Origin of the sequence: Nocardia sp. NPDC006630 (assembly GCF_040611495.1) — a bacterium.
Taxonomy (GTDB): domain Bacteria; phylum Actinomycetota; class Actinomycetes; order Mycobacteriales; family Mycobacteriaceae; genus Nocardia.
Map to the genome: position 1 here is coordinate 633,258 of NZ_JBEXOK010000001.1, position 55,969 is coordinate 689,226.

Genomic DNA, 55,969 nt, shown 5'->3' on the forward strand with positions numbered 1-55,969 from the left:
CCGCGCAAGACCGCTGGCACGCGTTCCCAACGGTCAACGGTGCTCAGCCGTGCGCTAAAGGTTCGGAGAGGCGGAAAGAGCCTGCTCTATGTCGGCCAACAGGTCGCTGATGTCCTCGATGCCGACGGAGAGGCGGACGAGGTCGGCGGGGACCTCGAGGGCGGAGCCCTCGGTGGAGGCGTGGGTCATGGCGCCCGGGTGCTCGATGAGCGATTCCACGCCGCCGAGGGATTCGGCGAGGGTGAAGATCTTGGTGCGGGAGCAGAAGTCGAGCGCGGCATCCTTGCCACCGTGCACGCGGACCGAGATCATGCCGCCGAAGCGGCGCATCTGCTTTTGCGCGACGGTGTGACCCGGGTGCTCGGGCAGGCCGGGGTAGATGACCTGGGCGATCTTCGGGTGGTTGGACAGGAATTCGGCCAGGGTCTCGGCATTGTCGCAATGCCGGTCCATGCGCAGCGCGAGCGTCTTGATGCCGCGCAGGGTGAGGAAGGCGTCCATCGGGCCGGGGACCGCGCCGGCGCCGTTCTGCAGGAACGCGAACTTGGCGTCCATTTCCTGATCGTCGGTGATCAGCGCGCCGCCGACCACATCCGAATGCCCGCCCACGTACTTGGTGGTCGAATGCAGCACGATATCCGCGCCGAGCAGCAGCGGCTGCTGCAGGTACGGGGAGGCGAAGGTGTTGTCCACCACCAGTTTCGCGCCACCGGCGTGCGCGACCTGAGCCAGTGCGGAGATATCGCCGATATTCAGCAGCGGGTTGGTCGGGGTCTCGATCCACACCAGCTTGGTGTTCGGGCGCATGGCCGCGGCCACCGCATCCGGATCGGTCACATCGGCCACCGAGTACTCGATGCCCCACTGCGTGAACACCTTGTCGATGAGCCGGAAGGTGCCGCCGTACGCGTCGTTCGGAATGACCAGATGATCGCCGGGGCGCAGATTGGCGCGCAGCGCACAGTCCGTCGCCGCCATACCCGAGGAGAAGGCCCGCCCGTACGTGCCGGATTCGAGGGCCGCGAGATTGGCCTCCAGCGCCGTCCGGGTCGGATTACCGGTGCGCGCGTACTCGTAACCGCCGCGCATGCCGCCGACACCGTCCTGGGCGAAAGTCGAACTCGCATAGATCGGCACGTTCACCGCACCGGTCTGAGGGTCCGGGTCGAACCCGGCGTGCACGGCCCGTGTGGAGAAACCCAGCTGATCGCTCATGGCCGTAAGCCTAAGTCGCTGCGAATTCACCCTTGCTTCCGGGCACGCCTGGAGCGGCACGGGGTCTCGTCCGGGACAGGTGCGCCGTCCTAGGCTGGGGCGCATGGTCACCGTAGACGAGCTGTTCGCCATCGACTCCCTGCTCAATGATGAGGAGCGTGCGATCCGCGATACCGTGCGCGCCTTCGCCGCGGAGCGGCTGCGGCCGCATATCGCCGATTGGTTCGAGGCGGGCACCTTCCCGGCGCGCGAGCTGGCGCCGGAGCTCGGCAAGCTGGGGCTGCTCGGCATGCACCTGGAGGGCTACGGGTGCGCGGGCACCTCCGCGACCGCCTACGGACTGGCCTGCATGGAGCTCGAAGCGGTGGATTCCGGTGTGCGGAGCATGGTTTCGGTGCAGGGATCACTGGCCATGACGGCCATCCACAAGTACGGGTCGGAACAGCAGAAGCAGCAGTGGCTGCCGGGCATGGCCGCCGGACAGCTGCTGGGCTGCTTCGGGCTCACCGAACCGGATTTCGGTTCCAATCCCGGCGGCATGCGCACCCGGGCGCGACGGGACGGCGACGACTGGATTCTCGACGGGTCCAAGATGTGGATCACCAACGGTTCCGTCGCCGATGTCGCGATCATCTGGGCGCAGTCGCGGGAGGGTGAGCGCGATACCATTCGCGGCTTCGTAGTCCCCACGGACACAACGGGTTTCAGCGCTCGAGAAATGCATCGCAAGCTGTCGCTGCGCGCCTCCGTCACCGCGGAACTGTCGCTGGACGGCGTCCGCCTGCCCGCCGACGCCATACTGCCGGAGGCGCGCGGCCTGGCCGCACCGCTGGGCTGCCTGTCCGAGGCGCGGTTCGGCATTGTCTTCGGCGCGCTCGGCGCGGCACGCGACTGTCTTTCCGCCACTATCGATTACACCCGCACCCGCGAGGTTTTCGACAAGCCGCTCGCCGGTTATCAGCTGACCCAGGCCAAGCTCGCGGATATGGCGCTGGAGCTCGGCAAGGGCGAGCTGCTGGCGCTGCACCTCGGCCGACTCAAGGACCGCAACGAGATTCGCGCCGAACAGATCAGCGCGGGCAAACTCAACAGCACCCGCGAGGCCATCGCCATCGCGCGCGAATGCCGGACCATCCTGGGCGCCAACGGGATCACGCTGGAGTACCCGGTGCTGCGGCACGCCAACAACCTCGAATCGGTACTCACCTACGAGGGCACCGCCGAGGTGCATCAGCTGGTGCTCGGCGAGGCGCTCACCGGGTCCAAAGCCTTCCGCTGAACTAGAGGTCGAGTGCGCTATATCTCACAGCCACTAACGCGGATGCCGGGCGATTGCTAGCATGACCAGGTGTTTTTGCCCGGCTCCGCATTGCTCGTCGTCTCGGCGCGTAAGACTTTGAACCGCCTGCAGCGCACGCACGGAGCCCCGGCCCTCAGCGCCGCACAGGAGTTCCCCGGCGTGGCCGCGGTGGTGGATCAGCACGCCGCCTCCGTGCGCGACATTCTCGAAGTAGGCGTACGGAATTCGAGCATGGTGCCGGTGAGCGTACTGCTGGCCGGCTACGCGCGCGGACTGCTCGAAGACCTGCCCGGGATCGACCTGGAGGCGCCCACGACCCCCGCGGAATGGCAGCAGGCCGACTGGGTGCACCTGCGCCTGGCCGCGGTCTGCTCACTCGCCCGCGCCGCCTGAGCGCACAACAGCAGACAGCGACAAGGCCCGCGTACTCGAGTACGCGGGCCTTGTCGGATATTCCGTACGTGTCAGCGCATTCCCGGCCGATTGCCTCGATCAGACTGTCCGCCCTGTCCCGGCATCTGCCCACGCTGATCCGGCATACCGCCCTGTCCGGGCATCTGCCTGCGCTGATCCATACCGCCCTGGCCCGGCATCTGCGCCGAGCCGCCCTGCCCGCCGTAGCCAGCCGCAGAGCCAACAGGTTGCTCGGCCCACTTCCCGACCGGCATCTGCTGGCCCGACTGCGCCGACTGCCGCTGCCGCGCGGCGTCCTCACGCCCACGCTGGAACGCCTCGGCATGGCCCCGCACCTCGGGCATCTCGCCTTCGACGGTTTCCAGCCAGCCCTCCCAGCGCTGCTGCATGGGCCGGATCAGACCACCACCGACGCCGACCACCAGCACACCGCCGATGACCGCGAGCACCGTGATGAGAATGGGCATGGTGACCGAGGTAGCCACCCCGATCTGATTGAGCGCCGCGACAATGCCTACGCCCCAAATGAATACGGCCGCAATGCGGCCCATCATGCGACCGTAGGACAGGCCGCTGAGCATATTCGCGATCATGTCCTTCACCACATTGGCGATCGCGCCCGCAATACAGACGATGATGATGGCGACCGCCAGCCTGGGCAGCCAGCCGACAATCCCGTCGAGCATGGTGCTGATCGGATTCGGCCCGAACACACCGAAACCCAGCTGCAGCGTGACCAGTAATACCGCGTAATACGCCAGCTTGGCGATGATGCCGGTGGCGTCGTAGCTGCTGCGGGACAGCATGTCCTTGATGCCGCCGCGCTCGGCGAGCCGGTCGAAGCCGATCTGATTCAGAATCCGGGTCACCAGCCGGGCGACGATCTTCGCCACGATCCAGCCGATGATGAGAATGGCCAGGAAGCCCGCGAACTTCGGCACGAACGTGGCGACCGAGCTCCACGCGTCCGAGAGGCCCTGTTGGATATCGATAGCCAATATCGAGGTGTTCATGTACCCCGTCCCTTCGCTATCTGCTCCGGCTGCTCCGGCCGGGTGCCGGAACTACTCCATTGGCGGTTATACCCGGAGTTGATCACCGGATTCGCCGGTTTGCGAAATAGTTGCCAAATCAGGTGCCTGGGATTTGCCGGGTGATGGCCGGACAGCCGGAACCCTCCCGGGCAACTGCTCCGGGAGGGTTCTGAGGGATCGGACCGGCTCAGTACGCGCTGTTGACGTTGTCCATCGAGCCGTAGCGGGCGGCGGCGTAGTTGCAGGCGGCCACGATATTGGCGACCGGATCCCACACGTCGGTCGAGGTGCCGCTCACGTGGTACGCGTTGAAGGTGGGATCGATGACCTGCAGCAGGCCCTTGGACGGGATGCCCATGGCCGCATTGGAGTCGTACAGGTTGATCGCCTGCGGGTTGCCGCTGGACTCACGCAGCACATTGCGCAGGATGCCCTCGTAGCTGCCCGGGATGCCGTGGGCGGACATGATGTCCAGCGCCTGACGGATCCAGCCGTCCAGGTTGTTCGCGTAGGCCGGTGCGGGCGGCGCGGGCGGCGCAACCGGAGCGGGCGCCGGCATGGGGGCCGGAGCCGGAGCCGCGACCGGAGCCACCTTGGCCGGGGCCGCGGGAAGGGCCGCAGCGGCCGGAGCAGCCGGCACTGTCGCAGCCGCCAGCGTCTCCTTCAGCGCGACCGGGTGCACATCGCCGGAGGCAGTGCCCGCGGCGGTGATGATGGAGCCGAAGACTCCGAGCGCAAGAGCGGCGGTGCCGACCGTACGGGCGGCAGCAACCACCTTGCTACGTCTAGCAGGGCAACGCAGAGCAGTCAGGGTATTCGTAGGCATGATGGATGTAGATTCCTGTTCGGTTTCTGGGGCTCGCAGGCCTGAAAAAGGCAGCGCTCGACTACGGGACGTCTCTCGACGTCCGGCGTTGCACTGGGGCTGTTTCTGGTTTCTGTTGTGAGACCCGTTACGGGCCAGGGAAATTCAGTGCTTCAGGAGGTCTGCGGAGATCGCGTCGGCCGCTTCGGGCCGCGGTGCCTCATCACACCGCTGTCGTGTTCGCGTTCCGCATCTGTGTCGACATCTCCTCGCACCAACCAGACTTGTGGTCTGTTTCCAACAAGGTCACAGCTTGATTGCGCTCGTTTAACACAGCATGAATCAAACATGAACAGAAGGTGAACCGGCTCGCTTGGAGATCCTTAGACCTGCATCAATACAAGCACTGACCTGGTGATCCAATTGAAACCATTAAGTGTTTCAGATCACAGAACAATTTAGCCTAACTTTTGCGATATACCCGTTTCAGGCCATTTGTCGGCGTTTCGCGATAGCCAGGCGATCATTCAGCAATGCCAGGGCGCCAATCACACTCGCATCACTGGACAACTCGCGTAACGGCAGATCGGGGTGCGCCGAATCGCCGTAAAGCACGCATGAGCAGGGGGAGTGTGAACATCACAAGCAGTAGCCGAATGGTCTGCACGCTGGTGATGAGCGGCAGATTCGCATTCATTTTGTCGGCCGTCGCGAGCACCGCATTGATTCCGCCGGGCGTGGTCGCGAGATACAGATCCGACAGCTCCAGATCGACGAAGTGCGCCAATCCCAGCGCCATGACCGCCACCAGACCCGACAGCGCGAGCACCGCGACGGTCATGGCCGGAATCATGCGCGCCATCTCCCGCACCACCTGCCGGGTGAAGCGGGTGCCGACCTCGAACCCGATGAGTACGAACAGCAGATCCCTGAACAGATGCGTGGGCGCATAACCGTGACTGACACCCGCGGCGGTGAGCACCGCGGTCAGCAGCATGGGGCCGAGCAGCGCCGCATTCGGCAGTCCGATACGACGGCCGACCCATATTCCTATGAGGCACAACATGATTGCCGTCGAGATACCGGCGACCTGATCACCACGGCCGACGATCATCCAGTACGGCAGTGAGGGATCCGTGACCGAACCGCCGAGAGTCGCTGGGCTGTAAGCGATTCCCTCTTCATCATCGAGCAGCGCCGCCACCGCGGGCGCGCTCAGCGCCACCAGCGCAACGCGCAGATACTGCATGAAAGCCACGCGGCGCGGATCGGCATCGAGCTCATCGGCGGCGGAGACGACGGCGGCGGAACCACCGGCCAGCATGCCCAGCGTCGCGGTCGGCACATCCACCTTGGCGACCCGCGCGAAGACCAGAGCCACCACAACACTGACCAGAATTGTGGCCGCCGTGACCGCCAGCACGGGCAGCAGATCGAGGCCGATCGAGGTCAGCAGCGACACCTGCAGATAACTGCCCATGAGCACGCCCAGCATGGCCTGCACGCCGATGCTCACCTGCCGGGGCAGCGGACGCGGCAGCCGATTGGTCATGGCCAGCGCCGCACCCACCACGATCGCGAGCATCATCTGCGGAGCCGGAAACCCCAGGCGATCCAGCAGCGTCGCACCGCCCAGTACAGCGGCCGACAACGCTACCCAGGTCAGCAACTGTCTCGGGTTCATACTCACCAAGCCTGCCCGGCGACAGTAAACGGACAGTAACGGTGCAGCTATCCCCTCGGTCAGGCTTTGTGATGTCCAATGCAGAACCGAGTGATCGCGAGCGTGCACAACAGCGCACGGCTCCCTAGCCGTGCGCTGAAGGTTCGCAGCGACAGGTCAGAGTGCGCCGTCGCTGAGGAAGCCGAGCAGATCGTGGCGGGTGATGACGCCGACCGGCTTACCGTCGTCGACCACCATGAGCGCATCGGTGGACTCGAGCAGCTTGGTCGCCGCCGATACCGGCTCGCCGGAGCCGATCAGCGGGAACGCCGGGCTCATATGCTGCGCCACCGAATCGGTGAGCTTGGCCCGGCCCTCGAAGACCGCCGACAGCAGATCGCGCTCGGTCACACTGCCCGCGACCTCGCCGGCCATGACGGGCGGCTCGGCGCCGACCACCGGCATCTGCGAGACGCCGTACTCGCGCAGGATCTCGATGGCATCGCGCAGCGTTTCCTGCGGGTGCGTGTGCACCAGATCCGGCAGCTCACCGGTCTTGCCGCGCAGCACATCTCCGACGTGCACCTCGGCGGTCGAACCGTCCAGGCGCGAACGCAGGAAGCCGTAGGAGCTCATCCACTGATCGTTGAAGATCTTGGACAGGTAGCCGCGGCCACCGTCCGGGAGCAGTACGACGACCACCGCATCGGGATCGCGCTCGGCGACCTTGAGCGCCGCCACCACGGCCATACCGCAGGAGCCGCCGACCAGCAGGCCCTCCTCGCGCGCCAGGCGACGGGTCATCTCGAAGGAGTCCGCGTCGGAGACGGCGATGATCTCGTCCGGGATGGCCGGGTCGTAGGCGCTGGGCCAGAAGTCCTCGCCGACGCCCTCGACCAGGTACGGGCGGCCGGTGCCGCCGGAGTACACCGAACCCTCCGGATCGGCGCCGATGACCTGGACCTTGCCGCCCGAGATCTCCTTCAGGTAGCGACCGGTGCCGGTGATGGTGCCGCCGGTGCCGACGCCCGCCACGAAGTGCGTGACCTTGCCGTCGGTATCGCGCCAGATCTCCGGACCGGTGGTCTCGTAGTGCGATTCCGGACCGCCCGGATTGGAGTACTGGTTCGGCTTCCAGGCGCCGTCGATCTCGCGCACCAGTCGATCGGAGACGTTGTAGTAGCTGTCCGGATCCTCCGGCGCGACCGCGGTCGGGCAGACCACGACCTCGGCGCCGTAGGCGCGCAGCACATTCCGCTTGTCCTCGCTGACCTTGTCCGGGCAGACGAAGACGCAGTGGTAGCCGCGCTGCTGGGCGACGAGGGCGAGGCCGACACCGGTATTACCGGAGGTCGGTTCCACAATGGTGCCGCCGGGCTTGAGCAGCCCGGCTTCCTCGGCGGCGTCGATCATCTTGACCGCGATGCGGTCCTTGGAACTGCCGCCGGGGTTCAGGTACTCGACCTTCGCCGCCACCAGTCCGGAGTTCGGACCCACCACGGAGTTCAACCGAACGAGTGGGGTGTTTCCGATCAGATCCACGACGGAGTCAGCGATGCGCATACCCCTCATCGTTGCAGAAAGGAGATCGGGGCTTTCGCGCACGTAGGCGATCTCACCGTCGCGGGAAATTACCATCGGCGCATGAGGAGCCCGACCTATGTGCGCGCAGCCCTGATGTTCGGATCCCTCGCGGGCGCCACCATGATCGTTTCCGCCCCGCCGGCCCAGGCCCAGACCGTGGAATTTCCGCAGGTACCGACCATGTTCCGAGACGGACTGTGCGGCGGCAGCATCCGGGTGTGGGCGGACACCAGCCCGGATTGGCCGGGGCGCGCCATCATCAATGTGCGGGCCCAGCCGATCGTCGGATTCGGTCCGGGCGAGTGGAGCTTCGCTCCCCTGTGCGAGAACCTGACCACCGTCGCCTGGCGCAATATGAACACCGGCGCGACAGGCGAATATCGAGTGGTCGTGACCGCGGGCATCTACGGCAGCGTGCAGTACGCGCTGTTCCAGGACACCGGGCCGGGGCACATCGTGGTGACCTCCTACACGGACATGGCCAACATCCCCCAGACCGGGGCCTTCGACGTCCCGCGATAGGCCGCCTACTCCGCGAGTGAGGGATATTCCACAGTTCAATGACTGGGATACGGGCATACCGGATGTTTGATGCAGGACACACCCGTCGTAGATTCGAAGTGGTTCACCCCCGCACTTAAAGGAGTCCTCATGGCTGAGGCCGTTATCGTTTCGTACGCCCGCTCGCCCATCGGCCGCGCTGGCAAGGGTTCGCTCGTGGGCATGCGACCGGACGACCTCGCGGCTCAGATGGTGCAGGCCGCGCTCGACAAGGTTCCCGCCCTGGCCGCCAGCGATATCGACGATCTGATGCTGGGCTGCGGTCAGCCCGCCGGTGAGTCCGGTTTCAATATGGCTCGCGCCGTGGCCGTGCAGCTGGGCTACGACTACCTGCCCGGTGTCACGCTCAACCGCTACTGCTCCTCCTCGCTGCAGACCACCCGGATGGCACTGCACGCCATCAAGGCCGGCGAGGGCGACGTATTCATTTCCGCAGGCGTCGAGACGGTTTCGCGCTTCCCGAAGGGCACCGCCGACGGCTGGCCCGACACCCACAACCTCACCTTCGCCGAGGCCGAGGCCCGCACCAAGGCCACCGCGGAGTCCAACGCCACCTGGATCGACCCGCGCGAGAACGACATCCTGCCGGACGTCTACATCGCCATGGGCCAGACCGCGGAGAATGTCGCCACCTACACCGGCATCTCCCGTGAGGACCAGGACCACTGGGCCGTGCGTTCGCAGAACCGTGCGGAAGAGGCCATCAAGTCCGGCTTCTTCGAGCGCGAGATCACCCCGGTGACCCTGCCGGACGGCACCATCGTCACCACCGACGACGGCCCGCGCGCCGGCACCACCTACGAGAAGATCTCCTCGCTCAAGCCGGTCTTCCGCCCCGACGGCACCGTCACCGCCGGTAATGCCTGCCCGCTCAACGACGGCGCCGCCGCGCTGGTCATCATGAGCGACACCAAGGCCAAGGCGCTGGGCCTGACCCCGCTGGCCCGCATCGTGTCCACCGGCGTCTCCGGCCTGTCCCCCGAGATCATGGGCCTCGGCCCGATCGAGGCGGTCCGCAAGGCCCTCGGCTACGCCGGTATGACCATCGGCGACCTCGACCTCTACGAGATCAACGAGGCCTTCGCCGTGCAGGTCCTCGGCTCCGCCCGCGAGCTGAACATGGACCACGACAAGCTGAACATCTCCGGTGGCGCGCTCGCCCTCGGCCACCCGTTCGGCATGACCGGCGCCCGCATCACCGCCACGCTCATCAACAACCTCCAGACCCAGGACAAGCAGTTCGGTCTGGAGACCATGTGTGTCGGCGGCGGCCAAGGAATGGCAATGATCATCGAGCGTCTCAGCTGAGTGTGATCTGATCGAAAAGAGGGCCCGGAGCATTCGCTCCGGGCCCTCTTCGTATTACCTGCGAGGTAATCGACTTCGGTATCGCGAGCGAGAAATATCAAGGGCGCCAAAGCAGTACGCAGTATCGAAGGAGCCTCTGATGCCCGGTTACGCCATTGCGCAGCTTTACGACGTGGATCTCAATGCGGAAATTGTGGAGTATCTCGAGCGGATCGACTCGACACTGGCCCCGTTCGGAGGGAAGTTCATCGTGCACGGCGGGGTGCAGCAGGTGATCGAGGGGCCCGCGAGTGCGGTGGCCATTGTCATCGAATTCCCTGACTATCAGGCAGTTCAGGACTGGCACCAGTCCGCGGCGTATCAGGCGATCCTGCCGTTGCGGACCGAAAACTGTTCCAGCATCGCGGTTCTCGCCCAGGACTGCGGCAAGGATCATGCGGCGACGGATGTGCTGAAAGAAGCGGCCTCATAGGCCACAAAAAGGCGGGCCCCGGAATTCCGGGGCCCGCCCTTTCAGGTATTCAGTTGTGCACCACCGTTATCAGTCGCGCTGGAAGTAACTCAGCAGGCGCAGGATCTCGATGTACAGCCAGACCAGGGTGACGGTCAGGCCGAATGCCACGCCCCAGGCCGCCTGCGCCGGTGCATTGGCGCGGATGAGCTGATCGGCCGCGTCGAAGTCCAACAGGAAGCTGAACGCGGCGACGGCGATGACCACCAGGCTGAAGATGATCGACATGGTGCCGCCGTCACGCAGGCCCAAACCGCCCGGGGTGATGAAGGAGGCGATGATATTGCCGACCATCAGCACCAGGATGCCGATCATGGCGGCGACGATCATGCGGGTGAAGCGCGGGGTGACGCGGATGGCGCCGGTCTTGTAGACGACCAGCATGCCGAAGAACACGCCGAAGGTGCCGAGCACCGCCTGCGCGATCAGCCCGGAGCCGCCGACACCGCCGAACGAGACATTGGTGAACATGAACGACAGCGCGCCGAGGAACAGACCCTCGAAGGCCGCGTAGCTGAGCACCAGCGCCGGATTGTTCTGCTTGCGACCGAAACTCGCGATCATGGCGAGCACGAAGCCGACCAGGCCGCCGACGATCACGAACGGTGCGGCCAGCGAGTGGTTGGACGCGGTCAGCGCGTAGGAGATGATCGCGCCGACGGTCACCACACCCAGCGTGATGCCGGTCTTGGTGACGACGTCATCGATGGTCATGGGCCGGGTGAGCGGCACCGCGGGCTGATTGGGCTGCTGGTACCCGTAGGGCGGGTACTGCGGGGGCTGCTGACCGTACTGGGGATTGGGCTGTCCGGCTCCAGCGGGCGCCGAGCCGAAGCCGGCATAGCCGCCGTTCTGCTGGGGCGTCAGGTTCCGGAAAACCGGGTTGGAGGTGGTGCGCAAGGCGCTTCCCTTTCTGGAGTCGCGGCCCACGGTGGTCGTGGCCTCGTTCTAGCGAATCAACGACCCGTGCCGCCGGCAAGTTCCCAAGTGGCACGGATCGGACTAGTCGGACTTTACCTGACCTTTACTGTACGTGCTGTCCCGCAAACGTCGAGCGTAGTCCGGCGCCATGGCCCGCAGCAGGGTGCGAACTAGCCCAGCTGACTCATGACGCGGTCGGCGATGAGCGCCAGGTGATCCAGATCCCGCAGATCGAGCATCTGCAGGTAGACCCGCGTGGTTCCGGCGACCTCGGCGTAGCGGGCGATCTTCGCGACCACCTCGTCCGGACTGCCGGCCAGACCATTGGCCTTCAGCTCGTCCACCTCCCGGCCGATGGCCGCCGCGCGCCGTGCCACCTCGGCATCGGTGGCGCCGACACAGGCCACCAGCGCATTGGAGAAGGTCAGCTCCTCCGGATCGCGGCCGATGGCCTTGGCGGCCCGGCGAACCCGGTCGAACTGCTCGGCGCAGGCCTCGGGCGACTGGAACGGCACATTGAATTCGTCGGCGTACTGCGCGGCCAGTCGCGGTGTGCGCTTCGCGCCCATACCGCCGATGACCACCGGGATCCTGGCCTGTGCGGGTTTGGGCAGCGCGGGTGAATCGGTGAGCGTGTAGTGCTCGCCGGCGTAGGAGAAGGTCTCTCCGGCCGGGGTGCCCCACAGGCCGGTGATGACGGCCAGCTGCTCCTCGAAGCGCGCGAACTTGTCGGCGGGGAACGGAATGCCGTAGGCGGTGTGCTCGGCCTCGAACCAGCCTGCGCCGAAACCGAAGTCGACGCGGCCACCGGACATGGCGTCGACCTGTGCGACCTCGATGGCCAGCACGCCGGGCGGCCGGAAGGTGGCGGCGGTGACCAGGGTGCCGAGGCGGATGCGGCTGGTCTCGCGGGCGAGACCGGCCAGGGTGATCCAGGCGTCGGTCGGCCCGGGCAGCCCGTCCGCATCGCCCATGGCGAGGTAGTGGTCGGAGCGGAAGAAGGCGTCGTAGCCCAGGTCCTCGGTGGCCTTGGCCACGGTGAGCAGGGTGTCGTAACTGGCGCCCTGCTGAGGTTCGGTGAAGATACGAAGATCGATTCGGCCCATGCCTCTATTGTGCTGGTCGGTCTTTCAGCTCGCGTCCCGGTCCACCGCAGTGGTGGTGTGCAGCCCGCGTACCGAGCGGGTGACGGTGAATTTGCGATTGCGGCCCATCACCTCGGTCTTGCCGACCATGCGCTCCATGACCCCGCGGTAATTGAGGTGTGAGTTGTAGACGGTCCACAGTTCGCCGCCGGGCCGCAGTACCCGACCGGCCTGCTGGAACATCTTGATGGCGGATCCGGTGTGCACAGCCGCGCCGACATGGAAGGGCGGATTGCACAGCACCAGATCGGCGCTGTTGTCCGGCGCGCTCGACATGGCGTCGTCACGCAGCACGGTGATCCGATCGGCCACCGCATTGGCCTCGGCGGTGGCGCGGGTGGAGGCGACGGCCGCGGCCGACTGGTCGGTGGCGGTAATGCGGATTCCGGGCCGGGCCTTGGCCAGCGCCACCGCGAGAATGCCGGTGCCGCAACCTAGATCGATGGCGTCGCGGGCATCGGGCTTCATCCGCCTGAGGTAGTCGAGCAGGAAGCGGGTGCCGATATCCAGCCGCGAGCCGGAGAACGCGGCACCGTGGGCGACCACCTCGAGGCCCTGATCGTCGAGCTGGTTGCGCACCGGGAACTGGGGATCTCCAGCGGTTTTCGGTTCGGTGGCCAGCAGGACGCGCGATTTCTGCCGCCCGCGACTGGCCTGGACGGAGCCGAAGGATTCGGCCAGCACGTCATTCATGGCGGGGGTCAGGTACTTGTCCCTGCCGCCCGCGTACACCCGCACCTCCGGGGACGCGTAGCGGGCGATGGCATCGGCGATTTCGGCGAGTCCGGACAGTGCGCGCGGCAGCCGCCACAGCACCACCCGCACGTCCGCGAGCAGCCGCTCGCCCAGCTCCATGGCGGTGTATCGATCCGACAGTCCGACCAGGCGCGCATTATTGGCCAGGGCGAGTTCGCCGGTGAGTAGATCCTGGTGCACCCGAATGCCGCGCAGGTCGTACGCGGCGATGGCGCCGAGCGTCAGCGCGCCGTAGCCGTCGTCGATCACCGCCACCCGGCCATCCCCCGCTGCGGCAAGGGAATCGGCGGCGACATCCAGTAGCAACCGATCAGCGGCATCGACCGCATACAGGTTCACCGCCTCCACATCCGGATACCGCCGCAATCGGCTCAGCACGTCCTCGACCTCAACCACACCTACAGTGTGCTGGATCATTGCCGACGCGTCCCATCGGGCCCGTGTCTGGCGGATGACAAAGTTTGCTCGACCAGCCAAAACGGACAAACCAAACCGATCAGTTTTGCAGCCCAGCCGATCGGTTTCGCGGCATCGTGGCCGCCGCCGCGATCATGACCACCGCCATGGCCGCGACGCCGAGGAAGACCAGGTGGATCGCGGGCGAGAGATCCTGCGGAGCTGGATGATCGGTGCGGCCGATGCGGGAATTCACCAGCGCGCCGAAGAGCGCCACGCCGAGTGCGCTGCCCAGCGAGCGGGCGAACATATTGGTGGAGGTGACCACGCCGCGCTCGGACCATTCGACACTGGACTGTGCGGCAATGAGAGTGGGGCTGGCCACCAGGCCCATGCCCGCGCCGACAATGAAGCAGCCCAGTGCCACCTGTAGCAGGGTGGAGCCCTCGTTCACCAGCAGGAGCGTGGCCGCGCCGAGGGCCGCGAGCACACTGCCGATGAGCGAGGTCGCGCGGAAACCTATGCGCAGGTACACCTTTCCGGCCTGCGAGGCGGTCATGGGCCAGCCCAGTGTGAGTGCTCCGACCGTCAGCCCGGCGACCAGCGCACCGGTGCCGAGCACACTCTGCGCGAAGGTCGGCACATACGAGGTGAGGCCGAGCAGTACCGCGCCGACGAGCAGCGAGACCAGACTGCTGGCCACCAGCACCCGGCGGGTGAGAACCCACAGCGGCAGAATCGGATTCGCGGCCCGGCGCTCGACGAGACCGAACAGGATCAGCACCAGCAGGCCCGCCGCGAAGAGCGCGATGCTGGCCGGCGAGGTCCACGCCCACGCCTGCCCGCCCTCCAGCAGCGCCAGCATGAGCCCGCCCGCTCCGACTGTCAGCAGCACCGCCCCGAGATAGTCGATGCGATGCCGTTGCCGCGGTGCGCTTTCGGTGAACTTCCGCAGGATCATCCAGGCCGCCACCGCGGCCAGCGGCAGATTGATCAGGAAAATCCAGCGCCAGCTGATGTATTCGGAGAACACCCCGCCGAGCAGTGGGCCGAGCACCGAGGAGGCCGCCCAGACGCTGGCCAGATAGGCCTGCACCTTCGCCCGCTCCTGAACGGTGTAGATATCGCCGGCAATGGTGATGGCCATCGGCCCCACCGCACCCGCGCCGATCCCCTGCACCGCCCGAAAGACAATGAGTCCCAGCATGCTGGTGGCCAGCCCGCACAGCAGCGAACCCAGCGCGAACACCGCAATCCCGAAGAGCATCACCGGCTTCCGCCCCACCATATCGGCGAGCTTCCCGTACACCGGCACCGTCACCGCCTGCGCCAGCAGATAAATACTGAACAGCCACGGGAATTGCGCAAACCCCCCGAGCTGATCGGTAATCGTCAGCACCGCGGTGGCAATAACAGTCGAGTCCAGCGCCACCAGCGAGGTAGCCAACATAATGGCCCCCAACACCGGCCCCCGCTCCGACCGCAACCCCACCGCCGCCGCCGATTCGGTAGCAGTCACCAGCAACCCCCTCATCACCTCGACCCGACAATCAAGTCGAACACCGTGCACCCGCGCCTATTCCAAATCCGCCGAGAGCCCAGCCCGCAACCGCGGTAACCGACAAATCGCCCGAGCTCCCCGATCAGAGAATCACACCCGCCCCTTCCCCGTCAGGCCCTCCCCCGGCGCGACGGACGGCCGGGCATGGCTCATGCCTGGGATCAGAGGGTGGCGACCAGGTTTCGGAGGACGGGGAGGCTTACGGAGCCGGAGCCCAGGACCTTGTCGTGGAAGGTTTTGATGTCGAAGGCGGGGCCTAGGCGTTGTTCGGCGGCGGCGCGTTGGCGGCGGATTTCCAGCTGGCCGACCTTGTAGGCGACGGCTTGGCCGGGCATGGCGATGTAACGGTCCACCTCGGTGCGGATTTCGTCTACGCCGACGGGGGCGTTGGCGATCATGAAGTCGATGGCCTGTTGTCGGGTCCAGCCCTTGGCATGCAGGCCGGTGTCGACGACCAGGCGGCAGGAGCGCCAGGAGTCGGCGGCCAGCATGCCGATGCGGGTGAGATCGTCTGGGTACAAGCCCATTTCGTCGGCGAGGCGTTCGGTGTAGAGCGCCCAGCCCTCCACGAAGGCGGTATTGGAGAACGACATACGCTGGAAGCGGGGCAGGTGGTCGAGCTCATTGGCAATGGTGAGCTGCAGGTGATGGCCGGGGATGGCCTCGTGATAGGCGACCGAGGCGGTCTCATACCTATTGCGGCCCTTGGGATCATGCTGGTTGACGAAATACGCGCCGGGGCGGGAACCGTCGGCGGCAGGCGGGAAGTAGTAGGCCGCGGGTGCATCGGCCGCCAGGAATTCCGGTACGGGAAGAATGTCGCAGGACTCGCGAGGCAGCCGGCCGAACCAGTTCCCCATCTCGGCCTGTGCGGCGGCCAGGCACTGCCGCGCATCGACCATGATCTCCTCGCCGTCGCCGTAGCGCAGCCCGGAGTCCTCGCGCAGCCGGGCGAAGATCTCGCCGAGGTCGGTGCGACCGAAGAGCCGGCCGCCCACCTCGGCGTATTCGGTACGCAGCCCGTCCAATTCGTCGAGCCCGAGCTGATGGATCTCGTCCGCGCCCAGATCGGACAGGGTGGTGTGCTGACGCAGCAGGGTGCGATAGATATTCGCGCCGTCCTCACCGAGCCAGCACAGCCCGGGCTGCTCATCGGAGCGCGCGGCCGGGAGCAGCTCGTCGGCGAGCACATCCCGGTAGGCGCGGAAGGCGGGCCGGATGACATCGCGTGCGACCTCGGCCAGGTCTGCGCGCCAGGCGGTTTCGCCGTCCCAGTTCGGCGGGCCGGGGAAGGTGACAAACGGGTCGGACGCAATATCCGAGGCCAGGTACCCGTCCAGCTGATTGAGCGAACGTTCGATGGCGATGCGCGCCGGGGTGCGCCCGGCGGCCAGCCCGGCGCGGAACCGCTGCACGGCCTGATCCAGCAGCTGACCGAACTGCCGATAGCGCTGCACCAACTTCAGCGCATTCTCCGGCTCCGGCGCATTGAGCTGCGGAGCCATGGTGAGCAGACTCGCGTGCACGCCGGTCATCTGGTCGGAGGCCAGCTCGATCGGCCGCCATTCCAGATTGGCTGCGGCGGAGGCCAGCTCGGTGCGCAGCAGACTGCGGGTGACCTGGTCCTCGGCAGTCAGCCCCGCGGGATCGAGGGCGTCGACCTCGGTCAGCAACTCCCGCCAGGTACCGAGCAGCCGCTGCTCGGCGGCCTCCGACAGATCCTCGATCCGATCGTCGAATCGCCTGTCCCCCAACAGTGTTGCCTCACTGGGCGCCGCCTGCAGCATGGCGTCCCAATACCGGTCGGCAAGAGCGATCAGTTCCTCGTGCGCATCCATGCGACCCATCATGCCCGTCCCCGCCGCACCCTGGAATGCCGCCGCGAACTTCGCACCCCACAGGTTTCGCCCAACCCGAACCCGCCGCGACGCCCGCCCGGATCGATCAGCGGCGCGGCGGCAGCGGAATCCGCATCAGATCCTCGGCCACCACGATCTCACCGTCGAACTGCGCCCGCGCCTCCGCCAAATGCACATCGAGCGTCCGATACCGCTGCGAGAAATGCGTGAGCACCAGCGTCCGCACCTGCGCGCGCGCAGCCACCGCCCCTGCCTGCCCCGCCGTCAAATGACCGAATTCCGTAGCGAGATGCGTATCGGCATCCACAAAGGTGGCCTCGATGACCAGCATGTCCACCCCCGCGGCCAATTCATGCACACCCGCGCACAGCCGCGTATCCATGACGAATGCGAAGCTCTGCCCCCGCCGCAGCTCACTGACCTCGTCGAGCCGGACGGTCCGCCCGTCGAATTCCACCTCGCCGTCCCGCTGCAATTTCCCGACCACGGGCCCGGAGAGCCCGAACTCCCGCAGCCGCTCCGGAACGATGCGGCGCCCGTCGGGTTCGGTGAGCCGATAGCCGAAGGCCTCCACCGGATGTGACAGCGGCGCCGTATGCAGCGCGAAAGGCGCTGCGGGCCCGGGTAGTTCACCGGCCGCGGTGATCGGGTGCGGCCGCAGATCCCCGGTCTGGTGGTACGAGGTGGAGCTGCACAGCCGCTGGAAATACTGCTCACCGGAGGCCGGGTAGTAGACGTCCACCGGATGCGGCACCTTGTCGAGGCTGATGCGCTGTACAACCCCGGCCAGTCCGAGGCTGTGATCACCGTGAAAGTGGGTGATGCCGATGCGAGTGAGATCGGTGGCCGATACCCCCGCGTAGATCATCTGCCGCTGGGTGCCCTCCCCCGGATCGAAGAGCAGTCCTTCGCCGTCCCAGCGCAATAGATATCCATTGTGGTTGCGCTGTTTGGTCGGTACTTGGCTGGCTGTTCCCAGAATGACCAGTTCGCGCTGTGACACGGCGTCAGACTAACGTCCGGTCCGCCTCTGCTCCGGGCAGTGCCGTTCCGGGCGCGCCACCAGAACGCCCCGGGCGCGCCCTCCGGAGATACCAGGCGGGGGTATTAGAATGGCCGCCGTGGTGGAACAGCAGGCACACGAAACCCGGTACATCCGGGCATTCGGGCTGTTCACCCTGCTCGCCGGAATCGCGATCATGCATTCGGTGATTTTCGGTATGGGTTCGAGCCACCACGAGTCCACCGTCGTCACGGACTCCGCCATGGTCGCGGGCGCGGGCGCGATGAGCGCCGAGCACACCACGACCATGCCCGGCTGCCCCGGTGGCGAGTGCGACAGCGGCCACGCCGGAATGCACGGCTGTCTCTTCGTACTCACCACGCTCCTGATGACGCTCGGCCTGGCCCTGCTGGGCCGGCTCCGTCTCCGCCGGCGCGATACCCCTGCCACCAAGGTGCGGCGATCGAGCCCGCACCGCGCCCGTCCGCCACCGTGGACGGTGCTCTCTTTGGCCGAATTGGCGATTCTGCGCGTCTGATGGACCGCCGCTGCCGCGTATCACGCACGCGGACGCGGGTTTTCGCATGCCCACTCCCCCGGGTCTTCGCATGCCTATCACCAGGTTCTCGAGCAATCACCAAGGAGCACAACCATGTTCACCACCCGTATCAAGTTCGCCGTCGTCGCGGGCACCGCCGCAGTGGCCCTGATCGCCGCGGGCTGCAGCACCGACGATCCGTCCTCGACCCCCGCCACGACCAGCACCGCATCCATGTCCGGCATGGATCACGGCGCCGCCACGAGCACGGCGCCCCAGCCCGCCACCCGCAGCGATTTCAACGATGCCGATGTCACCTTCTTGCAGATGATGTACCCGCATCATGCACAGGCGGTGGACATGGCGAAGCTGGTCCCGAGCCGCTCCCAGAATCAGCAGTTGATCACCCTCGCCAAGAATGTGGAGCAGGCGCAGGCGCCGGAGATGCAGCAGATGACAACGCTGCTGGAGGCTTTCGGCAAGGGTGCGCCCAGCGCCACGATGGGCCACGAGGGCATGGCCGGGATGATGTCGGCCGATCAGATGAAGTCCCTCGAAGCCCTGTCGGGCCCCGATTTCGACAAGCAGTGGATGCAGATGATGATCGAGCATCACCAGGGCGCGATCGCCATGGCGAATACCGAACTCGCGAGCGGCACGAACGCCGATGCGAAGGCCATGGCCCAGGCGATCGTCACCGGCCAGCAGGCCGAGATCGATCAGATGAACACCATGCTCGCCCGGTAGGCACCCGAAATGGCAACGGGTGCACCGGTTCTCCGGTGCACCCGTGCGCTGCTTCGCATCGCGGCCGCGGTCAGTTGCCGATGACCGTATTCATAATCGTTCCGGCACTGGTGGCGGTGGCGCCGCCGATCATGGCTCCGGCCACCATCTTCGGCGATTCGAGACCGCCGCCGCTCCACTTCTCCCAGGCGAACCGGCCGCCGCCGTAGGTGATGGCGGTGACACCGGAGAGCATGGTGAACCAGGTGAAGTACCGGACCAGCTTCATCAGCTTGTCCGCCACCGGCGGGGTCTCCGGTGTCGGGTTGCCGATCTGCGCGACAACGGTCGTGTACGTCTCGTGCATAGCGAGGAGCATGCTCACGATCGGTTCCTCTCGGATGCTGAGGTGGTGCTGGTGGGGCGGATCTTGTGTCGCAACTCTCACTAGTTGGAGTCATTACACCTCATCCGGCCAGGTCGAGTCATGACGACACACCACCGGCACCGAACTCGAGCAGCCGATCAGCTACTGATTTTTGGCAACTTCCGCATTCGCCCGGCCGAGCAGCGAATGCTTGCGGCCGTAGAGGAAGTACACGGCGAACCCGACGGCCATCCAGATGACGAACCGCAGCCAGGTCTCCACCGACAGGTTGAACATGAGCCAGGCGCAGGCGATGACCGCCAGGATCGGCACGAACGGCACCAGCGGCACCCGGAAGCCACGCTTCAGATCGGGGCGGGTGCGGCGGAGCACGATCACGCCGAGCGACACCAGCACGAACGCGAAGAGCGTGCCGATATTGACCATCTCCTCGAGGGTGCCGAAGTCCACGAATCCGGCCAGCACCGCGCAGATGACGCCGACGATGGCGGTAATGCGGACCGGGGTGCCCCGGGAGCCGGTCTTGGCCAGCTTGCGCGGCATGAGCCCGTCACGCGACATGGCGAACAGCACGCGGGTCTGGCCGAGGAACAACACCATGACGACGGTGGTCAGACCGGCCAGCGCACCGATGGAGATGATGTTCTTGGCCCAGGTGACCCCGTGCACCGCGAAAGCCGTGGCGAGGGTGGCGTCCTCACCCTGCAGATCGGTATAGGGCACCATGCCGGTCAGGACCAGCGATACCGCCACATAGAGCACGGTGACGATGGCCAGCGAGCCGAGAATGCCGCGCGGCACATTGCGCTGCGGGTCCTTGGTCTCCTCGGCCGCGGTGGCGACCACGTCGAAGCCGATGAAGGCGAAGAATACGATGCTGGCCGCCGCCAGCAGGCCGTACCAGCCGAAGCTGCTGTGGCCGCCGCCGGTGACGAGCTGGAACAGCGTCTGATGCAGTTTGCTCGTTTCGGCGCCGGTGTTGGGCACCGATTTCGGGATGAACGGCTTGAGATTGGAGGCCTTGAAGTAAGTCAGGCCGACCACGACCACCAGTGCGATGACGGCCAGTTTGATGGCGACCGCGACCGCCGAGACCCGCGAGGACAGCTTGGTGCCCATGGCGAGCAGCACGGCCAGGATCGCGATGAGAAGTACTGCGCCCCAATCGAATTTGATCGAGCCGAAGTGCCAGATCGCGGGACGGTCGCCCATGACCGTGCCGAGGTACTGCGACCAGCCCTTGGCGACGACGGAGGTGCCGAGCGCGAATTCCAGGATGAGGTCCCAGCCGATGATCCAGGCGATCAGTTCACCGAAGGTGGCGTAGGAGAAGGTGTACGCACTACCGGCCACCGGCACGGTCGAGGCGAATTCGGCGTAGCAGAGCGCGGCCAGGCCGCAGGCCACGGCGGCGAAGACGAAGGCCAGCGAAACCGCGGGTCCGGCCATCTGGCCGGCGGTGCGCGCGGTGAGGGTGAAGATACCGGCGCCGACCACCACCGCGACACCGAAAATGGTGAGGTCCCACGAGGTCAGGTCTTTGCGGAGTTTGGCATCCGGCTCGTCGGTGTCGCGCAGGGACTGCTCGACGGACTTGGTGCGGAACAGTCCGGTGGTGCGGCCGGCGGGCGGGCCTGACACATCCGGCTGCGGGTCCGATATCGCCACTATGTCTCCTCTATCTGGCTTCGCGGCAACAATGCAGTTGGCACCAGGCCATCACGGCCCGGTGCCTGATTCCTTCGCCATCGCATGCAACCGGCAGACAGAAACCCTGGTCCTGCCCCGGTCAGTGCTCTCGGTCTCGGGGCGAGACCTGAGTTGTCGGCGTCACATCGCACCGTATCACCAACTGGTACGAACCAGTTCAGCAACTTGGCGGACAACATTGGCCGGATTGGCATGGGTGACGGGTACCCGCACATCGTCGAACGAATCGCCGGAATCGATCGCATCTCCCCCTTCCCACACATGACAACGGGCTCGGCGGCGGCAGTTTTCTGCCGCCGCCGAGCCCGGCGAGGATCGACGATCAGGGGACGAGAACCGCGCGGCCCCGGATCTGACCTTTGTCCAAGCGCTGCAGGGCTTCCGGACCGTCGGCGAGATCGAAGCGCTCGACCTCCATGTGCAGCAGCCCCGCCTGGGCCAGGCCGACGCAGTCGTAGAGGTCACTTCGAGTGCCGCCCAGGGACTTTCGCACCGAGGCGCCCCAGGGCCAGCCCGGTCCACCGGCCGGGCCGGAGGTGATTTCCGGTGCGCCGCCGCCGATTCCGACCATGCGATAGGCGCCGTTGGGCGCCACGGTTTCCACCGCCAGCTTGGCGGTGGCGTCCACACCGACGAAGTCGAAGACGGCTTCGGCGCCACGGCCGCCGGTCAGCTCCAAGATCTCCCCGGCGGTGTCGTCGCCGACCAGAAGGCCGAGGTCCGCACCGCATGTGGCGGCCAGGTCGAGCTTTTCCTGAGCCACATCCACCGCGATCACCCGCACACCGCTGATGGCGCGCAGGATCTGCACGGCCACATGCCCGAGGCCGCCGATGCCGATGGCGAGGGCGGTTCCACCGGGCCGCAGCACATCTCGCGCGCCGCGAATGGCGTGATACGCGGTCAGCGCGGCGTCGGCGACGGGCGCGGCCTGCAGGAAGTCCAGATCACCGATCGGCACGAACGAGGTGGCCGGAATGCGGACGTACTCCGCCATACCGCCCTCGATGGTGAGGCCGGGGCACGGCGGCATGGCGGTGCGACCGGCGGCAATGCAGACGTTCTCATTGCCGCTGACACATTCGCGGCAGACCCCGCAGGTCCAGAACAGGTACACCAGACCGCGTTCGCCGATATCGCGACCGCTGACATCGGAGCCGATGGCCTCGATGGTGCCCGCGATCTCGTGGCCGAGGGTGAGCGGATCTTCGCGCAACTGGTACGGGAAGTTGACCAGGGTCAGGTCCGAATGGCAGACGCCGGCCGCGCCGACCCGCAGCAGCAGGTCGTTCGGTCCGATATCGGGGACCGGGATGTCATTGACCGCGACTTTTTCGGGACCGGTCCACTGGAGTGCTCGCATAGTTGTTCCTTGGCTCGAGCTTGTGATCTGTCGCACAACGTAGCACTCGCTTTACATTGCGTCTAGCCACTAACGGAATGTCTACTGATATTCGGAAAAGTCTTCCGAACGGCCGGATGCGCACCTAGGCTGCGGTGCCATGAACGAACCGCGGATCGCCATCGTCGGCGCCGGGATCTCCGGCATTGCGATGGGCGTCGCACTGCAGCGGGCTGGATTCACCGATTTCACCCTCTTCGAGAAGGCCGCGGACTACGGCGGCACCTGGCGCGACAACACCTACCCGGGCCTGGTGTGCGATGTGCCGTCGCGCTACTACCAATTCACCTTCGCTATGAATCCCGAATGGTCACAGCTGTATTCGGGCGGTCCGGAGATCAAGGACTACCTGGCCCGGGTGGCGCGCGATCAAGGCTTGCAGCGCCACACCAGATTCGGCGCCCAGGTGGTCGGCGCGCGGTTCGAGGACAACGGCTGGCAGGTCACGCTGGCCGGCGGCGAGGTGGAGCGCTTCGACTTCGTCATGTGCGCAACGGGATTCCTGCATCACCCGAATCGACCGGCCATTGCGGGGCTGGACGATTTCGCCGGACCTGTCATGCATTCGTCCCGCTGGGATCACGAGGTCGACCTGACCGGTAAGCGCGTCGGCGTGATCGGCACCGGCTCGACCGGCACCCAGCTGGTGAGCGCACTGGCCGGGCAGGTGCCGAAAGTCGTGATGTTCCAGCGGACTCCGCAGTGGATACTGCCGACGGTCAACAAACCGTATTCGGAGCTGGCCAAGCGGGTGCACCGCCGACTGCCCGTACTCGGCTCGGCTGCCTATCACATGAATCGCGCGTTCTTCGCGGCCTTCTCGCAGGGCCTGGTGCACGAGGGCCGAATCCGCAGGCTCATTCAGTGGGTGGTGGAGCGAAACCTGAAGTCCGTCAAGGATCCTGAGCTGCGGCGCAAGCTGACGCCGGATTACCAGGCCATGTGCAAACGCCTGGTGGTGTCGGATCGCTTCTACGCCGCCGTACAGCGCCCGGATGTCGAGCTGGTCACCAGCGGTATCGCGCAGGTGCTCGAGAACGGCGTCGTCACCGCGGATGGGCAGCGGCATGAGCTCGATATCCTGGTGCTGGCAACAGGATTCGATTCACACGCCTATATGCGTCCGATGGCGATCACCGGTGCCGGTGAGCGCACCCTCGATCAGGCCTGGGCGGACGGCCCGCGCGCCTTCGAGGGCGTCATGATGCCGGACTTCCCGAACTTCTTCATGCTGGTCGGCCCGCACAGTCCCTTCGCCAATCATCCGCTCACCGCCGTCGCCGAGGCCCAGTCCTTCCGCATTGTGAGCTGGTTGCGGCGTTGGCGCACAGGCGAATTCGCAACCGTGTCGCCGACGCACGCCGCCACCGATCGCTACAATGCGCAGATGCGCGCCGCCGCCCCGAGCACAGTGTGGACCACCGGTTGCCAGAGCTGGTACCTGGGTAAGGACGGACTGCCCGAGCTGTGGCCGTGGAGTCCGGGCCGGTACGAGAAGCTCATTCGCCGCGCGCCCGATCCGGTCGACTACCACCTGAACCGTCAGATCATGAGCCGGAAATGAGTACCTCGTGCTGAAATCCCTGTTGCGCTTCACTTCCCGGCTACTCGGGCGGTACTGGTTCGCCGCGGCGCCCGATTGGGAGCTGGCCCGCCGCCGCGCCGAAACGACCACCGCCAACGCGCGGGCACCGCGCACGGTCGTGGTGACCTCGGCCCAGCTGGCGGACCTGCCGGTCGAAATCCTCACGCCCCCGGGCGCTCCCGCCGATGCCGCAGTGCTCTACCTGCACGGCGGCGGCTACGTCATCGGCAGCGCCCGCATGATGCGCCCGCTGACCGGCGCCCTCGCGCTCGAGATGGGCACCACCGTCTACGCGCTGGACTACCGGCTCGCGCCTGAACATCCCCACCCGGCACCGATCGACGACGCCGTGGCCGCGTACCGCGAACTGCTGGAGCGCGGCATCCCCGCCGAACGCATTGCGGTGGCCGGTGATTCGGCGGGCGGCGGCCTGGCACTGGAGGCGGGGATGCGCATACGCGACGAAAACCTGCCCGCCCCTGCGATTCTCGGCCTAATCTGCCCGGTGCTGGACTTCTCCCCCGACTCCGCCGCGTTCCACTGCGGCCCGACCCGGGAACCGCTGATCACCCCGAAGGTCATCGAGCAGTTCCTCGACGCCTACCTCCCGGGAATCCCCGCGGCCCAGCGCCACGCCCTCTCCCCGCTCTACCGCGACCTCACGGGACTACCGCCCATAGTGGTCCACTCGGCCGGCGAGGATCCGCTCTCCGGCGACGCCCGCCGCCTCGCCGCCCGCGCCACCGAACTCGGTGTCCCCCTGCGACATCGCGAATACCGCAAGGTCTGGCACGTCTTCCACGCCATGCCCATGAAGTCCGGCCGAGACGCCACCCGAGACCTGGCCGCCATGCTCACCGAGGGCATCTACGGCCACCGCACCGGCTACCGCGCCACCAGCTAGCGCCCGAATCCCCCCGTCATCCCGGCATGGGTTCGGCCGGGGTCCACACCGATAGCGCTCGCACCGGTTCCGGTGGATCCCGGCCAAAAACGCGCCGGGATGACGAGTCTGCAGCACACCCGGATGACGGGTCCGCAGCACACCCGGATGACGGGTCCGCAGCACACCGGGTTGACAGGTCGGCAGCACACCGGGTTGACAGGTCGGCAGCACACCCGGGTGGCAGGTCGGCAGGACACCGGGTTCGCGATCTCAGCCGGTGTGGTTCAGGCGATGACGCGGGAGATTGTCGGGGCGACGAATTCCTCGAGCATGGCGCGCTCTTCGGCATCGTCGCGACCCGGCGCGGAGAGCAGCGAGACGATGATCCGGGTGAGCCAGCGCGCGAGACGGCTACGCTCCGGGTCGGTGCGGCCCATTGGTGTGAAGAGGCCTGCCGCAATAGATTCGACAACAGCGGAATCCTGGCTGATGCGTCCGGCCGACCCGGCCTCACCGGGCCGGAACCAGGCGATGAGCAAGGGGTCCGCGCGCACCTCACGCACCGCCGCGAGCATGGCGCCGACCACCCATTCGCCCGGATCGTCGGTGATGCGGGCCTGCGCCGCGATGCGCGCCGCGATGCGGCGGGTTTCGCGATGCACGAAGGCCAGCCGCACCGCCTGCCGATTGTCGAAGTATCGGTACAGGGTGGCGCGTGAGCAGCCCGCGGCCTTGGCGATATCGCCCATGCCGACGGCGGTGACGCCGCGCTCGGCGAAGAGCGCGGCCGCGGCGTCGAGTATGCGTTCGGCGGCGAGGTCGGCGCGATCATCGGACAACCAGTCCCGGCTCATGCCACCTCCCCTCCTCGAATACACATCCGGTCGAGACTACCGATGCGGCGGCTCCCGCCGCCGTGCACCGTGGGTCGTACTGCTCAGGCGGTCGCCTGGAACGGCACGCTCATGGGCCAGCGCACGTAGTTTCCGTTGGACCAGGTGACATTCTCGAGGTCGACGGAGAAGTCGGGGCAGCGGGTGAGCAGCTCTTCCAGCGCCACCCGCGCCTGCATCCGCGCGGCGGCCGCACCCAGGCAGTGGTGATGCCCGTGGCTGAAGGTCATGATCCGCTTGGGATTGCGGCGCACATCGAGTTCGCCTGCGGTGGAGCCGAATTCCCGCTCATCGCGATTGGCGGATCCGTACAGCAGCAGCACCTTGCGGCCGGCGGGGATGGTGGTTTCGTGCAGCTCCACATCCCGGGTGGCGGCGCGGGCCAGCCCCTGCACGGGCGAGGTCATGCGCAGGAATTCCTCCACCGCATCGGGGATGAGCTCCGGATTCTCGACCAGCAGTCGCCGCTGCTCGGGGTACTGCTCCAGCAGCTGCACCGCTCCGCCGAGATTGCCAGTGGTGGTGTCGTTTCCGCCGGTGATCATGGTGAAGGCGAAGCCGAGAATGGCCAGAATTCCCTCGTTGTCACCGTCTTCACCGAGTCCCGAGGCGAGCAGATGCGAGATGGTGTCATCGCCGGGCTCGGCGCGGCGGCGTGCGATGAGCTCCGCGAAGTAGCCCACCATTTCGCCTACGGCAGAGGGCAATTCGCCACCCGCGGCGATCTTCGCGCCGTCGATGGCGCCGCCGACGATGGCATAGGTCCACTCGTCGAACTTGCCCTGATCCGCCTCCGGCACACCGAGATAGTGCGCCACGACCATGGTCGGCAGCGGCTTGAACAGCTCACCGACGATATCCCCGGACCCGGCCCTGCGCAGCCGCTCGAGGCGTTCCACGACGAAGGCCCGCACCGCCGGTTCCACCGAATTCACCTGGCGCGGTGTGAATCCCGCCGCGACCCGGCGCCGGAAGTCGGTGTGCTCGGGCGGGTCCATGAAGACGAACGGCTTGATCGGAATACCCGCCGCCTCGAGACTCATGTAATCCACGGTCAGCCCGGAGGCGGAGGAGAAGGTCTCGGGGTCGCGCGCCGCGGCGTACACGTCCTCATGGCGTGAGAGCACATAGAAGTCGTCTGTTTCCCGGTCACCGGGGACCACGCGATGCACCGGATCGTGTTCCCGCAGGGCCGCGTACATCGGCCAGGGATCACGCCAGGTATCCCCCGACATCAGCTCGAAACGCACTTCCTGAGACGCCATTGAACTCATGAACCGACCGTAAGACAAAAGATGTACTTTGTCTAGAACATGTTCCAGAAGATGACTGCTGTCGGCCTGGGACAAGCCGAACCGGGAAATGAAAAACCGGCCGCCCGGCTGGATAAGTCAGCGGGAGCGGCCGGTCCTCATACGGCTAGGTATCGAGGCGGTAGACCTCCATATTGCCCAGCATCGTCACCGGGAAGTTGGCCTTGACCCAGGCGGTGATCTGCGCCGAGGTCGACTCCGTATCCGAGTGCCAGCCTCCGTCCTGCTTGCGCTGCGGGACCAGGTAGTAGCCCACCTGATGATCGGCCACATAACTCTGGAACTGTGCGAGCGTCGGGGATTCGTCCCGGCCGCTGAAGCCGCCCACGGCCAACAGCGAGGCGCCCGTGCGCAATTCGATGGCACTGACCTGTGAGGCCCCGACCGCGGCGGCGGCCCAGCGGTTGTTCGCGGCGGTGATGAGACCGTCGAGCTGCGGATCGGCGCTGCCGCCGTCCCGGCCGCCCTGCCCGTGCGACGGACGTGGCGGGCCCGCGATCGGACTGCCGCCGGCCTGCGTCTGCGCGACCGTCTCCATCGTGTACACGGTCGGGCCGAGCAGCGCGGAAAACAGTGCGACACCGGCGATCACCAGTCCGTAGCGCCGGAACCTGGTCAGGCCCAGCACCATGGCGGCTGCGGCCAGGGCCAGCGCGGCAATGCTCCAGCGCAACCAGGGCAGCCAGTCGGGCGTGCGATGCAGCAGCTCGAACGTCCAGATCCCCGTGGCAATCAGCATGAGCGCCAGGGTGATTCGGGCCGCGAGCTGATCGCGCCGCTGCCACAGCCCAGTCGCGCCGATGCCGACCAGCGCGGCAATGGCCGGAGCCAGCATGACCGAGTAGTACGAGTGGAACGAGCGGCTCATATAGCTGAGCACCGCGGCCGTCACCAGCAGCCAGCCGCCCCACAGCACCAGTCCGGCGCGCACCCGGTCGGTGCGGACCACGCGGCGGGTGAGCCACAGTCCGGCGACCAGCGCGATGAGCGCGGCGGGCAGCAGCCAGGAGAATTCGGTCGCGAGTTCGCCGTGGAACAACCGGGTCACACCGGGATGGCTGTCACCGAATCCACCGAAACCGCCGCGCGGTTGGCCACCACCGGAGGCCACCACCGCATCCACCGGCGGGGCAGGTTTCGGCTGCGGTGTGGCGGCGGGATGCCCACCACCGCCGTGATTGCCGAAGACCCGGCCGAGGCCGTTGTAATCAACTGCCAGCTCCCACAGCGAGTTCGAGGTGGAGCCGCCGATGAAGGGCCGCGAATCCGCGGGCCACAGCTCGACCAGCGCCACATACCAACCGGCGGAAACCACCAGCGCAGCACCGGCGGTCGCCAATTTCGCCATGCGAGAAAGGATTCCGCCCGCACCGGCGATCAGTACCACCAGCGCGAGGCCGGGGAGCACCAGGAACGCCTGCATCATCTTGGTGAGAAAGCCCAGGCCCATCAGCACGCCCGCGCCGACCAGCCAGCCGGTGCTCTCCGACCACCAGCGCGCATCGGGCGCATCGACGGCCCGCACCGTGCAGTAGGCCGCGCCGACCAGTACCAGGGTCAGCAGTGCGTCGGGATTGTCGTAGCGAAACATCATGGCCGCCACCGGAGTAACCGCGAGCACGGTTCCGGCGAGCAGTCCGGCCGCCGGGCCCGCCCAGCGGCGAACCGTGGCGAACAGCAGTCCCACGGCGGCGACGCCCATGAGCGCCTCGGGCGCGAGCATGGACCACGAATTGAATCCGAACACGCGGCCGGACAACGCCATGACCCACATGGCGGCCGGCGGCTTGTCCACGGTGATCGCGTTCTGCGGATCCAGCGAGGCGAACAGCAGCGCCTTCCAGCTCTGGGTTCCGGACTGCACGGCCGCGGCGTAGTACGGATTGGTCCACCCCGCACCGCCCAGTCCCCACAGGTAGACCACCGCGGTCACGATCAGTAGGGCAAACAGACCGGGCCGCTCCCAGCGGGGGCGATCCGGCGGGCCGAAGATCAGCGGCTCCCACCGCGATCGGTGGACCGCTTCCACCGATATCTCTTCTTCCGCAACGCTGATGGCTGCCGTCATGCCCGCAGAACCCTCCTTCTACTCCACACGTCTTCGAGCTGGACTCGCGCAGAATATGCAGGTTGTGTGTGGTTCGGGTCCAGCCGAGCTGGGAGTCACCTGTGAGCGATCAGTGGCTGGTCACAGCCCTGATCGCACGCCGGCGCGGCGGGAGAAGACGGCCCACAGCGCTGCGCCCAGAATGGTTGCCGCCACACCCATTTCGCATACCGGGAGCCAGCCGCCGGCCTGATAGGCCACTCCCGCTGACACCGAACCCGTCACGCCGCCGAGGAAGTAGGTGACCATATACGCCGTCGTCAGTCTGCTGCGCGCCTCGGGAGCGAGCACGTAGATGGCGCTCTGGTTGGACAGATGAATGCCTTGAATTCCGAAGTCGAACACCACCAGTGCCACGATCAGCACCACGACCTGATGGCCGCCCCAGGCCAGCAGACCCCAGCTGACCAGCAGTACCCCCCACATCAGTGTGGTCACCAGCCGCAGATATCCGCGGTCGGCGAGGCGGCCCACCACCGGTGCGCCCAGCGCGCCCGCCACACCGGCGAAACCGAACAGGCCGATGACGAACTCCGGGTAGTGATACGGACTCGAGTGCGCGCCGGCGAGCAGGAAGGCCAGCCCCGTCCACACCGCCGAAAAGCAGGCCATGCCGATGAATCCGAAGACCATGCGGTGCCGCAGTACCGCATGCGTCCGAATGAGCGCGGGGATGGAGGCGAGCACCTGCGAGTACCGCTCCTTCGGTGCGGTCGGGGCGGTATTCGGCGCCAGCAGGTACACGCTCACCGCCATGAGCAGTTGAATTCCCGCCGCCACCAGGAGCACCGTACGCCAGCCGCCGAACTGCGCGATCGCACCGGACAGCACGCGCGACAGCAGAATGCCGAGCAGCAGTCCGCTCATCACCGTGCCGACGATTTCGCCACGCCGATCCGGATCAGCGAGCGCCGAGGCCCACGGCACCACCACCTGCGCCGCCGAGGCGGTGATGCCGGTGGCGAACACCGCGATCAGCAGTGTCGGGAAGTTCGGGGCCACCGCGGAGACCAGCAGCGCGGCGACCGAGGTGGCCAGCAGCGCCGGAACCATGCGGCGGCGGTTCAGAAAGTCGCCGAGCGGCACCAGCAGGGCCAGGCCGGACAGATAGCCGATCTGGGCGGCGCTGACCAGCAGGCTCGCGGCCACCGTCGAGATCCCCAGATCATCGGCGACCTGCTGCAGCAGCGGCTGCAGATAGTAGTTGCAGGCGGCCGAGGATCCGGCTGTCAGGGCGAAGACGAGCACCGTCAGACGGGTCAGCTTCGCGGTCGCGGCGGGGGCGAGCGTGGTAGTCACACGAACGATCTTCTGCGCCCTTGCCAATCAATGGAAGCGATGAATTTCGATGACACTATCTATGAAATCGATAGCGGCTTAGGATCGCGGCATGGAGATCCGCCAGATCGAGTGCTTTCTCGCCTGTCATGAGCATCGCTCCTTCACCGCGGCGGCCAAGGAGCTGAATCTGGTGCAGTCCGCCGTCTCGACGAGCATCGCGAAGCTGGAGCATGAACTCGGCACCCGCCTGTTCGACCGCACGCCGCGCGCACTCGAGCTCACCGATGCGGGCCACGCCATGGTCGAACCGGCGCGGTCGATGCTGCGCGCCCGCCGCGATATCGTCGATGCGATCGATACGGCGCACGGACAGGTGCGCGGTGAGGTCGTGATCGGCAATCTCATGAATGTGCACAGTGTGGACCTCGCCGCGGCGATCGCCGACCTACACGAACACTTTCCACAGGTGACAATGCATATGCGACAGAGCATTTCAGGTGTGGCGGGCAATATCGCCGGATTGCGCGACGGCAGTCTGGACATCGCGTTCCTGATCGGATCGACCATGGATCTGCCGGGGATCACCCAGTACCTGGTCAGTGCGGAGACCCTGGTGCTGTGCACCGCGCCGGAGCATCCGCTGGCGGGCAGGCCCTTTCGCGCCGCGGACCTCACCGATGTCCGGTTCATCGATTTCGCTCCCGGCTGGGGCATTCGGACCATTGCCGATACCCTTTTCCCCCAGCGACTTCCGGTCATCGAGGTGGCCGATCAGGTCTTCGCGCTGGAGTTGGCCGCACGGAATTTCGGTATCACGCTGACGGCCCGATCGGTTGCCGCGCGCATGCCGGGAATCGTGTATTCGGAGCGCATCGGTGAGCCCATTCCCTGGCAGATCTCCATCGGTCACGATGCCCGGCGCACGCCCTCCCATGCCGCTCGCACCGTGATGGACGCCCTGCGCCACGGTGCGGTATTCCCCGGAGGGGGTCATCATGCGCGGTGACGGCGACGGCTGGTCCCGCGATCTCGACGGCGTCCGGCACTGGGGCCGATTCGGCGCGGCCGGGCTGCTGCTGCGGGCGCCGATGGACGAATACGGCGGCGCCGCAGTGCTTTTGCAGCTCAGAGCACGTGGCCGGGCGGACACCCGGGGCACCTGGACCATCCCCGGCGGTGCGCGCGACAGTCATGAATCCGCCGTCGAGGCGGCGCTGCGCGAAGCCTGGGAGGAGACCCGCGTCGACACCCGGCAGGTGATCGTGCGCGGTGAACTCGCCTCCACCACCGCGATCGGCGGGTGGACCTACACCACCGTGGTCGCGGATGCCCCGGACCTGCTCCCGACCGTGCACGATCGGGAGAGCGATGAACTGCGCTGGCTGCCCGAGGCCGAAATCGATGCGCTGCCTTTACATCCCGACTTCCGTGCCGCGTGGCCGCGACTGCGGGCGCGACCGGTGTATCTCCGCGGCGACGACGAACTGCACAGGCTGGCCGCGCGCACGCTGCCGCGCACCGTCGATCTGGGAGCGCAGGGGTTCGTGCGGTTGTACCGGTCGGGCGCACCGCGGGGTCGTACCGCGCGGCTCACCGAGGGGCCGATTCCCTTCTACCAGAAGCCTTCCGAGGAATTGCTGCTGCGACCGGAGCAGGTCTTCGATCAGCAGCAGACGGCGTGATTCCACCGAGCACTTGACCTCAACATGGGTTGAGGTATCAGACTGTTGATCATGAGTCGCCGCGACTCCCCCGATCCCTCGCACCGCCTGCCGGCGCGAGCCGCGCCCCGCTGAGTCCCGTACACCCCTCAGCGGGGCGCGAAACCTTTCCACCGCCGCTGCCGACCGTCACGGACGCTTAGTTGCGTTGCGGGCGGTGCCGCGGTGGGCGGAGAGGGTGGTGGGGTCCTCCGGCCAGGCGTGTTTGGGGTAGCGGCCGCGGAGTTCGGCGCGGACCTGGGGCCATCCGGTGCGCCAGAAGGAGGCCAGGTCGGCGGTGACCGCGATCGGGCGGCGGGCGGGTGAAAGCAGGTGCAGGAGAATGGATGCGCGGCCGTCGGCCAGGCGCGGCAGGTCGGTCCAGCCGAAGATCTCCTGCACTTTCACCGCGAGCACCGGCGGGTCGGCGGAGTAGTCGAGGCGGACATTGCTGCCGGAGGGCACCTCCAGGCGCTCCGGAGCCAGCTCGTCGAATCGCGCGGCCTCGGGCCACGGCAGCAGTCGGCGCAGCGCCTGCCCGGCATTGACGCGCTCCAGGTCGGAACGGCGCTGGGCGGTGGAAAGCTCTGGGCCGAGCCAGATTTCGAGATCGGCGAGCAAGGTCGCGTCATCGACGGCGGGCCACGGCAGGCCGAGGGTGCGGTGCAGGAAGTCCAGGCGCTGACGCAGGGTGATGGCATCGTCGTTCCAGCGCAGCAGCCCGAGTCCGGCCGATTCGAGTCCACGGCGCAGCGCCTGCCCCACCAGGGCGCGATCGGGATTACGTAAAGGCTTCTCGGACAAGACGATCGCCCCGAGCCGCTCGATCCGGCGAGCGACAACATCACCGTCGATCCAGTCCACCTCATCACCCGTCGCGACCAGGCTCGGAGCAGCCCGGCGAGCGAGTTGCTCATCGGCGGTGGCCGCCAATCGAATGCGCCCCTCGGCCTGCCCGGGATCACGGGATGCTCCCGCCACGGCCAGCCAATCCGATTCGGCGACACCGGAACCCGGCGGCAGCGTCACCGCGGTTCCACCCGCCATCAGATAGCTCGCCGACCCGGCCCCGCGCCGCCGGGCCAAGCGCTCCGGATAGGCCAGTGCCGCAACCAGAGCCGGATCATCTACCGGCTCGGCGGCGCGGGCCCGGCCACGATCCCGGCCCGGCGCACCCGCCGCTTCCGTCACCAGCCGGGTGAGCCGCTCGACCTCCCGCAGCCAGCGTGCGGGCCGCTCGGCCCGCAGTGCGCGAATTCCGGCCACCAGATCGAGCTTCGACACCACGGTGTCATCGTCGAGCAGCGCGACCACCTCGGCGGCCGATCGCGCACCGACCTCCGCGGCGCCGTCGAGCAGTGCTCGTGCCAGCCGCGGGTGCAATCCCAGCGCGGCCATCCGCCGTCCGCGATCGGTCACGCCACCATCGCCGTCCACGGCGCCCAAGGCCCGCAATACTTCTCGCCCGGCCGCCAGCCCACCGGCCGGCGGCGGATCCCACCAGCCGAGACCCGAACCGTCCGGGGTGCCCCAGCAGGCCAGCTCCAAGGCCAGCCGGGTCAGATCGGCGGCCCGAATCTCCGGCTCCGGATAGGCGGGCAGGGTGGCGTGCTCGTACTCCGGCCAGCAGCGCCACACGTGACCCGGGGCCTCGCGCCCCGCTCGCCCGGCGCGCTGATCGGCCACCGCGGCCGAAACACGCACTGTCGCAAGGCCGGACAGGCCGCGCCGATGATCCACGCGCGGTATCCGGGACAGCCCGGAATCCACAACCGCTCGCACACCCGGCACCGTCAGGCTGGATTCCGCTACGGCCGTGGACAATACGACCCGTCGCCGCGTTCCCGGACGCAAGGCCACGTCCTGGGCGGCCGCCAGCAGTCTGCCGTGCAGTGGGACCACATCCACCTGCCCCAGACCGGACAACCGCTCGGCGGTCCGGCGGATCTCGGCCGCACCCGGCAGGAAAACCAGGACATCCCCGTCGATCTCGGTGAGCGCGCTGCGTGTCGCCCGCGCGACCTGCGCCTCGATCCGCTCCTTCGGCAGCGGCGGAACATAGGACAGTTCCACCGGATACGCACGCCCGTGCACCTCGAGCACCGGAGCGGGCTGCGCACCGCCGAGCAGTATCGAAAGCCGATCCGCCGCAACCGTTGCCGAGGTGGCGAGCACTCGCAGATCCGGGCGCAGCCCGCTGCGCGCATCGAGCAGCAGCGCCAGCAGCAGATCGGCGTCCAAATGCCGTTCATGGCACTCGTCGAGCACCACCACATCCACCCCGGCCAGTTCGGGATCGCCCTGCAGACGCCGCACCAGCAGACCGGAGGTCACCACCTCGACCCGCGTCCGCCCGCTCACCCGCCGATCCCCGCGCACCGAATACCCGACCGTCTGCCCGACCTGCTCCCCCAGCAGCGCCGCCATCCGCCCCGCCGCCGCCCGCGCCGCCAATCGCCGCGGCTCCGCCACCACAATCCGCCCACTCGTCCCCGCCGCCAACGCCAGCGGAACCAGCGTCGTCTTACCGGTCCCCGGCGGCGCGACCAGCACAGCCGTACCCCGCGCGGTCAGAGTTCCGACAATCTCATCGAGCGCAGCACGGACAGGCAGATCAGGAAGTTCAGGCAGCTTCATTGCCAACCAGTCTGCCGCCCGCACACGATTTGCCCCGACATCAGGTCCGCGATCCGGCCATACCGGCATGGTGTGGCCGTTGATTCAGGGACGTATCAGAAGAGTTGCTGTTGATCGGCCGCGATCAGGAAGCCGTGGCCGCCTGCGTCACAGCGGATGCCGGTCTGGGTCGAGGTGCAGGCGGTGCCTCGGACGATGAGGGTTTGGCCGTACTGCAGGACCTTGCCGCCGCCCTTGTTGGTTCCGTCGGTGGGGCTGCCGACGAAGACACCCTGGTTCAGGCAGAGGAATTTCGCCGCCCCGCCGTTGACTTCGGCGGCCACGGCGCGGTTGGGGCGAGTGCCGCAGTCGGACAGTTGCGAGGGGACCACGCTCGCGTGTTCGAGTTGGCAGCCGGTGCCGAAGTTCTTGTCATCGATGATGCCGCACATGATGTTTCCGGTCGGCGACTGGAAGTAGTACTTGTCGCCCTGCTGGAAATCGCGCGCATCGACATTGGCGTCGTTGCGGGTCGGGGCGGTGGTGACGGGCGCCGCGACCGTGGTCTGCGCCCCGCCGCCGGCCGCTGCCGCGCTGGTCGTGGCGCTGCCCGCGGGTGTTCCGCCGCCGGCGACCTTGTCGTCATTGCATCCGGCGATACCGCCTGCCGCCGCGACCACAGCGAATGCCAGAACCCATGCCCTCATACGTGTCCGACTCACCACGCGAAGATACCCGGCAGCGTCTCGTGCAGCGGTGGAAAACCGTCGTCGTGGCGTTCGGTCAGGCTGAACATCTCGATATCGCGCCAGGGGTGCGCCCAGCGCAGCGAATCCATCTGAAAGGTGACCCGCTCCCCGGATTCCGGCTCCACCACGATCACGGTGTCGTCGTCGTAATCGCTGTGCCCGATGGCGGTGTCCCACATCCGATCGAAGTGCGGGTTCACCTGGCACGCTTGCCGAATCGCGGCGATCTCGTCCTCGGGCACGAGGCCCAGCGAATTCTCCTTGAGGATGTATACGAGCCGGTGCACGATGCTCTCCCAGTTGTGCAGCACCTGCCGCGCCCGCGGGTCGGTCATCATCTGGACGATCACATTCACCGGGCGGTCCGGTGTGCCCAGCGCCGGATTCAGCCACGGGAACATCTCGATCGCGCGCGCATTGGCGGCCAGCACGTAGTACTCCGGAACGCGGTGCAGGAAGGCGGGCCCGGGCATCCGATTCATCAGATGCAGTTCGCCCGCGGTGACCGCGGACAGCGATCCGGCGGCAATCGCGAGGTCCTCGCCCATCACCATCGACCACACCTTGCGGCGCTTGTGGCGGGGCAGGGCGAGCGCATTGCACCAGGAGCGGATCGTCGCCACCGTGGGCACCCGCTGCCCGTTCTCGTACTTCTCGAACCCCGAGTTCGACATGAACAGCAGCGCGGCGACCTGCGCCTGCGTCAGTCCGAGTTCGAGCCGCTGCCGCTGCATATAGTTGCCCAGCATCTTGTGCTCACTGCCCTGGGACTCGGCCTGAACGGCACGCATTGCTCTCCCCTTGCTCTCTCGTCTGTGCTGTGTCAAATAGTTTGGCGCGCAGGCATACACGCCTCTTCGTTCAAGCCGTCTGCGAGGTCCAGCACGAGGTCGGCCATGGCCGCCAGCGCGAGGACATCGGCATCCGGGGACGGCAGGCGCAATGCCTCGCGCACGGCCGAGCGGATCAGCAGCCCGGCCTCCACCAGCGTGTCGGCGTTGGTCGCCAGGCGCAACCGGGAGATTTCGCGCGAGCCCTCGACGGTGTCGTAGCGGCGGGGCGCGATCGCCACGATCTGCTCGGCCAGGGCCTCGGTGCGAATCAGCAAGTTGTCCAGGTCATCCCACGCCATGCGCCGGCGCACGCTCGCGGTCGGCCGGGAAGGGGAGATCTGATCGACTTCGCGCACAATGCGTCTGGCGAGTGCGATGAACGCCTCGATTTCCCGCAACCGGTAGGTGCCTGGCAATTCGTCCGCCAGTGTCGGATCCATTCCCCATACCGCAGTAACGGTAGCGCTATAGCGCTGGAGCATTGCCAGAACGGCCACAGCTCGATGCTGCTGCCCCGCAACGGGTCCGGAACCGAGCCTGATGTCCATCCCCTGCCCGATGGCAGCACAGAGCTCCGCACAGTCTCGTTGTGTGCCGCTCGTGCCCGCAACCATGTCGTGAGCGTGTCACGAACCTATATGTGGCCACTAAATAGTCACGGCCGCAACACAATAAGCGCGCGCCAAGAGAGCATCGACGCCGACGCTGGAACGACTTCGATTGTGCAGCAGCGGCTGCCGGTTCCGCACCGCCCCGAGGCCACCCAAGTTGGGCGGGTCAGTTCAATTGACACGGTGTCGAGTGTAAGTGAGGCGCACCACTTGGCCGGCAACCACGGTGTTGGGTAGCGTCGGCCCATGATCAGGTCGATTAGGCGTTTCGGGGCATTGGCAATTGCGGGAGTTGTCGCAGTCGCACTGTCCACCGTATTGAGTACCGGCACTGCGATCGCCGAGGACAACAACGATCCGATCATCGCATCGAAGAAACTGCTCGCGGATCCGGTGGCCCCCGACGGTTCGAAGCTGGTATCCGGAACCGTCGACGGCCGCAATCTCACACTGCAGGTCCACTCCACCGCGATGGACAAGAACATCACCGTCAAAGTCCAGCGTCCCAATGACGCCTCGCAGCCGCGGTCGGTGCTCTATCTGCTGAACGGCGCCGGCGGCGGCACTGATATGGCGACCTGGTGGCACAACACCGATATCGGCGATTTCCTCGCCACCAAAGATGTGAATGTCGTGATGCCGGTCGGCGGCGCGTGGGCCTATTACACCGACTGGAAGCAGGACGATCCGGTCCTCGGGCGCAACAAATGGAAGACCTTCCTGCTCGACGAATTGCCCCCGCTGATCGACCCGGCCCTGAACACCAACGGCGCCAGCGCCATTGCGGCCAATTCGATGACCGCCACCGCGGTACTCCAGCTCGCGATCGCCAAGCCCGGCTTCTATCAGGCCGTGGCCGGCTACAGCGGCTGCGCCCAGATCGCCGATCCGATCGGTAAGCGTTTCACCAAACTGGTCGTGGAAACCTACGGCGGCGGCGACGTCAAGAACATGTACGGCGACGACGACGATCCGGCCTGGGCCGCCAACGATCCAGTCATCAATGCCGAAGGCCTGCGCGGCACCAGGCTTTTCATCTCCGATGGCAGCGGCCTCCCCGGCCCGCACGACCACATCGGTGATCCCACCATGCTGAACCCCACGCAAATGGGCCTGGCCAATCAGATGATCGTCGGCGGCGTGATCGAAGCAGCGGTCAACTACTGCACCCACAATCTGCAGAACCGCCTGAACGATCTGAGCATCCCCGCCACCTTCGACTTCCAGCCCACCGGCACCCACTCCTGGGGCTACTGGCAGGACGCCTTCCACGCCTCCTGGCCCACCCTCGCCGCGGGTCTCGGCCTTCCCGCGTAACTCGACTTCACCGCGCTGATCAGCCCGGTTGCCGGAACCTACCGGCGACCGGGGCGCAGCACTTGCGCATTTCGGTTAATGGCATTAACTTCTAGTTAGCGCCATTAACCACCGCTGCAGGAGCTGAGATCATGACCGCTATCGCCACCACCCGCACCACCGCCGGGTCCCTTCGCACGGTTCCCGCCCTCGCCGGAATCGGGTACGCGGTGTCCTGGGTTATCGCCCTCTCGGTTCCGGTGCCCAACTCCGCCTTCGGTGATTCCGGGAGTTCACTGGTCGCCAGGATGGCCGGGCATGCCGTCGCCATGGACGTGAACAACCTGTTCAGCGAAGGACTTCCGGCCATCGGGCTGGTTCTCGTCTCGCTGTGGCTGGCGCGGGCGGCCGGCTGGTCCCGGGCGGGCCGTATTACCGCGGCGGCGGGAGCGGTGGCGGCGGCCATCTCGCTGGTCGAATTCGGCATCGGACTCGCGCTGGCCCGCACGACCACCCCCGATACCGCGCACCTGCTGTTCCACTCGCTGAACCGGCTCGACGGAGTCAAGATGTTCGTGCTGGCGGTGCTGGGTGTGGCCGGTGCCATGACCGGGATGCTGCCGCGCTGGCTGCACTACACGGGGATCGCCATGGCGGTCGCCATCGCGGGATCGGGCTTCGCGTATCTGTTGCTCAGCTCCGGTTTGGCTACCCTGGCCTACGTGTCCCTGCCATTGCTCATCGTGTTCGTCACCGGTACCGGTATCGCCCTCGGCCGATCGGCCGAATAGATGCCCCGTGTCGGCCTGACTCCGCAAAGGATTGTCACCGAGGCCGCGACCGTCGCCGATGAGGTGGGCCTGGACAGGCTCACGCTGGCGACGGTCGCGAAGCGCTGTGGCGTCTCACTTCCCGGGTTGTACAAGCATGTCGACGGACTCGATGCCGTCAGACGGGACATCTCCGTCCAAGCCACGCGGGAGCTGACCGCGAAGCTCGCGGCGGCCACCTCCGGTGTAGCGGGAAAGGAAGCGCTGCAGGCGCTTTCGGCGGCATACCGCGAGTACGCCAGGGCTTACCCCGGCCGCTATACCGCGAGCGTCCAGGCGCCCGCCGCCGATGATCGGGAGCACGAGGAAGTGGCGGTGCAGGCGGTCGGCGTCATCAGCGCCGCCCTCAAGGGCTACCGGCTGGAAGGCGCGGATCTGATCCACGCCATCCGAATCTGGCGCATCGCCTGCCACGGATTGGCATCCCTGGAAGGCGCGGGAGCCTTCGGCCTCCCCGACCCGATGGACGAAACCTTCACCCGCCTGATCGACGCCCTGGATGCTTCCTTCCGCGCCGAGCGGTAATCCCGGTCACCGGAATGTACTGCGGCGCAACCATTCAGCGGTAGAGCGTCGGTTCGATCACCAGATCGAAGAACGGAACATCAACGCGAATCGGAGCCAGCGCCGTCGCGTCCAGCGTCGCCGGATCGGTGTCCGGCCCCGCGAAGACGCAGTGCCCGTTTGGATTGATCACCAGCGACCGCCCCGGCGAGCCACCACCGGCGAGTGCCGCAGCGCCGGGAATCTGCACCCGAGCCGCGCCCCGCAGTTCGACAGCAGTCCCCGGAGCCACCGGAATCACCTGGTGCACCCAGGGCGCGATGAACGGATGCGCGACAACGGTCGTGCCGTCCTTCCCGTCCCGCACCTGAGCCTCCGGCACCTGAATCGGCGAATATCCCGGGGTCAGCAGCTGATCCTGACTGTAACCAGCGCCATTGGCCACCTGTGAGTAATCCGGGCTGAACGTTTCGGCCCGGGCACTCCCCGCCCCGAGAAGCGTGCACGCAACGCCGATTCCCACTGCGATGCCGGTGCCGATATCGAGTGTTCTCATGCCTCAGAGTGTGCGGATCGGCGCATCTCCCGAACAGATTTACAATCAGGGCGATTGGTCTATTTGGGACTGATGTTTCGACTACAGCCTGATCCCCACCCCGCGCATCACACAGAAATCGTTCTCGTCGTCGTCCGGTGCGGTCATGAATTCGATGGTCGGACCGAGCAGGTCGATGATCATCCCCGTTGTCGGGTTTCTGTCGATACTCATGAAAACCAGCCTCGGGCAACACCTCCGGGAGCGGAATCACGCGGCGGCGAAACCGCGGATTCTTCCACCCGAGCGCAGTGTCATGACCGATATTTCCACCCGAATCGCAATGCCTGTCACAGGCAATGGCCGGTGTGCCAATCCATGACGTCACCCCACGCCTGAATGACCGGATCGTTCTGCAGCACATCCACCGACGCGCCCCCGAGCACCGCGGTCTCCGCCTCCGCCTCGATCGCGGCGTCACCGGCGAGCTCGGCCGGCGCATTGTCCCGGAACCCCTGCGCCCGAGTCACCGCGCCCGCCCGGTCAGCAGGCGGGTTGTTATGGGCCAGATCGGTATAAAGCCCTGTGACATAAGCACTCTCACCACAGGTGTCATAACCGACGGGCCCCGCCGCAGCGACCCCACCGGTAACTCCGCCGATCGCGGTCAGTGCGACGAACACTCCGGCAAACGCGGTCAGTCGATACATGGGAATCTCCGATTCGATTGCAGTGGAAAGGGCTGCGGCGAAACTAGAGCGACCGCCTTTCAAGGCCATTACAGACCTCGCTCGCTCAGGCCGAAGGCGATCGATTCGCGGCCACGAGGAATCTCTCCAGCAGGTCGTTGAACTGCTTTCCGGTATCGGGCACCAGGTGACCGCTACCGGGACAAACCACACGTGCCGCCCCGGTCCGCTCCGCGATGGTGTCGCAGATGATCTCGTTGGCATCCATATGCCCGCCGGAAACAACCAGCATCGGGAACGCCGCACGCCGCAACCGCGACAGTGGCAACTCGGCCTCGTCGGGTGGTCGCGCACCGAGCAGCCGGCGCATTCCGTCGATCAGAACCGGTGCGGGCGGATCGGCCAGTTCGACCTGCGCACCGACGACGGCCAGAAACTCACGCAGTGCCGTCGCGGGCGGAAGTTCGACCGCGTCCAGAGCCGCCCGCACCCTGGCCCCGAACGCGTCCACAACCGGAACACCCCGCGCCACTCCGGTCGCAGGCGGTTCGATCACCGTCAGCGACAACACATTTCGAGGATCAAGCACCGCCCCGTACATGGCGACGATCGCACCGTAGGACGTGCCGACAAGATGGACGGGCCGGTCCGGCGCGAGCAAGGTCCACCGTTCGGTCAACTCACGCTGCGCCCGCCACGTCTCCCGCCCGCCCAGCACACCCCCGTGCACGAGCACGACCCGCGGTCCCCGGCCCCACTGATGGATGTACATGTCCGCAACGGTAGTGACCAGGCCTTTCAACGAAATTACAGTGATCGGGGTGATCTCCCTGCGGATACTCGGCCCGGTCGAGGTAGAGGTCGACGGCTACGTCGCAGAGTTGGGCGGTCCCACCTACCACGGCTGCCCGCCCCGCGGACACCGGCGGCCGCGCGCAGGCCTTGACCGGGCACGACAGTCCCGAGGCTGCCTCAGCTCTTCCGCTTCGATGGCCGGAATGCTTCGGTGAGTAGATCCGCGGCGAGGTCCGCGTTGTGATAGCGGCCGTACGGCGATTTCGCTTCCATCAGTTCGGTATTCAGGCCGCGGGCGAGGGTCTTGAACTCTGCGGTGGGAATGGGCCCTTGGAGCTGGGAAAGATCGCTGACTAGGTTGAATTTCCAAGCCCAGACACTCCGCTGATAGTCCACCAGCTGACCCGTGACATTTTTGTTGGCAAAGTTCAACTTTCGCGCGCGATGGTCTGTCGGCCGTGCGATGTTGCAACACACCATGACCTGAGCTGACCCGTCTGGGCGTGTCAACTCAGTGATATACAGGACCTCTTGCGGACCGCAATTCAGTGTCAGCAGTCTGCGTTGCCCCTTTACCCGGCTCGTTTTCGGGAGTGCGGTGATATTCCAGCGGTCTTTCTGATTGCCCAGGGGGTCCGGGATGCAGTCTTTGATATAGAGGCCGACCAGGCGCCGAATCATCGGATATCCAGGGTGGTGAGACAGCTCGTCGAAACGTTGGTCGCCAGGCTCAGCCACTGGCGGTTCGTCGACGACGCCAACTGGTAAGGACGGCTCGGACCAGCTCCTGTCGTACTTTGCGGAGTTCCTGACCAGGGCGAGTCGGCCCGTGCTGTCCGTACCCCTGCGCCGCGGTTCAGGCGAATTTCGCGCCCGAAGAGTTCGGAGCAGATCGTCGTAGATGTAGTCGAGGGTGATCAGGTCCGGCGCTTCCGGGTCTCCCTTTTTGAGCAGAGCGAGGAGGCTCCCGGTGAAGGTTGTATGTTGCTCACCTGCGGGAGCGTGCGCGGGAGCGTTCTCCGAGGTCGCAGTAAGGGTGTAGGTACCCCGAACCTCCACTTGCGCAGTTGCTATGTCCGCAGCACCGGCACCCATCGCTTCGATCGCGCGGCCGGAGAAGCAGCAGTCGAGGATCAGCACTCGGTTTTCGGCCCGCGACTCTGCGATCACTTCGCGGATAGCACTGATATCCAATGCATCCCACGCAACTGGCGAAGACAGAGTGCCGGTCAGACTGAGGAACAGTCGCCCCCGCGGGTCGAGCACGCCATGGCCGGCATAGTAGACAAGCAACAGATCTTCGGCTTTTTGAGCGGCAGCGAGCATGGCCGACATAACCGCGCTGGGACTCGCTGCGTCGATGACGGATACACAGTTTTCAGTCGGGAGGGCCATGCCGTCGGCACCGGTCACGACATCGACCAGGTCTTCGATGTTGTGATACACCGCAGGTAAATTCGGTAGCCCATCGCTGGTGTAGGCGCCCGTACTGATCAACACTGCTCGGGAACGAACGCCATCGGGCAACCGCATAATGGCTCTCGCTTGTCAGGATTGAGGCGCTCTGAATAATTTGGCAATCTGATCAGCAGCCGGACCGGCGCTGGTTATTTCGATATCGGTCCCGTCCGGTCCGGTCATCTTCACGCTCAGTTCGGATCGCCGCTGCTGCAGCCAGATCGAGACGGAGTTCGCCAGCACGCTGGCAGCGCCACCCCCACTGAGGGCGACAACCAGCACATCTGTCACCGCGCCCATCTCGCCTGCACGGATCGGACTCTCTTCAGCACAGACACCGCCGCGGAACTGCGGCTCCCGGACCAGCCAATCACGCAGAGAAACGAATTCGGCGTGGGAATCGTGTGTTCCCCGTACTTGAAGCTTCGCCTCCATGGCCACAGTCCCCTCTCGACCGATCGGAGACTACCATGCAACGTCGCGACAGTCATCAGCCTCTGGCCATTGAACTTCCCTGTGCACCAAAGCTTTTCATCACACGTTAACGAGGAGCGGTAGGGGATGCAGTCAGCGGGCGGCGCGGGCGATGACCTCGCGGGCGAGGGCTCGGTACTGTTCGGCGCCACCGGATTTGGGGGCCCAGGTGGTGACCGGTTCACCGGCGATGCTGGCGTCGGGGAAGCGGACCGTTCGGGAGATGCGGGTGCCGTAGACCTGGTCGCCGAAGACTTCGACCACCCGGGTCAGGACCTGGCGCGAATGCAGTAGGCGGCGATCGAACATGGTGACCAGGATGCCGAAGAGGCTCAGGCGCGGGTTGAGGCGGTCGCGGACCTTGTCCATGGTGTCGGTCAGCAGCGCGAGGCCGCGCAGGGCGAAGTACTCGGGCTCCATCGGGATGATGACGCCGTCCGCGCAGGCGAGCGCATTGACGGTGAGCAGGCTCAGCGACGGCTGGCAGTCGATGAGGATGTAGTCGTAGCGATGGCGAATCGGCTCCAGCACCCGGCGCAGCGACTGCTCCCGGCCGACCTCGTTGACCAGCTGGATCTCCGCCGCGGACAGGTCGATATTGCTAGGCAGCAGATGCACATTGGCGACGCCGGTCTCCATGAGCACCTCGTCGACCGACGGTCCTGATCTGCCCAGTAGGTCGTAGACGGTCAGCTCCAGATCGTTGACGGAAACGCCCAGTCCCGCGGACAACGCACCCTGCGGATCGAGGTCGACCAGCAGGACACGCCGTCCCTGCTCGGCAAGTGCGGCACCCAGATTGATGGTCGACGTCGTTTTACCGACCCCACCCTTCTGATTGCACAGAGCAACGATCTGCGCTTCGCCCTGGATCGCCTTCGCTTCGCCCGAAAGGGTTGCCAACATGTTGCCAGGCTAGCCGGATACCTCCATTTCGGGCGGATGCGACGCATGAGTCATTGCTCACGAAACGAAATCCGCAGGTACCGGCCACCCTGACAAGCCGAAATGCTCATCGCGCCAGAACAGTTCCAACCCCGCCCTGGTGTAGGGCACCGTGTCCGCCGGAATCTCCTCACGATGAAACCACCGCAGGTCGGAACATTTGTGCGGTTCGGCATTGAACGGTTCGCCGATCCACTTGTCGGCGTGAAAGAAGAACCCGACCCGGCCCTGCCCGTCGGGCGCCCGCAGATGCAGCGCGGCCACCATGCGAATATCCTTGCGGCTCAGCTGTATCCCGACTTCCTCGTGCGCCTCGCGAATCATCGCCGCTTCCAGGTCCTCATCGGATTCGAGCTTCCCGGACGGCAGGTTCCACAGACCGTCCGAGTACCCGGTATTCGCACGGCGGGCGAGCAGGATCTCATCGCCCCGAGTCGCGATGAGCAGCACGTCGACAAAACTTGTGTAGGTCATCCCGTATTCCTTCGGTCAGCTCTTGTGCGTGGGTCGACTGACGGGCAATGAATGACCCGTCTCCAGCAGGGATTTCAAGTCGCTGAGCATAAACGGGTAGCCGCCGCCGAACCCTTCCGATTCCAGATCGCCGGAGATGATGATCGAGATGAGCGGGGCGCCGGCGACATCGTGGATGACGGTCAGGGCGCAGGTGCCGTCGCCGCGGTCGCGAATCTCGTAGCGTAGATAGGTTTCCGGTGCCGCGGCGAGGTTTTCGTCGCCGAGGAAACGGATGCGCGCGCCCCACAGCGTGGGCGGATCGTAGTCGGTGACCGTGCCGCTGATGATGACCTCGGGCTCGGTGTCGATCGGGCGGGGCCCGGAGGGCGCGAATACCGTGAATGCGCCGCCGATCCGGGGTTCGATCATGCTGCGCCCGCCGAATCCATAGCGCACGGTCCAGTCCGGATCGGTGACGGCCTGCCAGATCTGCGCGGCCGGTGCGGCAATGATCACGCGATGGATCTGCGTCGTCTCCGGGCGCGCCCGCGCGAGGACTTCGTCGAAGCTCACGATTCCAGGTCCCTTTTCAGATCGGTCAGTGCGGAGATCTGCTGTTCGGTGAATTTGTCGATCCAGCGATCGTGAATCAGCCGGATCGGCACGGGATTGAGATAGTGCAACTTCTTCCGCCCGCTGCGGACAGCCGTCACCAGCCCCGCCTCCTCGAGCAGCCGGAGATGTTTGCTGATGCCGAAGCGGGTCATCTCCAGCCCGGATTCCAGCTCGGTCAGCGTCTGGCCGTCCTTGACGAACAGCGCGTCCAGCAGATGCCGCCGGGTGCGATCGGCCAGCGCCTTGAACACCGCGTCCTCGTCCACGACCGCCACTTTATACGAGACCTATCGGTCACATGATCGTTGACATGTGACCTTTTGGTCACCTATCGTCGAGGCATGAAACGCTACATAGTCCTGTACCTCGCACCCCTGTCCGTCGCCGAACGATTCGCCCAGGCCACGCCCGCCGAAGCCGCGAAAGGCATGCAGCTGTGGGCGGATTGGAGCAACCGGATCGGCGCCGGACTCGTCGACGGCGGCAAACCCCTCGGCAATGCGCGCCGAGTCACGCCGACCGGCGTCGCCGAGACCGACAGCGGCGTAATCGGAATGTCCATCCTGCAGGCCGAGTCCATGGACGAGGCGCTGGAAATGATCGACGGCCACCACCACCTGCACTGGGCCGAGCAGTGCGAAATCGTCGTGCTCGAGGAACAGCCGATTCCCGAACTCCAGCACTGACCCCCGGCCGCCGGGCCGAAACAATTAGAACGTGTTCTATATTCGGGGGACCGTTCCGGCGATCCCTTGGGAGCTCACGACATGTACCAGTGGTCCGACGAAGACCTGATGTTCCGCGACGCACTGCGCGGGTTCATCGACAAGGAGCTCAAGCCTCACGTCGACCAGCTGGAGAGCGGCGCACTGCCGCCCTTCGACATCATCCGCAAGATGTACGCGACCTTCGGGCTGGACGAGATGGCGCGCGAAGGGCTGGAGAAGACCCTGGCCCGGGAGGAAGCGGGCACCACGGGCAAGTCGGGCGGCGGGTTCAGCGGCGCGGGCAGCATGGGGGTCATCCTCAATAGCGAGCTGGCCGGAATCAGTCTGGGCCTGGTGGCGTCGATGGGTGTGAGCCTCGGGCTGACCGTCGGCACCATCCGCACCCGCGGCACTCTCGCACAGAAGAAGCGCTGGCTGCCCGAACTGGTCACCATGGAGAAGGTCGGCGCCTGGGCCATCACTGAACCCGATTCGGGCTCGGACGCTTTCGGCGGTATGAAGTCCTATGTCCGGCGCGACGGCGCGGACTACATTCTCAACGGGCGCAAGACCTTCATCACCAATGGCCCGTACGCGGATGTCACCGTCGTCTACGCCAAGCTGGACGAGGAGGACGGCACCGATCGCCGCGACCGCAAGGTGCTGACCTTCGTCCTGGACAAGGGCATGCCGGGATTCGTGCAGAGCGCCGCGTTCAAGAAGATGGGCATGAACTCCTCCCCCACCGGTGAGCTGTTCTTCGACAATGTGCGCATCACCCCCGACCGTCTGCTCGGCGAGACCGAGAGCCCGGCCAAGGGCGACGGAAAGGACAGTGCCAAAGAGTCTTTCGCCGCCGAGCGCATCGGCATCGCATCACTCGCGCTGGGCATCATCAACGAATGTCACCGGCTCAGTGTGGATTACGCGAAGTCGCGCAAGCTGTGGGGTAAGGAGATCGGGCAGTTCCAGCTGATTCAGCTCAAGCTGGCGGAGATGGAGATCGCTCGAATCAATGTGCAGAACATGGTGTTCAACGCCATCGAGCGCACGGCCGCGGGTGAGAAGGTCTCCCTGGCCGAGGCCTCGGCGATGAAGCTGTACTCCTCGCGCGCCGCCACCGAAGTAGCCATGGAAGCCGTCCAGCTGTTCGGCGGCAACGGTTATATGGCCGAGTACAAGGTGGAACAGCTCGCCCGCGACGCCAAGTCTCTGATGATCTACGCCGGCAGCAATGAAATCCAGGTCACCCACATCGCCAAGGGCCTGCTCAGCCGGTAGCCGTTGGGCCCCAATCATTCTCGAACGAGCGTCAGATCGACGCTGATATTCCCACGGGTGGCCCGTGAATACGGGCACACCTGGTGGGCGAGACCCATCCGTCCCATCGGGCATGAAGCCAGCTTCTCCCTCAGTGCGCGCCCGGCCGCACGATCATGAGGACGACGACCGCTGCCCAGAGCAGGTTGTAAATCCCGGCCAGCATGGAGAGTTTGCGCAGGCGCTCACCTGCGTCCGGCTTGTCGAGGGCCTCACGCTGCAGAGGGTGGATGAAGGCCGCCAGGAGACCACCGGCGAGGAAGGTGAGCGCCATGGCGAGGGTGATCCAGATTTCGCCCATGCGGCCCTGGACCTCGGCCAGGATGATGCCTACGACAGGCACTACGAGGGACAGTAGTGCGTAGCTTCCGGTGATTCGATGAAATGCCTTGGCCACCGCAAGATTTCGCTCCTCCGCAGGAGGCCCTGCGACCGGCGCATAGCGCGGGAACAGACTCGCGGCGACCGCCGATCCGCCCACCAGGACGATCGCGGCCAGCACGTGTATCGACAGCAGGGCCTTTTCCATGACTTCCCTTCCATCCTTCAGTCGACCTGAAGCATAGCGATGAGCTTCAGTCTGGTTGAAGGTTGTGCGAAAGCTCACGGAATGCGCGAAAACCGGGAATCAGGACGCGTTTCTACGCGCGAATGCGGCGGCGATGGCGGTGCCGACCTCTCGCCGGAACGGATCCGCCTCCGACCCGAACAGCTGCTCGTCCACCGCTGCGACTACTTGTTCCGCAGACCGTAATAGCCGCCTGCCCTTGGCAGTGAGTTCGATCGTCGACGCCGAGCCCGCACGCGCCGTGCGGTCTCGCACCAGGCCGCCGGCAACCATCGCCTTCACCGCGGTATGCACGCTCTGCACACTGATCGCACCCATCCGTGCCAGATCACTGAACGAGGCGCCCGGCACGCTCGCAATATGACCGAGCAGCGCCAGCCGGGCGACGGTGAGATCCAGCGGCGCCAGCGCTGCGCCGAGCTCCGCCTCCACCCGATGCGCCAAGGTCAGCACGATGATGGACGCGCTGACAGGCGGCGGCACGGGGCGATCGCTCTCGGTGGTCACCACCCCATTTTCCAGTACCGACCCATTCACCATCGCGAGGCACCCGGGCCGGGGCTGTATCAGTGACCGTGTCAGCCCGCCATCAGCGCGCTGTCAGCCGCACCGGACAAAGTACTCCCATCGAACAAAACAGTCCCGGACCAACACCGGCTCCGGGCAACTGCCACAACAGCTTTCGAAGGAGCACACCATGTCCGCCACCCTCGCCCTCACCGACCAGCACAAGTCCACCGTCCGCTCCGCCGCCTACGGCGCCGTCTCCCTCATCAGCGCCGCCTCCGACAAGCCCCACAAGGCCGCCATCGCAGGCTCCCTTGCCCTGACCTCGGCCACCGGCCAGATCGGACACGTACTCAACGCCAAGTCCAAGGACATCCACCTCAGCGGCAAAACCATCGCCGACCTCGCCGACCAGGTCCTCCCCGCCCTGACCACCGCGGCCGCCCTCCTCGACCAGCAAGACCCCACCGAGGCCGCCAACTTCCGCACAACGGTCCTCGTCGCCCTCGAGGCCGCCGCGGCAACAGGCCGCAACGGCCACCCCGGCCCAGTCGTCACCGAAATGACCCGCAAGGTCACCGCCGCCCTACACACCGCATGAATTGAAATCGCTTCGGCCCGTTAACCCTTGGAGATACCGTGCTGACCAATTCGGTCAGCACGGCATCTCCAGTTCCGGACCCTCAAACGCCGACCATCGCCGTTCACGATCACCGAGAGGGCTCTGACGGTGGGCCTTCTCGGCGTGTCACCACCACCAGAGCCCTCTCGCGGTTTGCCCACTTGTCGAGGACGGAACTCCAGGCAGAGCATTGAATGCCAAAGCCCTGGCATGCCAGGGCTTTCAACAGCGCGACGCTACTTCTGAGCCGAAAGGCTGCTGAGGAGACCGCCGATCACCGGAATGGAGCTCGCGCTACCCGTTCCGCCGGCGGCGGGAGTGCAGCTCGACCCAGCGGGAGCTGTCTGGACAACATTGACGGCCAACGGTGCCGAAGGAGTCGTGACAACGTGGGCTTCCTCGACATGCAGACTCCATGCCCCCACCGCAGACTGCCCCGCATAGACGGATTTCGACGGCGTCCACTGGAACGTAACGTCTTGGCCGGGAACATATGTCACCGTCGGGGACCACCAGTAGATGGGTCCCGGGCCTGTGGCTCCCATGACCAAATCATTCTGTCCGGCCGCGGCCGCCATCGCGGCGGCATCTGCCGCAGGAAACGTAACCGTGTAGGTGGTGTCCGCGCAGTAGGCCGACGACGGCGTAATTGCCAACTGCGCTGAGGCGGTCGTGGCCGAGACGATGGTGGCCACCCCCATCGCCGAAGCTGCGGCGATACCGACGGTCGAACGAGCAAGGACCGACATTTTCATGCTTAACTCCCCGGTTATCGAAAGCCCCCGTGTGTCAAGGGGACTGGCGCAGCGTATCGCAACTGACCGACAACCTTTTCGGATTCATGCCGCAGTGGTTGAGCATGCAAAACGAGCCACCACAACGTCAGAAGCCGTGAGGAGCCGTGGGGTGTGGGACGGGCGGGTACGGCATGTACACCGGTGCGGGGCGGAAGTGCGCGCTGGATTCTTTGATCCACAGGAGGATGACGGTGGCGAGGCCGACAAGCCAAGTCAGGAAGGTGATCACGGCCGCGATCCCGGTCTCGTTCCCCCTGATCGTCGAGTACAGAATGCTCAATGTGGACAAGCCGAAGAGCACCGTCCCGGTGATGCGCGCCCAGTTCTTTCCAGCACGATTCGAGAACGCCATCCAGATCCAGAGCGCGACGAAAATCAACGAGATTGCGAAGGCGACTGCGATGATCGCATCGTTCTGACTGTCGGTCAGCTTGCCGTGGGCGGTGCGCGTCGCCCTCTCGCGCACACCGGTCAAGTGGGCGACGTCGTACAACAGACCCACGAGGGTGAGCGTGGCACCGGTCAGCATCAGGTAGAAGGCATAGGTGACCGACCGCGGCGGCGGTTTGCCCGGCGTCGGCCCACCCGGATACCCTGCCGCTCCGAACGGTTCGTATGAGTACGACCCCGGATAGGGCTGGAATTCCTCGCTCGTCACGTCGGCTCTCTCTCGAATTCCCGGACATGCCGGGGTGGTTCATCTTGTCACCGATGAACAATGCGAGCCGTTCGAACCGAAACCAGCCCCGCGCCCGCCCAAACGACGCTGGGAGAGATTCTGGCGCAATACATTACGTGTCTTCAACGGTTCCACACGATCCCTGCTGGATACGGCCGAATCCGTCATGACCTGACCTACCAGCGTCTCCCTGGTGCCCCCGGTCGGACTCGAACCGACACTTGGCGGATTTTAAGTCCGCTGCCTCTGCCAATTGGGCTACGGGGGCGTCTGGGTCAGAGTACCGAGCAGTACGGTCGGAGGGGAATCAGGATGGGGTGGGTTAGCGGGGTTTGTGGGGGGAGCGGCGGATGGTGGCGTCTTCGGCGACGGTGAGGAGGAGGGTGATGGTGTCGGGGGTATGGGCCCACCAGCGGTGACGGGTGTTGGCGGGGCAGTAGTAGGAGTCGCCGGTGGTGAGGGTGGTGGGGGTGGATTGGGCTTCCAGGGTGATGGTGCCGGTGACTACGTAGATGAGTTCGTCGTTGGGGTGGGTGAATTCGCGGGCGCCGTGCTGGGTGCCGCCGGTGAATTCGAGGGCGCGGAGGTTGCGGGGGCCGCGGGTGAGGGAGCGGACGGTGCCGTCGGGGGCGCGGTCGGACTGGTCGAGGCGGGTGTTGTCCGCGGCTCGGACGAGGACTTCGTCGGGGGTGGGGTCGGCGGCGGCCAGCAGCTCGGTGGCGGTAGTGGCGAGGGCGTCCGAGATGCGTTGCAGGGAGCGGAGACTCGCGTTGGTGCGGCCATTTTCCAGTTGGCTCAGGAACGATTGCGACAGGCCGGTGTGCTCGGACAGCTGGGCCAGGGTCAACTTCACTGTCAGCCGCCGATTGTGGATCACATGGCCGAGCTGTTGCCGGCGCGGCGTTTCCGCGTCCTCACCTTCCGCCTGCACCCAACCCGCCTCTCGTTCGCCTGGACCATTGTCGCCGCCGCGGCACCATTGTCGACGCCGCGGCGGTTCGCGGCACCGTTGTGATCATGCTGATTCGAAGTGTTCCGGCACCATCCACTGTACTGAATATTCAGTATTGCTGAATATTCAGGAGGATCGATGGAACAGAACACGCTCAAACGGCGCGGCACCGGCCTGATCGGGGCCGACCCGGAGCTCGCCGCACCCGGATACACGCTGTACGCGCCGTTGGCGGGGCGCGGCGTGGTCGACCTGGTCGATCTCGAGGGTGCACTCGCGCACCGGTGGGAGTTGCCGTATCGGCCGGGGCGGCACGCCCGCATACTCCCGGGCGGTGTGCTCGCGTACAGCGGTGCGACGCTGGAGATTCCGCCGCTTTTCGCCATGTGGCGCAAGTACAGCGGCGGATCGATGGGCAAATACGACCCGAATGGCGTGCTGCTCACGGAGTTCCGTGACAACCTCCAGCACCACGACGCACACCACTACGACGACGGCCGCATCCTCTACACCGCGGTCGAGCCGCAGACCGGCGCGGCGGCGGCGCGGATCCAGGGCGGGGTGCCGGGCACCGAGGCCGACGGCATCGTGTGGACCGACGTCATCCGGGAGGTCGCGGCGGACGGGACGCCGCTGTGGGAGTGGCAGACGTTCGAACACCTCGATCCCGCGGATTTCGGTCTGCAACCGCACTATTGGCGCGAACACTGGCCGCTCATCAACAGCGTGCACCCGCTCGACGAGCACACGGTGGTGGCGAGTCTGCGCAGTGTGTCCGCTGTCATCACCATCGACCGCCGCACCGGGAAGTACACCATCCTCGCCGATCGCAACACCCTGGCGCAGCAGCATCACGCCACTCCCCTGGACAACGGCAGAATTCTGATCTTCGACAACGGCACCTTCCGCACCGGCGAATCGGTGACCTTCAGCCGCGTTATCGAAATCGACCCTGCCACAGGCGAAATCGGCTGGAAATACCAGGATTCCCCGCGCGAGGCGTTCTTCACGCCATTCATGGGCGGCGCGCAGCGACTGCCCAACGGCAATACCCTCATCACCGAGGCCGCATTCGGCAGGATCTTCGAAGTTACTGCGGCACAGCAGATCTGCTGGGAGTACGTGGTGCCGTCGTTCACCGAATACCCGGATCCCGATACCACGCAGGTCTTTCCGGGCATCTCCAACGCCATCTTCCGCGCCTACCGCTACCAGGCGCAGGACATCCCCTGGCTGGCAACACGATGACACGCGTCGACACCGAAGTTCATCCGGTGGACGAGGTCCCGCGCCCGGCGCGCGCCCTCGTCGCCGCTGTCCAGCATCTGGTGGTGATGATCGCGACGCCCATCACCTCGGTGCTGTTGATCAGCCACAGCCTGCATCTGGACGACGGCACCGCCCGCGCCCTGCTCAGCGCGACCCTGCTGTGCAGCGGCATCGGGACGATCCTGCAGTCCGGCGGCCGCTTCGGTCTCGGCGCGGGCCTGCCGTTCGTCATGCTGCCCGGTGGCGCGGCGGTCGTACTGTTCATTCAGATTGCGCAGCAGTCGAATCCGGCCACCGCGAGCGGCGCGGTCATTCTCACCGCGATCGCGGGCGTACTGCTGGTTCCGGTGGCCCGCCGGCTCGTCACCCGGCTGCCCGCCGTGGTGATCGCGAGCATGGTGGTGGTCATCGGCGTGAATCTGGTGAAGGTGGCCGGAAATCTGATCACCGCGCCGGACGGTCATCCGGCGATCTCCGCGGTGCTGCTGGCCGTGATCACCATTGCGGCCACGGTGCTCGCGCATCGCTTCCTGCCAACAGGCTGGCGCAGACTGTCGGTGCTGCTGGGCCTGCTGCTCGGCACCGCGGTGGCCGCGGCCATCGGGCAGTTCCACCTGCAATCGGGTTCCGGCCTGATCCAGACTCCGCAGCTGTTCCCTTTCGGCACACCGACTTTCGACCTGCTCGCGGCGGTGCCGCTGCTGGTCTTCGGCATCGGTTCGATGGCGGAGGCCGCCGGGCAGACCACCCTCAATGCCGAGGTGGTCGGCACGAAGATCGACACCGCCGCCACGGTGGGACGCACCATTCGCGGCGATGCCGTGACCTCGCTGCTGTCCGGCGCACTCGGCGGCGCGACCATGGTGACCAGCGGCGAGAATATCGGTCTCATCCAGCTCACCGGGGTGCGCAGCCGATACGTCACGGCGCTGACCGGCGTGCTGCTGGCGATCGCGGCCTTCTTCGCGCCGATCGGCCGGCTGGTGAACTCACTGCCCGGCCCCGTGATCGGCGGTACCGCCGCAATCGCCTTCGCCATGATCGTCGCCTCCGGCATCGGCATGTTCGAACGCGTCGATATGCGCAATGACGGGGTACTGATCACCGCGACGGCGGCGCTGACGGCAGGGCTGCTGCCGATCCTCACACCCGGTCTCTACCAGAGCTTTCCGGCCGATCTACGACTGTTGCTCGGCAGCGGCGTGACCATGTCCGCGCTGGTCGGCGTGCTCGTGCACCTGCTGTTCGCCCGGATCAGTGCACGCCCTCCATATGACGGGTCACCCACGGAGCGATAGCCAGCACGCCGAAGCCGACCAGGACGGCCACCAGCCCGGTGATACCGAAGTACGCCAGTTCCCGGGAGGGATCGTAGAACTTGGAGAGCACACCCGACATCGAGGTGCCGATGCCGACCGAGAAGAAGTAGAGGGCCATCATCTGGGCGCGGAAAGCATTGGGCGCCAGCTTGGTTGTCACCGCGAGGCCGATCGGCGAGAGCAGCAGTTCCGAGATGGCGAAGCCGCCGAGCACCGCGAACACGAACAGAATCGGCACGGACTTGCCGTCGGTGCCGGAGAAGATCGCGAAAAGCATGAAGGCCGCGCCCATTCCGAGCACGCCGAACGCGAACTTGTGCGGGGTGCTCGGCGCGCGATTGCCCAGCCGGGTCCACATGATCGCGAACAGCGGCGAGAGCGCGATGATCCACACCGGTTCCATGGAGCCGATCCAATTGGACGGTGCGGTCCAGCCGAAGACGTTCCAGTCGATCCGCTCATCGGAGTACACCGCCAGCACGGTGAAGATCTGCTGGAACAGCGACCAGAACACCGCGTTCGCAATGAACAGCGGGATGAAGGCGCGCACCCGGACACGCTCGGTGGGTTCGACTTTCGGGCTGGTCAGCATGATGGTGAAGTACGCGATCGACGCCACCACGATCACACCGGTGGTCGCGTTCGGCAGATTCGAGAGTGTCAGCAGGCCGGTCAGCGCGGCCACGGCGACCAGCACCCCGAACAGCACGACAGCGGCGATGGACTTCGGAATCGCGGTGCGGGGCAGCGGGTTCGGCACATCGCGGCCGTGGTCGCCGAGATTGCGGCGGAACACCACGTACTGGGTCAGGCCCAGCGCCATACCGATGGCCGCCGCGCCGAAGCCGTAGTGGAAGCCGACATGATCCTGCAGTAGACCCGTGAGCAGCGGGCCCGCGAACGCGCCGAGGTTGATGCCCAGATAGAACAGTGTGAAGCCGCCGTCCGCGCGTGCGTCGCCCTTGTCGTACAGGGTGCCCAGCAGCGACGAGGCATTGGCCTTCAGCGCACCGGAACCCAGCGCCACCAGCACCAGGCCGACGCCGACACCGGTCAGCCCGGGCAGGACCGCCAGCGCGATATGACCCGCCATGACGACCACGCCGCCGTAGAACACGGTGCGCTCGGAGCCCAGCACCCGGTCGGCGATCCAGCCGCCGAGCACCGTGGAGAGATAGACGAGACCACCGTAGGCGCCGACAATGCCGGTGGCCGTGCTCTTCTCCAGGCCCAGACCGCCGTCGGCGGTCGTGTAGTA

At 66.1% G+C, this 55,969-nt stretch carries 57 protein-coding genes and 1 tRNA gene (1 of these 58 running past the window's edge); 19 read left to right on the top strand and 39 right to left on the bottom strand.

What is annotated here, in order from left to right; all coding sequences use genetic code 11:
- Positions 1–54: 54 nt before the first annotated feature.
- The gene (locus ABZX86_RS02845) at positions 55–1,215 is read right to left on the bottom strand and encodes a cystathionine gamma-synthase (RefSeq protein ID WP_355119335.1); all 1,161 of its coding nucleotides are present in this window, start codon (positions 1,213–1,215) and stop codon (positions 55–57) included.
- A 103-nt stretch (positions 1,216–1,318) separates the two neighbouring features.
- Here ABZX86_RS02845 and ABZX86_RS02850 point away from each other — a divergent pair, with 103 nt between their 5' ends.
- Both ABZX86_RS02850 and ABZX86_RS02855 read left to right on the top strand, forming a co-directional pair.
- Positions 1,319–2,494, top strand: a complete 1,176-nt coding sequence (locus tag ABZX86_RS02850; protein WP_355119337.1) for an acyl-CoA dehydrogenase family protein — start codon at positions 1,319–1,321, stop codon at positions 2,492–2,494.
- Positions 2,495–2,563: 69 nt separating this feature from the next.
- Positions 2,564–2,908 (top strand): DUF6401 family natural product biosynthesis protein, encoded by a 345-nt coding sequence (locus tag ABZX86_RS02855; RefSeq protein ID WP_355119339.1) that lies wholly within the window; start codon positions 2,564–2,566, stop codon positions 2,906–2,908.
- A gap of 71 nt (positions 2,909–2,979) precedes the next feature.
- Here ABZX86_RS02855 and ABZX86_RS02860 read toward each other — a convergent pair whose 3' ends face one another.
- The 4 genes from ABZX86_RS02860 to ABZX86_RS02875 all read right to left on the bottom strand — a co-directional run bounded on the left by ABZX86_RS02860 (position 2,980) and on the right by ABZX86_RS02875 (position 7,994).
- Positions 2,980–3,942: a hypothetical protein gene (locus ABZX86_RS02860; protein WP_355119341.1), complete on the bottom strand. Its 963-nt coding sequence runs from the start codon at positions 3,940–3,942 to the stop codon at positions 2,980–2,982.
- A 208-nt stretch (positions 3,943–4,150) separates the two neighbouring features.
- Positions 4,151–4,738 (bottom strand): transglycosylase SLT domain-containing protein, encoded by a 588-nt coding sequence (locus tag ABZX86_RS02865; protein WP_355119343.1) that lies wholly within the window; start codon positions 4,736–4,738, stop codon positions 4,151–4,153.
- Between the two features lie 589 nt (positions 4,739–5,327).
- Positions 5,328–6,452: an AbrB family transcriptional regulator gene (locus ABZX86_RS02870; RefSeq protein ID WP_355119345.1), complete on the bottom strand. Its 1,125-nt coding sequence runs from the start codon at positions 6,450–6,452 to the stop codon at positions 5,328–5,330.
- A 156-nt stretch (positions 6,453–6,608) separates the two neighbouring features.
- Positions 6,609–7,994, bottom strand: a complete 1,386-nt coding sequence (locus ABZX86_RS02875; RefSeq protein WP_355119347.1) for a cystathionine beta-synthase — start codon at positions 7,992–7,994, stop codon at positions 6,609–6,611.
- 81 nt (positions 7,995–8,075) lie between these two features.
- Between ABZX86_RS02875 and ABZX86_RS02880 the strand changes: the two genes are divergently transcribed.
- The 3 genes from ABZX86_RS02880 to ABZX86_RS02890 all read left to right on the top strand — a co-directional run bounded on the left by ABZX86_RS02880 (position 8,076) and on the right by ABZX86_RS02890 (position 10,356).
- Entirely contained in the window at positions 8,076–8,537 is a 462-nt protein-coding gene (locus ABZX86_RS02880) for a hypothetical protein (RefSeq protein ID WP_355119349.1), read from the top strand.
- 129 nt (positions 8,538–8,666) lie between these two features.
- Positions 8,667–9,884: an acetyl-CoA C-acetyltransferase gene (locus ABZX86_RS02885; protein ID WP_327142055.1), complete on the top strand. Its 1,218-nt coding sequence runs from the start codon at positions 8,667–8,669 to the stop codon at positions 9,882–9,884.
- Positions 9,885–10,023: 139 nt separating this feature from the next.
- Positions 10,024–10,356 carry a DUF1330 domain-containing protein gene (locus ABZX86_RS02890; RefSeq protein WP_355119351.1) on the top strand — a complete coding sequence of 111 codons (333 nt, stop codon included), beginning with the start codon at positions 10,024–10,026 and terminating at the stop codon, positions 10,354–10,356.
- 69 nt (positions 10,357–10,425) lie between these two features.
- Here the strand turns inward: ABZX86_RS02890 and ABZX86_RS02895 are convergent, their stop codons facing one another.
- The 6 genes from ABZX86_RS02895 to ABZX86_RS02920 form a co-directional block, all read right to left on the bottom strand.
- On the bottom strand, positions 10,426–11,295 hold the full coding sequence (locus tag ABZX86_RS02895) for a Bax inhibitor-1/YccA family protein (RefSeq protein WP_355119353.1): 870 nt from the start codon (positions 11,293–11,295) through the stop codon (positions 10,426–10,428).
- Positions 11,296–11,486: 191 nt separating this feature from the next.
- Entirely contained in the window at positions 11,487–12,413 is a 927-nt protein-coding gene (locus ABZX86_RS02900; RefSeq protein ID WP_355119838.1) for an LLM class F420-dependent oxidoreductase, read from the bottom strand.
- Between the two features lie 33 nt (positions 12,414–12,446).
- Positions 12,447–13,613, bottom strand: a complete 1,167-nt coding sequence (locus tag ABZX86_RS02905; RefSeq protein WP_355119355.1) for a methyltransferase — start codon at positions 13,611–13,613, stop codon at positions 12,447–12,449.
- A 100-nt stretch (positions 13,614–13,713) separates the two neighbouring features.
- Positions 13,714–15,147, bottom strand: coding sequence for an MDR family MFS transporter (locus ABZX86_RS02910; RefSeq protein WP_355119357.1), 1,434 nt, complete (start codon positions 15,145–15,147; stop codon positions 13,714–13,716).
- Positions 15,148–15,335: 188 nt separating this feature from the next.
- Complete coding sequence (locus ABZX86_RS02915) at positions 15,336–17,012, bottom strand: DUF885 domain-containing protein (RefSeq protein WP_355119359.1); 1,677 nt, start codon at positions 17,010–17,012, stop codon at positions 15,336–15,338.
- Positions 17,013–17,118: 106 nt separating this feature from the next.
- Positions 17,119–18,036, bottom strand: a complete 918-nt coding sequence (locus tag ABZX86_RS02920) for a ribonuclease Z (RefSeq protein WP_355119361.1) — start codon at positions 18,034–18,036, stop codon at positions 17,119–17,121.
- A gap of 118 nt (positions 18,037–18,154) precedes the next feature.
- Here ABZX86_RS02920 and ABZX86_RS02925 point away from each other — a divergent pair, with 118 nt between their 5' ends.
- Both ABZX86_RS02925 and ABZX86_RS02930 read left to right on the top strand, forming a co-directional pair.
- Entirely contained in the window at positions 18,155–18,574 is a 420-nt protein-coding gene (locus tag ABZX86_RS02925; protein WP_355119363.1) for a DUF6153 family protein, read from the top strand.
- A 114-nt stretch (positions 18,575–18,688) separates the two neighbouring features.
- Positions 18,689–19,321, top strand: a complete 633-nt coding sequence (locus tag ABZX86_RS02930; protein ID WP_355119365.1) for a DUF305 domain-containing protein — start codon at positions 18,689–18,691, stop codon at positions 19,319–19,321.
- Between the two features lie 70 nt (positions 19,322–19,391).
- Here ABZX86_RS02930 and ABZX86_RS02935 read toward each other — a convergent pair whose 3' ends face one another.
- The 3 genes from ABZX86_RS02935 to ABZX86_RS02945 form a co-directional block, all read right to left on the bottom strand.
- Complete coding sequence (locus ABZX86_RS02935; RefSeq protein ID WP_327146724.1) at positions 19,392–19,679, bottom strand: hypothetical protein; 288 nt, start codon at positions 19,677–19,679, stop codon at positions 19,392–19,394.
- Positions 19,680–19,829: 150 nt separating this feature from the next.
- Positions 19,830–21,350: an amino acid permease gene (locus ABZX86_RS02940; RefSeq protein WP_355119840.1), complete on the bottom strand. Its 1,521-nt coding sequence runs from the start codon at positions 21,348–21,350 to the stop codon at positions 19,830–19,832.
- A gap of 370 nt (positions 21,351–21,720) precedes the next feature.
- On the bottom strand, positions 21,721–22,761 hold the full coding sequence (locus ABZX86_RS02945) for an NAD(P)-dependent alcohol dehydrogenase (protein WP_355119367.1): 1,041 nt from the start codon (positions 22,759–22,761) through the stop codon (positions 21,721–21,723).
- A gap of 139 nt (positions 22,762–22,900) precedes the next feature.
- On the opposite strand from ABZX86_RS02945, the gene ABZX86_RS02950 reads away from it, so the two are divergent.
- Complete coding sequence (locus ABZX86_RS02950; protein ID WP_355119368.1) at positions 22,901–24,364, top strand: NAD(P)/FAD-dependent oxidoreductase; 1,464 nt, start codon at positions 22,901–22,903, stop codon at positions 24,362–24,364.
- Positions 24,365–24,371: 7 nt separating this feature from the next.
- Positions 24,372–25,289, top strand: a complete 918-nt coding sequence (locus tag ABZX86_RS02955) for an alpha/beta hydrolase (RefSeq protein WP_355119370.1) — start codon at positions 24,372–24,374, stop codon at positions 25,287–25,289.
- Positions 25,290–25,555: 266 nt separating this feature from the next.
- Here the strand turns inward: ABZX86_RS02955 and ABZX86_RS02960 are convergent, their stop codons facing one another.
- The 4 genes from ABZX86_RS02960 to ABZX86_RS02975 form a co-directional block, all read right to left on the bottom strand.
- A complete protein-coding gene (locus ABZX86_RS02960) occupies positions 25,556–26,125 on the bottom strand; it encodes a helix-turn-helix domain-containing protein (protein WP_355119372.1) in 570 nt (189 codons plus the stop codon).
- Positions 26,126–26,208: 83 nt separating this feature from the next.
- A complete protein-coding gene (locus ABZX86_RS02965) occupies positions 26,209–27,438 on the bottom strand; it encodes a cytochrome P450 (RefSeq protein WP_355119374.1) in 1,230 nt (409 codons plus the stop codon).
- Between the two features lie 145 nt (positions 27,439–27,583).
- A complete protein-coding gene (locus ABZX86_RS02970; RefSeq protein ID WP_355119376.1) occupies positions 27,584–29,545 on the bottom strand; it encodes a glycosyltransferase family 39 protein in 1,962 nt (653 codons plus the stop codon).
- Positions 29,546–29,665: 120 nt separating this feature from the next.
- Entirely contained in the window at positions 29,666–30,883 is a 1,218-nt protein-coding gene (locus ABZX86_RS02975) for an MFS transporter (RefSeq protein WP_355119378.1), read from the bottom strand.
- A 91-nt stretch (positions 30,884–30,974) separates the two neighbouring features.
- On the opposite strand from ABZX86_RS02975, the gene ABZX86_RS02980 reads away from it, so the two are divergent.
- A complete protein-coding gene (locus ABZX86_RS02980; protein ID WP_355119380.1) occupies positions 30,975–31,871 on the top strand; it encodes a LysR family transcriptional regulator in 897 nt (298 codons plus the stop codon).
- The gene (locus ABZX86_RS02985; RefSeq protein ID WP_355119382.1) at positions 31,861–32,547 is read left to right on the top strand and encodes an NUDIX hydrolase; all 687 of its coding nucleotides are present in this window, start codon (positions 31,861–31,863) and stop codon (positions 32,545–32,547) included. Before ABZX86_RS02980 ends, ABZX86_RS02985 begins: the two co-directional genes overlap by 11 nt.
- A gap of 168 nt (positions 32,548–32,715) precedes the next feature.
- Here the strand turns inward: ABZX86_RS02985 and hrpB are convergent, their stop codons facing one another.
- From hrpB to ABZX86_RS03005, 4 genes are all read right to left on the bottom strand, one after another.
- The gene (gene hrpB / locus ABZX86_RS02990) at positions 32,716–35,202 is read right to left on the bottom strand and encodes an ATP-dependent helicase HrpB (RefSeq protein ID WP_355119384.1); all 2,487 of its coding nucleotides are present in this window, start codon (positions 35,200–35,202) and stop codon (positions 32,716–32,718) included.
- A gap of 95 nt (positions 35,203–35,297) precedes the next feature.
- The gene (locus tag ABZX86_RS02995) at positions 35,298–35,888 is read right to left on the bottom strand and encodes a DUF6636 domain-containing protein (RefSeq protein ID WP_355119386.1); all 591 of its coding nucleotides are present in this window, start codon (positions 35,886–35,888) and stop codon (positions 35,298–35,300) included.
- A gap of 11 nt (positions 35,889–35,899) precedes the next feature.
- Positions 35,900–36,721 (bottom strand): helix-turn-helix domain-containing protein, encoded by an 822-nt coding sequence (locus tag ABZX86_RS03000; protein WP_355119388.1) that lies wholly within the window; start codon positions 36,719–36,721, stop codon positions 35,900–35,902.
- 32 nt (positions 36,722–36,753) lie between these two features.
- Positions 36,754–37,260 (bottom strand): hypothetical protein, encoded by a 507-nt coding sequence (locus ABZX86_RS03005; protein WP_355119390.1) that lies wholly within the window; start codon positions 37,258–37,260, stop codon positions 36,754–36,756.
- A gap of 360 nt (positions 37,261–37,620) precedes the next feature.
- On the opposite strand from ABZX86_RS03005, the gene ABZX86_RS03010 reads away from it, so the two are divergent.
- The 3 genes from ABZX86_RS03010 (at position 37,621) to ABZX86_RS03020 (ending at position 40,025) form a co-directional block, all read left to right on the top strand.
- Positions 37,621–38,691 carry an alpha/beta hydrolase family protein gene (locus ABZX86_RS03010; RefSeq protein ID WP_355119392.1) on the top strand — a complete coding sequence of 357 codons (1,071 nt, stop codon included), beginning with the start codon at positions 37,621–37,623 and terminating at the stop codon, positions 38,689–38,691.
- 131 nt (positions 38,692–38,822) lie between these two features.
- Complete coding sequence (locus tag ABZX86_RS03015) at positions 38,823–39,461, top strand: hypothetical protein (RefSeq protein ID WP_355119394.1); 639 nt, start codon at positions 38,823–38,825, stop codon at positions 39,459–39,461.
- Positions 39,462–40,025, top strand: coding sequence for a TetR/AcrR family transcriptional regulator (locus ABZX86_RS03020; protein ID WP_355119396.1), 564 nt, complete (start codon positions 39,462–39,464; stop codon positions 40,023–40,025). It abuts the gene before it with no gap.
- Between the two features lie 34 nt (positions 40,026–40,059).
- On the opposite strand, the gene ABZX86_RS03025 is transcribed toward ABZX86_RS03020, so the two are convergent.
- The 10 genes from ABZX86_RS03025 to ABZX86_RS03070 form a co-directional block, all read right to left on the bottom strand.
- A complete protein-coding gene (locus ABZX86_RS03025) occupies positions 40,060–40,560 on the bottom strand; it encodes a hypothetical protein (RefSeq protein ID WP_355119398.1) in 501 nt (166 codons plus the stop codon).
- An 81-nt stretch (positions 40,561–40,641) separates the two neighbouring features.
- The gene (locus ABZX86_RS03030; protein ID WP_355119399.1) at positions 40,642–40,773 is read right to left on the bottom strand and encodes a hypothetical protein; all 132 of its coding nucleotides are present in this window, start codon (positions 40,771–40,773) and stop codon (positions 40,642–40,644) included.
- 116 nt (positions 40,774–40,889) lie between these two features.
- Positions 40,890–41,249, bottom strand: a complete 360-nt coding sequence (locus ABZX86_RS03035; RefSeq protein ID WP_355119401.1) for a hypothetical protein — start codon at positions 41,247–41,249, stop codon at positions 40,890–40,892.
- Positions 41,250–41,334: 85 nt separating this feature from the next.
- Positions 41,335–42,000: an alpha/beta hydrolase gene (locus ABZX86_RS03040; protein WP_355119403.1), complete on the bottom strand. Its 666-nt coding sequence runs from the start codon at positions 41,998–42,000 to the stop codon at positions 41,335–41,337.
- 200 nt (positions 42,001–42,200) lie between these two features.
- Positions 42,201–43,556, bottom strand: coding sequence for a caspase family protein (locus tag ABZX86_RS03045; RefSeq protein WP_355119405.1), 1,356 nt, complete (start codon positions 43,554–43,556; stop codon positions 42,201–42,203).
- Between the two features lie 15 nt (positions 43,557–43,571).
- Complete coding sequence (locus ABZX86_RS03050; RefSeq protein ID WP_355119407.1) at positions 43,572–43,916, bottom strand: hypothetical protein; 345 nt, start codon at positions 43,914–43,916, stop codon at positions 43,572–43,574.
- A 132-nt stretch (positions 43,917–44,048) separates the two neighbouring features.
- Positions 44,049–44,861 (bottom strand): ParA family protein, encoded by an 813-nt coding sequence (locus ABZX86_RS03055; RefSeq protein ID WP_355119409.1) that lies wholly within the window; start codon positions 44,859–44,861, stop codon positions 44,049–44,051.
- A gap of 57 nt (positions 44,862–44,918) precedes the next feature.
- On the bottom strand, positions 44,919–45,374 hold the full coding sequence (locus ABZX86_RS03060) for an NUDIX domain-containing protein (RefSeq protein WP_355119411.1): 456 nt from the start codon (positions 45,372–45,374) through the stop codon (positions 44,919–44,921).
- 15 nt (positions 45,375–45,389) lie between these two features.
- Positions 45,390–45,929 (bottom strand): SRPBCC domain-containing protein, encoded by a 540-nt coding sequence (locus tag ABZX86_RS03065; protein ID WP_355119413.1) that lies wholly within the window; start codon positions 45,927–45,929, stop codon positions 45,390–45,392.
- Positions 45,926–46,237 (bottom strand): helix-turn-helix domain-containing protein, encoded by a 312-nt coding sequence (locus tag ABZX86_RS03070; protein ID WP_355119415.1) that lies wholly within the window; start codon positions 46,235–46,237, stop codon positions 45,926–45,928. The genes ABZX86_RS03065 and ABZX86_RS03070 overlap by 4 nt, the downstream gene beginning before the upstream one ends.
- A 75-nt stretch (positions 46,238–46,312) precedes the next feature.
- On the opposite strand from ABZX86_RS03070, the gene ABZX86_RS03075 reads away from it, so the two are divergent.
- Both ABZX86_RS03075 and ABZX86_RS03080 read left to right on the top strand, forming a co-directional pair.
- Complete coding sequence (locus ABZX86_RS03075) at positions 46,313–46,657, top strand: hypothetical protein (protein WP_355119417.1); 345 nt, start codon at positions 46,313–46,315, stop codon at positions 46,655–46,657.
- A gap of 81 nt (positions 46,658–46,738) precedes the next feature.
- The gene (locus ABZX86_RS03080; protein WP_327142092.1) at positions 46,739–47,959 is read left to right on the top strand and encodes an acyl-CoA dehydrogenase family protein; all 1,221 of its coding nucleotides are present in this window, start codon (positions 46,739–46,741) and stop codon (positions 47,957–47,959) included.
- 130 nt (positions 47,960–48,089) lie between these two features.
- On the opposite strand, the gene ABZX86_RS03085 is transcribed toward ABZX86_RS03080, so the two are convergent.
- Positions 48,090–48,527: a hypothetical protein gene (locus ABZX86_RS03085; RefSeq protein WP_355119419.1), complete on the bottom strand. Its 438-nt coding sequence runs from the start codon at positions 48,525–48,527 to the stop codon at positions 48,090–48,092.
- A gap of 99 nt (positions 48,528–48,626) precedes the next feature.
- A complete protein-coding gene (locus ABZX86_RS03090) occupies positions 48,627–49,073 on the bottom strand; it encodes a MarR family winged helix-turn-helix transcriptional regulator (protein WP_355119421.1) in 447 nt (148 codons plus the stop codon).
- A gap of 190 nt (positions 49,074–49,263) precedes the next feature.
- Here ABZX86_RS03090 and ABZX86_RS03095 point away from each other — a divergent pair, with 190 nt between their 5' ends.
- A complete protein-coding gene (locus ABZX86_RS03095; protein ID WP_355119423.1) occupies positions 49,264–49,674 on the top strand; it encodes a hypothetical protein in 411 nt (136 codons plus the stop codon).
- Between the two features lie 257 nt (positions 49,675–49,931).
- Here the strand turns inward: ABZX86_RS03095 and ABZX86_RS03100 are convergent, their stop codons facing one another.
- The 4 genes from ABZX86_RS03100 to ABZX86_RS03115 all read right to left on the bottom strand — a co-directional run bounded on the left by ABZX86_RS03100 (position 49,932) and on the right by ABZX86_RS03115 (position 52,102).
- Entirely contained in the window at positions 49,932–50,450 is a 519-nt protein-coding gene (locus ABZX86_RS03100) for a hypothetical protein (protein ID WP_355119425.1), read from the bottom strand.
- A gap of 127 nt (positions 50,451–50,577) precedes the next feature.
- Positions 50,578–51,150 (bottom strand): hypothetical protein, encoded by a 573-nt coding sequence (locus ABZX86_RS03105; RefSeq protein WP_355119427.1) that lies wholly within the window; start codon positions 51,148–51,150, stop codon positions 50,578–50,580.
- Between the two features lie 212 nt (positions 51,151–51,362).
- Positions 51,363–51,439: transfer RNA gene (locus ABZX86_RS03110), tRNA-Leu, on the bottom strand.
- A 54-nt stretch (positions 51,440–51,493) separates the two neighbouring features.
- The gene (locus tag ABZX86_RS03115; protein WP_355119429.1) at positions 51,494–52,102 is read right to left on the bottom strand and encodes a helix-turn-helix domain-containing protein; all 609 of its coding nucleotides are present in this window, start codon (positions 52,100–52,102) and stop codon (positions 51,494–51,496) included.
- Between the two features lie 159 nt (positions 52,103–52,261).
- On the opposite strand from ABZX86_RS03115, the gene ABZX86_RS03120 reads away from it, so the two are divergent.
- Both ABZX86_RS03120 and ABZX86_RS03125 read left to right on the top strand, forming a co-directional pair.
- Positions 52,262–53,371, top strand: coding sequence for an aryl-sulfate sulfotransferase (locus ABZX86_RS03120; protein WP_355119430.1), 1,110 nt, complete (start codon positions 52,262–52,264; stop codon positions 53,369–53,371).
- Positions 53,368–54,690, top strand: coding sequence for a solute carrier family 23 protein (locus ABZX86_RS03125; protein WP_355119432.1), 1,323 nt, complete (start codon positions 53,368–53,370; stop codon positions 54,688–54,690). Before ABZX86_RS03120 ends, ABZX86_RS03125 begins: the two co-directional genes overlap by 4 nt.
- Here the strand turns inward: ABZX86_RS03125 and ABZX86_RS03130 are convergent.
- Positions 54,647–55,969, bottom strand: partial view of a peptide MFS transporter gene (locus ABZX86_RS03130; RefSeq protein ID WP_355119434.1) — the 3' portion only. It continues 144 nt past the right edge of the window; only the last 1,323 of its 1,467 coding nucleotides appear in the window; its start codon lies off the right edge, out of view; the stop codon is at positions 54,647–54,649. The genes ABZX86_RS03125 and ABZX86_RS03130 overlap by 44 nt on opposite strands.

What these genes read in the sequence shown, in the direction of transcription:
- ABZX86_RS02995 (WP_355119386.1), bottom strand. Translation starts at nt 35,888, where the DNA reads ATGAGGGCATGGGTTCTGGCATTCGCTGTGGTCGCGGCGGCAGGCGGT.
- ABZX86_RS02960 (WP_355119372.1), bottom strand. Translation starts at nt 26,125, where the DNA reads ATGAGCCGGGACTGGTTGTCCGATGATCGCGCCGACCTCGCCGCCGAA.
- ABZX86_RS03010 (WP_355119392.1), top strand. Translation starts at nt 37,621, where the DNA reads ATGATCAGGTCGATTAGGCGTTTCGGGGCATTGGCAATTGCGGGAGTT.
- ABZX86_RS03015 (WP_355119394.1), top strand. Translation starts at nt 38,823, where the DNA reads ATGACCGCTATCGCCACCACCCGCACCACCGCCGGGTCCCTTCGCACG.
- ABZX86_RS02875 (WP_355119347.1), bottom strand. Translation starts at nt 7,994, where the DNA reads ATGCGCATCGCTGACTCCGTCGTGGATCTGATCGGAAACACCCCACTC.
- ABZX86_RS03060 (WP_355119411.1), bottom strand. Translation starts at nt 45,374, where the DNA reads ATGACCTACACAAGTTTTGTCGACGTGCTGCTCATCGCGACTCGGGGC.
- ABZX86_RS03125 (WP_355119432.1), top strand. Translation starts at nt 53,368, where the DNA reads ATGACACGCGTCGACACCGAAGTTCATCCGGTGGACGAGGTCCCGCGC.
- ABZX86_RS02980 (WP_355119380.1), top strand. Translation starts at nt 30,975, where the DNA reads ATGGAGATCCGCCAGATCGAGTGCTTTCTCGCCTGTCATGAGCATCGC.
- ABZX86_RS03100 (WP_355119425.1), bottom strand. Translation starts at nt 50,450, where the DNA reads ATGAAAATGTCGGTCCTTGCTCGTTCGACCGTCGGTATCGCCGCAGCT.
- ABZX86_RS02890 (WP_355119351.1), top strand. Translation starts at nt 10,024, where the DNA reads ATGCCCGGTTACGCCATTGCGCAGCTTTACGACGTGGATCTCAATGCG.
- ABZX86_RS02880 (WP_355119349.1), top strand. Translation starts at nt 8,076, where the DNA reads ATGAGGAGCCCGACCTATGTGCGCGCAGCCCTGATGTTCGGATCCCTC.
- ABZX86_RS03055 (WP_355119409.1), bottom strand. Translation starts at nt 44,861, where the DNA reads ATGTTGGCAACCCTTTCGGGCGAAGCGAAGGCGATCCAGGGCGAAGCG.
- ABZX86_RS03075 (WP_355119417.1), top strand. Translation starts at nt 46,313, where the DNA reads ATGAAACGCTACATAGTCCTGTACCTCGCACCCCTGTCCGTCGCCGAA.
- ABZX86_RS03035 (WP_355119401.1), bottom strand. Translation starts at nt 41,249, where the DNA reads ATGTATCGACTGACCGCGTTTGCCGGAGTGTTCGTCGCACTGACCGCG.
- ABZX86_RS03020 (WP_355119396.1), top strand. Translation starts at nt 39,462, where the DNA reads ATGCCCCGTGTCGGCCTGACTCCGCAAAGGATTGTCACCGAGGCCGCG.
- ABZX86_RS02915 (WP_355119359.1), bottom strand. Translation starts at nt 17,012, where the DNA reads ATGGATGCGCACGAGGAACTGATCGCTCTTGCCGACCGGTATTGGGAC.
- ABZX86_RS02985 (WP_355119382.1), top strand. Translation starts at nt 31,861, where the DNA reads ATGCGCGGTGACGGCGACGGCTGGTCCCGCGATCTCGACGGCGTCCGG.
- ABZX86_RS02970 (WP_355119376.1), bottom strand. Translation starts at nt 29,545, where the DNA reads ATGACGGCAGCCATCAGCGTTGCGGAAGAAGAGATATCGGTGGAAGCG.
- ABZX86_RS02935 (WP_327146724.1), bottom strand. Translation starts at nt 19,679, where the DNA reads ATGCTCCTCGCTATGCACGAGACGTACACGACCGTTGTCGCGCAGATC.
- ABZX86_RS03000 (WP_355119388.1), bottom strand. Translation starts at nt 36,721, where the DNA reads ATGCGTGCCGTTCAGGCCGAGTCCCAGGGCAGTGAGCACAAGATGCTG.
- hrpB (WP_355119384.1), bottom strand. Translation starts at nt 35,202, where the DNA reads ATGAAGCTGCCTGAACTTCCTGATCTGCCTGTCCGTGCTGCGCTCGAT.
- ABZX86_RS02860 (WP_355119341.1), bottom strand. Translation starts at nt 3,942, where the DNA reads ATGAACACCTCGATATTGGCTATCGATATCCAACAGGGCCTCTCGGAC.
- ABZX86_RS02950 (WP_355119368.1), top strand. Translation starts at nt 22,901, where the DNA reads ATGAACGAACCGCGGATCGCCATCGTCGGCGCCGGGATCTCCGGCATT.
- ABZX86_RS02870 (WP_355119345.1), bottom strand. Translation starts at nt 6,452, where the DNA reads ATGAACCCGAGACAGTTGCTGACCTGGGTAGCGTTGTCGGCCGCTGTA.
- ABZX86_RS03030 (WP_355119399.1), bottom strand. Translation starts at nt 40,773, where the DNA reads ATGAGTATCGACAGAAACCCGACAACGGGGATGATCATCGACCTGCTC.
- ABZX86_RS02910 (WP_355119357.1), bottom strand. Translation starts at nt 15,147, where the DNA reads ATGAGGGGGTTGCTGGTGACTGCTACCGAATCGGCGGCGGCGGTGGGG.
- ABZX86_RS03050 (WP_355119407.1), bottom strand. Translation starts at nt 43,916, where the DNA reads ATGGAGGCGAAGCTTCAAGTACGGGGAACACACGATTCCCACGCCGAA.
- ABZX86_RS03120 (WP_355119430.1), top strand. Translation starts at nt 52,262, where the DNA reads ATGGAACAGAACACGCTCAAACGGCGCGGCACCGGCCTGATCGGGGCC.
- ABZX86_RS03045 (WP_355119405.1), bottom strand. Translation starts at nt 43,556, where the DNA reads ATGCGGTTGCCCGATGGCGTTCGTTCCCGAGCAGTGTTGATCAGTACG.
- ABZX86_RS02845 (WP_355119335.1), bottom strand. Translation starts at nt 1,215, where the DNA reads ATGAGCGATCAGCTGGGTTTCTCCACACGGGCCGTGCACGCCGGGTTC.
- ABZX86_RS03080 (WP_327142092.1), top strand. Translation starts at nt 46,739, where the DNA reads ATGTACCAGTGGTCCGACGAAGACCTGATGTTCCGCGACGCACTGCGC.
- ABZX86_RS02965 (WP_355119374.1), bottom strand. Translation starts at nt 27,438, where the DNA reads ATGAGTTCAATGGCGTCTCAGGAAGTGCGTTTCGAGCTGATGTCGGGG.
- ABZX86_RS02885 (WP_327142055.1), top strand. Translation starts at nt 8,667, where the DNA reads ATGGCTGAGGCCGTTATCGTTTCGTACGCCCGCTCGCCCATCGGCCGC.
- ABZX86_RS03025 (WP_355119398.1), bottom strand. Translation starts at nt 40,560, where the DNA reads ATGAGAACACTCGATATCGGCACCGGCATCGCAGTGGGAATCGGCGTT.
- ABZX86_RS03095 (WP_355119423.1), top strand. Translation starts at nt 49,264, where the DNA reads ATGTCCGCCACCCTCGCCCTCACCGACCAGCACAAGTCCACCGTCCGC.
- ABZX86_RS02945 (WP_355119367.1), bottom strand. Translation starts at nt 22,761, where the DNA reads ATGCGAGCACTCCAGTGGACCGGTCCCGAAAAAGTCGCGGTCAATGAC.
- ABZX86_RS02930 (WP_355119365.1), top strand. Translation starts at nt 18,689, where the DNA reads ATGTTCACCACCCGTATCAAGTTCGCCGTCGTCGCGGGCACCGCCGCA.
- ABZX86_RS03040 (WP_355119403.1), bottom strand. Translation starts at nt 42,000, where the DNA reads ATGTACATCCATCAGTGGGGCCGGGGACCGCGGGTCGTGCTCGTGCAC.
- ABZX86_RS02850 (WP_355119337.1), top strand. Translation starts at nt 1,319, where the DNA reads ATGGTCACCGTAGACGAGCTGTTCGCCATCGACTCCCTGCTCAATGAT.
- ABZX86_RS03085 (WP_355119419.1), bottom strand. Translation starts at nt 48,527, where the DNA reads ATGGAAAAGGCCCTGCTGTCGATACACGTGCTGGCCGCGATCGTCCTG.